Raw genomic sequence first — 50462 nt, forward strand, 5'->3', positions numbered from 1 at the left:
CGTGACTCTAGCATAGTTCATGATAAAGCTTCTGATTTACCGCTTAACTTATGTGTTATTATTGCTGAAAAATTAAATGGACTATACTGTGATCATATCTAGCTATGCGGCCTTATTGGCCCTTTATTATATTTATTTGAGTGTTAATGTTATAAAAATACGTAAAGCCGATGGGATTTCGTTAGGTAATGGCAGTAATACCGCGCTTGAACGTGCAACCCGAGCGCATGGTAATTTTATTGAGTACGTGCCCATTAGCTTAATTTTAGTTTTTTTATTGGAGTATCAAGGGTTAGCTAGTCATTATGTGCATGCACTAGGCGGTTTATTATTTATCAGCCGTGTTGTTCATGGTTCTGCCATTATTAACAATAATTTAAAGGCACGTGGATTGAGCATGATGAGCACCTTTGCTATTGTGATAATAAGCGCGGTGTTATTACTTTTAAGTAGATAAACGATTATGCGGTTAGTTATTGTTTTTACATGTGTTTATTTTTTCAGTTCGCTGACATCATTTGCATGGGCAATAGAAAATAATAGCAAAAACACCGTTTCTAGTTTGCATGTTGTATACCCCAAAACAATGCGCAGTGGTGAAGATGAAATATTATATCCGTTAGTACTATTAAGAACAGCTCTGCAATTCAGCGGAGAAAATTTTACATTACAACCCTCAAGTATTTCGATGCCACAGAGCCGCGCGTTAAAGCAAATTCTTCATAATGATGAAATAAACGTAGCTTGGACCATGACCTCTAAACAGCGTGAGCAACAATTACTACCCGTTAGAGTGCCTATATTTAAGGGGTTATATGGGTGGCGTGTTTTGGTAACTACACAGGATAAAGTGAATACCTTATTAAACATCAATACCCTTAGCGACTTTAAAAGCATACACTTTATTCAAGGGCATGATTGGCCTGACACACAAATACTGCAGGATAACGGTTTAACTGTATCGACATCAATCGAATATAGTTCGTTATTTAATATGTTGATAAAAGGCCGAGGTGATGTATTTCCTCGTTCTGTGTTAGAGGTTGAAACTGAGCTCAATACCTTTAAAGATGAAGCCGTTGCTAACCTCACGATAGTGCCGCACTTATTGTTGCAATACCCAAGTGCAATCTACTTCTTTTTTAGTAAAGAAAAGCCCGAAATAGCGCAAGCGGTTGAGAAAGGCTTAGCTATTATGCGTAAAAACGGTGAGTTTGATCGTTTGTTTAAGGCTTATCATAGCAGTGCGATTGAGCATGCAGATATAAAAAATAAAATTATCATTAAATTAAAAAACAATCAGTTACCCGCATTAACACCCCTTAATGATGCATCACTTTGGTTTTCAGAAAAAGACATTTAAAACGCCATGACACAAAAAATATTTATTATTGGTTTACCACGCACTGGGACGACTAGCGTATGTAATGCATTTTTAGATTTTGGTATACGTACTGCCCATACTGCTTACACTAACGCTTGTTTTGAAAATGCGGTGGCTATCGCAGACACACCTGTATTTAACGATTATCAAACATTAGATAAATATTACCCAGGTTCTAAATTTGTATATTTAAAGCGAGAACTTAGCGCGTGGCTGCCTTCAATCAAACAGCTTTTAGTGCGTATGCATACTAATTTAACGCGTGCTGATGGGGGCTTTAATATTCATTTAAAGCGCTGTTACTTAAATACGTTTAGTGATTTTTCACTCGAAAACATTAATCAGGATGAATATTTAACTAATTGTTATAACACTCATTTTAATAGTGCTAATGCTTATTTTGCTGACCGGCCTAATGATTTTTTAGCCATTGACATAGCAAATCCCGAGAGTTTTAATAAGCTATGTGAGTTTTTAAATATTACCAGCAGCTTAGCTGGCTTTGAAAAAATGAACATGGGCGGTAAAGTCACTGCATGGAATGATATAAAGCACCCATTAAAAATTGAGTCAACGTCGAAAGGGCGGATTGATAAGTTTTTGCCTTATGAAAGTTAAATTTAAATCGCGATCAAAGATTTTTATTTTTAAATACGCTAAAATCCACGCATTATTTTATAAGTTGTATCCCTATGTTTGAATTAAAATACCACACGCCATTTGAATGGACCGAAGTTGTTTTAGCTGACTTCGAAACCTTTTTACAAGACCACGCTGCTGCTGAGAAAAAAGCATCTGGCATGGCTATGTCAATGCTTTCACATTATCCGGATAAGCGTAAATTAGTTAAAGCCATGACTGACTTAGCTCTTGAAGAGTTAATTCATTTTAAACAAGTGCTTAAACTATTAATTGAACGCGATACTAATTTGGGTGATGATAAAAAAGATCCATACATTAAACAAATTCGTGCACACTTTAGGCATGGTCGTGACGGTTTTTTAATGGACAGACTATTAGTTGGTGGGGTAATTGAGGCGAGGGGACATGAACGTTTTTCTTTAGTTGCCGAGGCACTACCTGAAGGAAAAGAAAAAGATTTTTATGTCGCAATTGCTAAATCAGAAGAAAAACATAAAAATTTATTTGTGGAACTCGCCTACGAATACTTTGATAAGCAAGAAGTTGACGAACGCTTAGACGAGCTACTAACAATAGAAGCCGAAATTTGTAAAAACATTCCTTTTACAGCGGCTCTACATTAAAAATTACGGTATGTTGTTTTAAAAGCAAAAGTAACATACCAACTTTTCAATTTATAACTGCTCCCTTCATACTAATTAAACAATCAAATAAACCCTAAGTAGATCAACTTTACTGCGCTTACTTTACACAGCCTACTCATAAACAGCTATTATGAATTATTAAAGTTTAGCTTGTCGAAGGATGTGAACCGATGCAACCAATTAAACACATTGCCGTATTAACCTCAGGGGGCGATGCGCCTGGGATGAACACCGCATTATTTTCCATAGTAAAAACCGCTCAACAACATGGAATAAAAGTGTCGGGCGTTCGAAAAGGGTTTGAGGGTTTAATTGATAATGATTTAGTGACACTTGATTGCAAAAGCCTACAACAAACCATGCACTTAGGTGGTACTGTGTTAAAAACAGCGCGTAGTGAAAGATTTAGAGGTGACGCCGGTAGAAATCTAGCACTAGCTACAATTGAACATAATAATATTGACGCTTTAATTGTGATAGGTGGAGATGGCTCATTTAGAGGGTGTTTATGGTTATCACAAATTACTAACATACCGTATATAGGCATTCCAGGCACTATTGATAATGATATTGCGGGTACAGATTACACCTTAGGGTTTGATACAGCAGTAAACACATCAATGCAATGTATTGATAATATTAGAGATACTGCAGAATCACATAATAGGGTGTTTGTTATTGAAGTAATGGGACGTGATTCTGGTTATATTGGCACTTATGCCGGTTTAACCTCTGGCGCCGATTCGATATTAATACCTGAAAGTGATGAAGACATAACTTATTTAGTGAATAAAATTAGTGATTATCACAGTGAGCATGCTTTTATTGTGGTGGTATCTGAAGGTGATGAAATTGGCGTTGAGCATATATGTGAGAAAATAAGTACCGTTAATCCCAGTATAGATTTGCGCGTAACTAAGCTAGGGCACTTACAACGCGGCGGTAATCCATCTGCAGCGGATCGTATGTTAGCAATAAGATTAGGCGTACACAGTGTTAAGGCTTTATGTGCTGGAGAAAGCGCTAAAATGGTGGGTATTTTAAATAACAAAGTATCAAATACTCCTATGCAAGATGTTGCAAAACAACATGTTATAAATGAAGAGCTACAAGGGCTGTTATCTGTATTTTGCCGCTAACGACTAATTAAAGAGGAATAATGACCAATGCGAGATAATAAAAACTCTAAAATGACGATTATTAAAGGTATTACAATAAGTTTTTTATTTGCCGGTTCAACAGTCGTATTGGCCAAAGATGATTGTGCAAATTTAACGGGGTGTGCGAAAAAAGCCTGTGAAGTTAACCACCAGTTATTAACTGCAAAACGCCAAGGTAATTCACACCAAGTTACAGGTCTTAATAAAGCACTCAATAATACAAACGAATACTTCACCCAGGATGGATTAAAAGTAGAGTTACAACAAAAAATAGATGATACCAATAGCGAAATTGAAGAATATAAAACCGGTCTTAAAAAAGCTAAGCGCCAAGGTAAGCATGACAAAGTTAAAAAGTATCAGCAAAAGCTAAACGACGAAACTAAACAGCTTAAGCAATTAATTGATTAGCTAAATAGTTTGGTTGATTAAAATGTCATTACAACGTTTTTATATTTAATAAAGTAGAGCATATTACTATAAATAAATAATGTGCGAATAAAAGGGCTAAAATATCATGTTTATAAGTGACGTAATTGCCGACAGTTAGATTGCTTAAGTAGATACTTATGCTATTTAACATAATATAAATTATAGGTAATTATATATCTATATATAAGTAGCGGTCTATTTTAAATAGCTTCAAGCTCACTAAGTCCAATACTAGACGGTATCGGACATTAAATGTATTTAAACAACTATTATGGTTATTCATAGTTATCACCTTGAGGTTCCTTAATGCTTAGCTTAATATTAAAGCACAAGCCGTAAAAAACATTGAAGTATTCATATGGAATTTGTACGCCCACTCGAACCAATTTTAATTATTGATGATGTTAAACAGATCCGCGCTGATTTAAGCCAAGTATTAGCCGGTTTAGGTTTTGATGACATTATTGAGTGCGATAATTTTAATTGTGCTAAACCTCTGCTTATTGAAAAATCACCCAACGTTATATTCTTAGATGTTGATTTACCTGATTCTGAAAGCATTGAAATTTTAGAGTCGATTAACAACGAACACCCTCATGCACATGTTGTTATGTGTTCAGGCCACAATAGCTTTGAAACAGTGCAAAATACCTGGGAGCTAGGCGCAAAAGAATTTATAGCTAAGCCCTTTAACGCGCAAAAAGTTGATGCGGTAATGAAACGTTTAGAACTCATAGATTAAAGGAAATTATGCAGCACATTGTTACGACAATAATTGATGACCTATCTACCGTTATATTTGGTAAACAACAACAAATAAAATTAGCGTTAGCCTGTTTATTTAGTGAAGGCCATTTACTAATTGAAGACTTACCCGGCATGGGAAAAACCACTTTGTCGCATGCATTAGCTGCAGTACTGGGGTTATCGTATCAGCGTATACAATTTACCAGCGATTTATTGCCCGCTGATATTATTGGCACCAATATATTTAATAATAATGAACATAGTTTTTCATTTCATAAAGGCCCAATTTTCAGCCAAGTGGTGCTCGCTGATGAAATAAATCGCGCGGGTCCTAAAACACAAAGTGCTTTATTGGAGGCGATGGAAGAACACCAAGTAACAGTAGATGGAGACAAGTACCCGCTCCCTACTCCATTTTTTGTAATTGCGACTCAAAATCCATTATATCAGGCAGGTACATACCCGTTACCAGAATCACAACTAGATCGTTTTTTAATGCGAATAAGTTTAGGGTTTCCACCTAAAGATGCAGAAAAACGGTTACTGTTAAATAATCTAAAACGTGATTATTCGCAGTTACCGCAGCGAATTGAACAACATCAACTTAAGCAAATTCAAGATGCAATATCAAATATCACGCTAAGTTCGCCGGTGGTTGATTATATAATTGAGTTAGTGACTTATACTCGTGAATCTCAAACATTAACGACTTCGCTTTCCCCAAGAGCCAGTATGGCACTGGCTAAATCGGCCAAAGCGTGGGCCTATATTGAAGGCCGTGACTACGTATTACCCGAAGATGTACAGGCTGTTTTTTCAAGTGTGTGTCAGCATCGATTAGGCTTACATAGTGATGCGGGCGATACACAAATAGTTGCCATTTTAAAACATGTTTTAGTGCCCGTTTAGGTAAATTCGTATTTATAAATTTAAGCGCCCTACTTTTATTCTCGATATAAAAAGCGCGATTTTAACTGCCTTATTAAAAAATAAGCACAAAAAAAATAGCATCACCTTAAAACATAATACTATTTATGTTTTACCATCCACGCTTGGCGTTTACTTTAGCGTTGTTGCATCATTAAATTTTGTAATGGGGATTAATTATCAAAATAATTTAATTCTGTTTATGGCTTATTTAATGTTTGTGATTATTATTTTTGCCTTGTTGTTAGGTTATAGCAACGCTAAAGGCTTAACTGTCAGCTTTAAGAATACTATTGAGAGTTATGCGCCACAGCCACCTCTATTAGTGTGGCAAATAAAATCAAACGACACATGTCAGTCAATCACCTTAAGTTATCCCAATAATTTTGAACAAGACTGCTATATAGAGAGTGTAAAAGCCGATACCATACAATGCCAGTTACCATTGCCTTATTTAAAGCGCGGTCGCTATTTACTAAAGCCAATAAAAATTGCCAGTAATTATCCATTTGGTTTGGTGAGTGTATGGAGCTATATTCAACCAGATCATACCGTTTATGTTTACCCTTCAATTATTAAAACACCAAATCAAAAACATTTAAGCCAAATGACTGCCAATGATGATGAAGGAACTGAAAAACATCTAGGCGATGACGAATTTGAAAGTTTAATTACCCATTTGCCAGAAATGGGGTTGCAGCGAGTTTCGTGGAAACACTACGCAAAAACTCAGCAATTATTAGTAAAACAATTTAGTGATTTTAAATCAGCCGATACACAATTTGACTTTAATTTAATGACAGGCGATACCGAGCAACGCTTAGGGCAATTGTGTTACCTAGTATGCCAAGCGTTTGAAAGCGACATTAATTACTCGATGAAATTGCCCAATAAATCCATAGAAAATGGATCAGGTAAGCTTCATCTGCAACGCTGCTTACAAGCCTTAAGTAATGTAGGCACTGATTATGAATGAGATAAAAAATCAACGCGTTATAAATTTTTCTCTGTCATTTATTTACTTAGGTTTAGTGAGCTTTTTTATAGAACACTTGCCCCTACCCTTTATTATTATGCTTAGCGTGTTATGTGGTTGGAATATTTATTTAACTCTTAAACACAAACAAAAGCCCAATGCGTGGTTAGCAAACGGACTCGCTGTAGTAGCATTAATTATTATGCTAAGCAGTATTGGCTTTAAAGATACCGTGGTGCTGTTTGTTGCCATGCTTTTGCTGTCATGCGTTTTTAAATTACTACAGGCAAAAACAAAGCAGCATTATCAATTGATCATCACCCTCACATTCTTCTCACTTTCAGCAGTGTATTTGTTTAGCCAAACTATTTTTACCACTTTAATTATTAGTACACTGTATATTTTAAATTTTGCTGTACTTGGGTTACTTGAATCTAGTCATAGTTTAAAACTGTCATCAAAACAAAGTGCTAAAATAATATTTCTGGCTTTTCCTTTGGCAGTTGTACTCTTAATATTTTTACCAAAACTCCCTGCATTTTGGCAATTACCTGGGCCAAAAATGGCGCAAACAGGCCTATCTGAACAAGTAGACCCATTTGATATAGCTAAATTATCAAACTCCGATGAATTGGTTTTTAGAGCGAAGTTTGATAATAATTCAACCACGCCTCCTTATTACTGGCGCGCTATTGTACATGATGAATTTGACGGTAAAGCTTGGAAAACATCTTCATTTTTAAAGCAAGCAATGATGTTACCAAGCCAAAATAACAGCAATGGAAACACCACTCAATACTCAATAATTGCTGAGCCAGCAATGGCTGATTGGTTATATGGGCTTGGCTATGCCAGTAGTAACAATGAAAATGTAGTTTCCAACTCATTCGGCTTGCTGCGTAAAAAACAATATAAATCCAAAGTGTTAAAATATTCTGTTAGTACTAAACCATTATCGACTAAGAAGCTTAATAGCGTAGAGCAGCGTTTTTATAAAACGCTTACTGTGAGTAATAACCAAAAAAGTTATCAACTGGCGCAACAGTTAAAAAACAGAAGTGCTAACGCTGATGAGCTTTTTAATAAACTGCTAGATTATTTTTCGCAAAATAGTTTCAGTTACACTCTTACGCCAACACCTATGCGCGATGATGATACGCTTGATCAATTTATGTTTAATAATAAACGTGGCTTTTGTGGTCATTATGCCAGTGCAGCTGCCTTTATTTTTAGAAGTGCTGGCGTTCCAGCGCGGGTAGTAAGCGGATATTTAGGCGGAGAGCATAATCAAAACAATGACTATATTACCGTTCGTCAATACGATGCGCATGCTTGGGTTGAGGTATATACTAATGCAGGCTGGAGAATATTTGATGCAACAGCGGTTGTTGCGCCCGAACGATTAAATGGTTCTTTATCACAGAGTGCTGCATTAAATGATGAATTTAAAAATAATATTAATTTTGGTTTAGTTAGCTTAAGTAATTATGCTGCCATAAACTGGCTTAGACTTGAATTAGAAAACTTAGATTATCAATGGTCTAGTTGGGTACTTGGGTTTGATAAAGACAAACAACAATATTTGTTTGCTACCTTATTTGGTAATAAGTTTATTTGGCTGGTGCCACTTGGGGTTATTATTATTTTAATTTTGAGTTTTACGGCTTACTTTATTTATTTAAACAGACCTAAAGCCTCAACAAAACAACCTCCGCTGGTAAAAGAGTATTATCAAATACTCAGTTGGGCTAATAAGCACACTATAAACTACCCTGAAAATGCTACGCCTATTCAAACATTACAACACATTAGTCAACAAGCCCCCTATGCAGAGCAACAAATAACCGCCTTTTGTCACTTATTTGAGCAAGTGCGCTATGCGAGACAACCATTTACCAAAGAACGTAAAAATCAGGCTAAAGATCTGATAAAATTAATTAAATCTATAAAACAGAGAAATCTATGAACGCAGTTATTATAGGCGTTATTTTAATGCTGGGACTCACTTTGGTCCGCGTAAATGTGATTGTTGCAATGACAATAAGTGCGCTTGTTGCCGGATTAACCGCAGGCATGGGCTTAAAAGAAAGTATTGATGCTTTTAATTCTGGCTTATCATCAGGCGCCGAAATTGCTTTAAGCTATGCGATGCTAGGTGCATTTGCCGTCGCTATCTCTAAGTCAGGCTTAACGCGTATTTTGGCCGCTAAGTTACTCGCTAAAGTAAATGCTCAAACAGGCTCTAGTGAAACCATATTAAGCTACTTTATTCTGTTTATTATTTTGATTTGTGCTATCTCTTCTCAAAACTTGGTGCCGGTGCATATCGCTTTTATTCCCATTTTGATCCCGCCGCTGCTTGTTGTGTTTAATAAACTGCGATTAGATAGACGTGCCATTGCTTGTATTTTAACCTTTGGTTTAGCCACCTCGTATATGGTGCTCCCGTATGGTTTTGGGGGTATTTATTTATACTCAATATTACATAAAAATCTAGTTGATAATGGCCTTGAGATTGTTAATACCAGTGTCCCTTTAGCAATGATAATTCCAGCTATTGGTATGTTTGTCGGCTTGTTGATTGCCCTATTTATTAGTTATCGAAAACGCCGCGAATACACAAGCACAGCATTAACAGTTCAAAGCCAACAAGCTGATGTTGAAAACCCAAAAAAGGTAATGCTGGTTGGTTTATTTGCCGTGCTTGCTTCTCTGATCGCTCAAAATGCCAGTGGCTCAATGATATTAGGTGGCCTAGTCGGGGTGGTTATATTTAGTGTATTTGGTGTGGTTAAGTGGGAAGAAAACGGCGACGTATTTAGTAAGGGTGTTGCCATGATGGCAATGATTGGTTTTATTATGATTTCTGCGCAAGGTTTTGCTGCTGTAATGAAAGAAACCGGACACGTTGCTAGCCTAGTCCATAGCAGCGCCGCCATTTTTGACGGTAATAAACCCATAGCAGCTGCAGTAATTTTATTAGTCGGCTTATTTATAACCATGGGCATTGGTAGTTCATTTTCGACTGTGCCTATAATTGCAACCTTATTTGTGCCTTTATGTTTAGAGCTAAACTTTTCTGTAATGGCAACCGCTGCACTTGTTGGTACGGCTGGCGCATTAGGTGATGCCGGCTCCCCTGCCTCTGACTCTACTCTAGGGCCGACATCAGGACTTAATGCTGACGGACAACACGACCACATTTGGGATTCGGTTGTGCCAACCTTTATTCACTTTAATATTCCGTTATTGGTGTTTGGCTGGATAGCCGCTATGGTTTTATAGTTATTTAAAGGCGTGCATTGCACGCCTTTTTATTAGTCTCATTTATTACTTTAATACGCCCTGCTCATTGAAAAACCAATACTTTTTATCTTGTTTAATTGCTAAGTTGGCCATTAGATAAATAAAGTATGATGTGTTCTTTATGGTTAATAATATAAGCACCATAATTGGTGCTTATATTATTTTTACTGTTAGGTGTTATAACTCAAAACCATGCAGCATTTTGTCACACACGACAGGTGTTGGCCTGTGGTTATCATCAACAGCAACAAAGGTAAAGCTGCCGGTTATAGCAGAGTGCTTGTTATCTTTCTGCATAGTTTCTAGGAATATTTCAACATCTACCTTTAGGCTGGTATTCCCTACATGCGACACTTTTGAGATTAATTCGGCAAATGAACCTGCCGGAATAGCCTCTTTAAAATCTACCCTATCAGATGAAATAGTCACTAATGGCTTACGGCAAAAACGGGTAGCTGCTATAAAAGCAACCTCATCCATCCACGCTAATGCATCACCACCAAATAGCGTATTGTGGTGATTAGTACGCCCAGGAAATACCGCTTTTGTAACCGATGTGGTCGAATCTTTTATACGCTGCGCAATAATTGCTTCGCGCTCTACTTGAGTCATAATCTCTACTTTTTGTTTGCTAATGTGTCTTGCATCAATAATGCAGGGTCAAGGCGTTCACCTTGCCAATTAAATCGCCAATCTAAATGTGGGCCAGTTACTCGCCCTGTCGCCCCTATTTCAGCCACTTTCATACCTTGTGTAATTTTATCCCCCACTTTTACATCTAGCTTGCTTAAATGAATATAAGTCGAGGTAACACCGTGGCCATGATCTAAAATTAATGTGCCACCTGAGTAATATAAATCTGGTTCAGCAAATACCACGGTACCGCTGATCGGCGCATACACAGGAGAACCTGTTTTATTTGCTATGTCTAAACCAAAGTGTGGTCTGCGTGGTTCACCATTAAAGTAACGCTGGCTTCCATAAACACCTGAAATACGGCCCTCGGCAGGCCTAAGCACAGGCTGTAAAAAGTACTCTAGGTCAGAGTTAACAGCGCGCGCTTTTCTTACCGCGACCGCTTCACGGCTAATACGTTCACTGACCGCTTTTGGTGGCGATACATATTTTTTTGCAACACCGGTTATTTTATCGATGTTGTAGTCACGAAGGGTTATAACTAAATCTTGGCTGTGGTTTTTTCCACTTTTATCAACCCATGATAAAGTGTGGTTTGGTTTTGCATCACGACCAAAACCAAATACAAATAAGCCAGTATCAGATAGCTTTAATGGCTTACCATTTAAGCTAACCGATTTTGCGTTATTCAATTGCCCTGTAACCAAGCCGCCTTGAGTTAAATGTCCTTTTAGTTCAACTGCCAAAGCACTAAAACTAAATGATGCAATTAACGCTGACACTAATAAGGATTTAAGCATAACTAATTGACCCCTTGCCGACGCCTTCATAAGCGGTAATTTTTACGTCTTTTTCTGGATGCTGCAGTTTTACTTGGCCGGCAATATACTCAGCAATACATTCTACTGTGGTATCTATTGGTAAAATGTCGCAACGCGATTCGCTAATAGCCATTTCAAAATAACCTTGCGCGGCTGTGTATGCAAAACACACGTCATCTTCTTTGGCGATAATGTGTTTTAATTCAGAGGCGCTGATTTGATCTTCGCTGGTAGCTAAGTAAATATCTTGCCATTTATCAGCCCACTGTTTTTGTAAACGAGGCATAGAGATACCACCTAAGCTGATCCCTATTTGTGAACGATGGCCATGAATAATGCGCTGGCAATTACCATCATGCTTTTTAAGGCCATGGCTGTAGTGGTAGTAAAAACTTTGGTTGTGCTCAGGCTTTAATACCAGTTCAATTTTTTCAATATTATCAGGAAGCTGTGGCAGTATTGTGGCAACTAAATACTCTGTAACCGACTCAATGGTTATTTCGTCGGTATCTATTAGGCAAAAAGCTTGATGAGGCGCACTCATTGCAAGGTGCTTATTCTCACCAAATGTACAATCTAATGTTTTATGATCAGCAAATTCATTAATGCTACCGTTTATGTTATTTGGAACAGCTAAACGGTGATCAATACACTCATCAATAATGCCTTTTATTTGCTTTTTAACTAAGCCAAAGTCTAAAACCATAGACTCTTCATTTAGTTTGCCATGTAAAGTCAAATCAACAATCCAACTTTCGCCAACTGCACCGCGTTTATTGCATAAGTAAGAAAAATCAATCACAGTGAGTGAGTTAACAAAAAGGGTCATAAATTTCCTTTAAACTGATTAAAAGTCAGCCCTAATTATAATGATTTCTGTTAGTAATTGCGCGGTTTAATCATACTAAAATCAGTTGCATTGACTGATTGGCTATATTTAAACCATTTTTTAACTGCTCCGAGTTGTTTAGCGTACAAGTGTACGCTAAAGTACGGGGCAATTTCTAAGCAAAGATTAAGTGTTATGGAACCTAAAAATAGCTATACAAAAGAAGATTTGATCCTTTGTGGTCAAGGTGAAATGTTTGGTGAAGGAAATTGTCGTTTACCAAGTGACAATATGTTAATGATGGATCGTATCATCTCTATCACCGATGATGGTGGTGAGCACGGTAAAGGCCAAATTATTGCTGAGCTAGATATTGACCCTAGCCTTTGGTTTTTTGACTGCCACTTTAAAGGCGACCCTGTAATGCCGGGTTGTTTAGGCTTAGATGCAATGTGGCAACTGGTTGGGTTTTTCTTAGGCTGGTCTGGTGGCCCTGGTCTTGGCCGCGCATTAGGTGTAGGCGAAGTGAAATTTACTGGCCAAATTCTACCAACGGCAAAAAAAGTAACTTACCGTCTCGATATGAAACGCGTTATTAAACGTAAGTTGTTTATGGGTATGGCTGATGGCACTGTTGAAGTAGACGGCCGCGTTATATACGAAGCAAAAGATTTAAAAGTGGGCTTATTCCAAGACACTAGCGCGTTTTAATTTTAACGCACGCAACAAAAAAGCCTCTAACTAGAGGCTTTTTTTGCTTAAATTCGTTGTGAGTTTATGTTTTATACATATTGCGATTTTCTATTGCCTCGCGCCAACCACCAAGCCACTCAGACTTAGGATCAACTTGTTGATAAGGGCAGTGCTCTTTTGAGCGACCAGCTAAACCAGCTTTAAAACCTTGAGAATGAGCTCTTTCTAAACGATCTCTTTTCTGTCTCTTCATCGGTAAAATCCTCACCTTTATATTTATATTTTTGTAGCATTAAGTTCATCTACATTTAATAAATAGCCAACAAAAATGTTTAATTCAAACACAAAATACAATTAATTTGTTTGACTTTAACTAAGCTGCTGATGCAATGATAAATTAATTTAAAAATAATTTTATTGCTCAACATTAACCAATTTAACTTTATTAAAATGTTCCGATACATCGGTTCAAAACACATAAGTGTCATATTTGTGACTAACAATATACCCTTAAGTTCCCAATTAACCTGAACTCCGGATAATAAATCCATCTCAAGCAGCTATTTTCAGCGCTAACTGCGTTGAATTTACTTGCAATAGGCTAGCTATTGACGCGTAATTTCGCCTTGTTTTCACTAAAAATCTCTAGCTTGAGAAAATAAAAATAAATATCATTTTGATTCAATATGTTAGTAAATCTCTTAACCAGAGTTCAGGTCAATTAATTTGTAATCAAAAAATGAACGTCAGAGCTGTTTTAAAAACATCCCAAATAAAAGCTTGATTAATTAAAACCGATCGGTCTAATATAAAACATGAACAAAACACCAGCAGTTGCAACTAGGCGTGGCCGCCCACCCAAAATAGCCAGAGACAGCGCAGATACAAAAGCGCTGCTCATTCGTGTGGGCTTAGAAACCTTAACTGAGTTTGGCTTTAGTGCCACCGGGCTCGACACCATATTAAAAAAAGCAAAAGTACCAAAAGGCTCTTTTTATCATTACTTTAAAAGTAAAGAAGCCTATGGTTTGGCTCTTGTTGATGCCTACGACGTTTTTTTTATAAATAAACTTAAATTTTACCTAGAGCAATCTGAAGTCCCCGCACTTGAGCGCATTGTTAATTTCACACAAAGCGCAATTGCTGGAATGCAAAAGTATGATTACAAACGCGGGTGCTTGGTGGGTAACTTAAATCAAGAGCTTAATCATTTAAGTGACGACTTTAAAACTCGTTTAATGCAAAGCTACATCGCTTGGCAACAACAATTAAAACGATGTTTAGATTTAGCCCAGCAGCAACAAACTATTAATCCACACATTAATACCGAACAAATGAGTGAATATTTTTGGGTGGGTTGGGAAGGCGCAGTAATGCGAGCTAAACTAACCCAATCAAGTAAGCCACTTACTTTATACACAGAAATGTTTTTACGCGCATTACTCAGTTAATGCATTTTTTATTACTAATTTAAAGACGATCGGTCTAAAAGGAAATCTAATGAGCAATTCTATCAAAGCTATTGTTATAGATAAGCAAGACGACAACTACACTGCAGTCCTAAGCACCATAAACAGTGACGATCTACCAAACGAAAATGTATTAATTGATGTGCTTTACAGTACCTTAAATTATAAAGATGGCTTAGCCATCACGGGTAAAGGGCCTGTTGTACGTAGCTTTCCTATGGTGCCGGGGATTGATTTAGTGGGTACAGTGACTAGCAGCGACAGTGCTGAATTTAAAAGTGGCGACCACGTTATTTTAAATGGTTTTGGTGTTGGCGAAAAGCACTGGGGTGGCTTATCTCAAAAAGCGGCACTGAGCAGTGATTGGTTAATTCCCCTACCCGCTAACTTATCACCTAAACAAGCTATGCAAATTGGTACTGCCGGTTATACGGCAATGCTCAGTGTTATTGCACTAGAAAAGCAAGGCGTTACTCCCGAGTCAGGTGAAATTTTAGTGACCGGTGCTAATGGTGGCGTAGGCAGTTTTGCTATTTATTTACTAAGCCAGCTAGGTTATCAAGTCACCGCTGCAACAGGTCGTATGGAGCAAGCAGACTATTTAAAATCATTAGGAGCAACTAATGTAATTGATAGAAATGAGTTTTCTAACCCTGGTAAACCTTTGCAAAAAGAACGCTTTGCTGCAGCTATTGATTCTGTAGGTAGTCACACACTTGCAAATATTTGTGCATCACTTAAATATGGGGGGGTTGTTACTGCTTGCGGGCTTGCTCAAGGTATGGACTTACCGGCCTCGGTTGCACCATTTATTTTACGTGGGGTTTCATTAATGGGTATTGATAGCGTTATGCGCCCTAAAGCGGATCGTGTTGAAGCTTGGAAACGTTTAGCTTCATTAGTTAATGCCGATTACTTGGATAAAATTTCAACTGAAATAAATCTTGATCAAGTCATTGAAAGCGCTGAGCAACTAATGCAGGGCCAAATTCGTGGTCGTGTAGTGGTTAATTGTCAAAGTTAAGCATTTTTGCTACTAAACTCTCGTTATTAAATTTATAATGTTCGCTGATTTTTTAATAACGAGAGAACACCTATGAGCAACCAAGAACTTTTCAGTAATAACCCACTGCAAGGCGTTAAATTAGAGCAAGTGGTTGAAGAACTGGTTGAGCAATATGGGTGGGAACTCCTGCATGCCTACTTACAACTTAACTGCTTTAAAAATAACCCTGACATTAAATCTGCAGTTAAATTTTTGCGTAAAACCGAGTGGGCACAACAAAAAGTAGATAATTTCTATTTGTACCGCCTTAAAAACTTACCTCGCCCAGATGACGTACAATACGAACTGCCTCCACGCGACCGCATTATTCCTGAAGGCGATAAACCAGGTGAGCCTTGCGAGTTAAGCTTTTCTGATGCAAAACGTATTCAAGAAAAAAAAGCAGCAAAACAACGTGCGCGTACCCGTAAGCAACGTTCAAATTCAAGTAACCCGTGGGGTAACTAATACGTATTTTAGGCAAGAGTTAACAATAAACGTTAGCTCTTGCGTTACTGCAAACTGAAGTAATTAATAACCGCGGTATTTCCAAAAGTCGTCTTCAGTTTTAGTTTTTTCATTAATAAGATTAAATGTTTTATCTGCAATCACTTTCCCCGCTAAAGATAGGGTCATACGCCAGTCACCTATTTTATCCTCAATAGGCTCCCATACCGTATCGCCTAAATAAAACGACCAGTCGTTGTCTTTAACATATACAGTACCCTCAAAAGGCAGCATCACTTCGCCATTGGTATCTATAATACCTGGGTGGTAAATACAAAAATGTAGTTTTTCGCCTTTAGCTTTTTTAATATTAACTATCAGACCAAATTCTACATCAAGTTCTGCTTTGACTTGCGTAGTGAATTGAGTAATTTGCGGTAGCGATTTACTGTCTTTGTCCCAGTGACTATATATGCCGAAACTTTGTAATGTAATTTGTGGTTTAGATTTTGCCATTGAACTTTCTATTTTTGTACTTTCAATTTTTAAACCACCAGCTTAAGCGAGCGGTTTATTAATTAAGTAGTTGCTTTGGATTTTTAGGGTAATATTTGCTTGGTTGTTGTTCACATAAACCAAACTCACGAGTGTTTTTATACGGTAACTTCATAAAGCCAGCCACCCCCACGTCGGTAATATTTACCGCGTATTGCATAAGCTTATTTAGTAAACGTTTAAATTCTACTTCTTTGCTGGCATCAAGTAATCTGTAGTAATGATGAATTTTCATCCTATCTGGCAGCGCTTCAAAAATAATACAGCCGGTATGATGTATCTGGTTTAGCTCAAATACACATTTAATCACTTTTTTAGGCAGTTGCAATTGCTCATCGGGGTCTTTACCATCTTCAAAATATGAATGCGGACGCGTTACATCGCTGGCTTTTACATTAACCACTTCATAATCAAGCTCAGGTAACTGGTTAAATTTAAACGCGCCAGTCCCATCACGTTCTAACTGAATTGTTTTGCGGGCATCAAATAAACAACACTTAAATAAGCCTTTTTGGCTAATAGCCTGGGCTAACATTACTGTGTTGTTTACTGCATCGGTGAATGCGGTTGCGAGGGTCTCGTCATGCATAATGAGTGACGATTCAACATACAAAGATTCATCTTTCCAATGAAAGCTGAGCCCTCCTACTACAGGATATTTAGCTAAGCGGCTAATAGAGGCTAAAAACGCTTTTTCGGTATCCCCAGTATCAAATAAAAACTCTTTATAATACCTATCAAGCTGAGCATCGTTAACATCTAAAAGTTGTTGTTTATGATCGGCTTGGCGTAAAAATTGTTTTCTAGAGCTATAAACTACGGTTTCGGGTTCGGGGTCTTGGCTAAACCAAAACGGAATTGCCGCTTTAGTTTCTGTTTTTGGTAGTTGTGGTAAATACGCTTTTGCCATGGTTTCTATGTTACGCATAAAATAGTCACCTGCTTTGTCTCTGACTAACCGTTCTTTTGAAAGCATGCCATCAATAACGTTTGCCAGCTCCTTAGGTAACATTAAACTTCTGGCAGGTATAGCCTGAGCACCAAATCGGCAAGACTGCGCCGAGGCAAGTGCATATAGCGTTGATGCAACCCCCTGCTCATCAAAACGAGGGGACGACTTTTCACCCGACATTTGCGCATCACCTATAAAATACACATCGCCCATACGGGCATTGGTAGTACTTAAGTCACCCGACATTAAATCCATAAAATTACTGGCAATTGGGTTTCCTTGTTCATCTACTTGGGCATAAACAGAGCTTCCCCAGTCAACCAATGAAAGCTGCTTGGCATTTTCATCCCACACCAAGTTAGAGGGTTTAATATCACCATGTACAATAGGCTGCGGGCTTAAACCATTTTTATGACGACGTAAATCAAGCAACACATTTCTTAATTTAACCGCTAAGCTCATTATTTTGGCGGCCGGTAAGCGCCCTTGCTTTAGTGATACTTTTTCAAGGTCTTCACCAATGGCGCGCGCCATCATCAAAATGCCTTGTTTTTTTATTCGCTCAAAGCCATAAAATGTTGGCACTAAGGGATTTTTGATTTGCGAAAGCATATACGCTTCATCTTCAAGGCGATCACGGACACTTTGCGCGAGCGTAATTCTAGAAAACTTAAACACCCAAGGCAGGCCATGTTCATCATCCCCTGCAAATACAAACCCAAATGCCCCTGAGCCAATCATTTCTACCTTTTTATACCCAAGCAAAGTGAGCTGTTTAATACAAATATTAAGCCACTGACGATGTTTTTTTGCATCACGGTGTGACAGCAAATAAACCGATTGCTCTTCGTTGATATAAAAATTGCGAATTTCTTTAGCTTTCAATGCGGGTTCTCTAGGTTAGTTGTTAAAAGCGCAGTGTTACCTTTATATTTGATAGTAACGCGAGCATTGTTTTAATTAAACCTTTAAGCATCACAATATGTTTATCAAGCTGTTATGTCATGGTATTTAGTCATGATTTAGACGTATATCGCTGTTATTTGCTATTTCGCCGTATCCTACTTAACCACAGCATCGTAAATAGGGTAAAACACACCTTTATATTATTCTTAGGTTAAAAAAATGAAACGTATTATAAAAGCCTCTTCAATCGCGCTTGCTCTGAGTATGTGCATGAATGCCCAAGCCGCAGACTTTGATTTTTCTTCAAAGGTGAACAGCGATGCAAATACGCTGGTTGTATTTTATAGCCAAGATGGAAATAACAGCCAATTTAAAGCGCTCGACAAGCAGTTCGATGGCCAATTGCAACGCGTTATTGATATAGAAAATTTTACCGGCGATTATGCTAAAGTGGCACAACTTGTTGCGCCAAGTAAAAGTAACTACAGCCGCGTTTTAGTCGCAGGTACTGGTAATACAAGCGAGTTTGATAAAGCAAAAGCAGCTAAGTTAGGCGGTAATATTCACGCTCAACTAGTTAAAGCCAAAGTAGGCACTGCCAGCGTTGTATTTGAAGATGTAACCGGTGTAAGTGACAATGCATTACTTGCTGCTAACTTTGCCCATGGTGCAAACTTACGCGATCATCGTTTTGAAAACTATAAAAAAGAACCAAACACTGAAACAGTTAGCTATACATTTGATGTTGATAACACTAAGCAAACTCGCAAGCTTTACACCCAATTAGAAAGTATTCAAGCCGGTGTTTTTTTAGCCCGCGATTTAACCTCTGAAGTCGCTACCGAAATGACACCTATTGACTTTGCTAATGCGGCAAAAGAATTAGCATCTTTGGGCGTAACCATCAAAGTATTGGAGCCTAAAGAAATAAAAGAACTGGGTATGGGTGCATTAGAAGCTGTTGGTCGAGGTAGCCAGCAAGGTGCCCGTTTAGTGGTTGCCCATTATAAAGGGTCTGACGATGCCCCTATTGCCCTTGTTGGTAAAGGCATTACGTTTGACTCAGGTGGTTACAGCATTAAAACCGGTGCATCTATTGCACGTATGAAGTCAGACATGGCCGGTGCTGCTGCAGTGCTTGGTACAGTTAAAGCAATGGCGTTAGCTAAAGCTGACAAAAACGTGGTAGCCGTTATGGGTATGGCTGCGAATATGGTATCGCAGTTTGCTGTAGCCCCAGGTGATGTTGTTCGCACCGCTGAGGGCTTAAGTGTTGAAATTTTAAATACCGACGCCGAAGGCCGCTTAGTGTTAAGTGATGCTATGTGGTATGCGCGTGAGCACTACAAACCAGAAATTATGATTGATGTTGCAACACTCACCGGTTCAAAAATCCGTGCTGTAGGCAATGAATATGCGGCTGTGTTCTCAGATGACGATACACTAGTATCTCAACTAACAGTAGCTGGTAAACAAGTAAACGAAAACCTATGGCGCCTACCCTTAGGGTATAAAGATATGTTGGAGTCTGACATTGCTGATTTAACAAATGTGGGTTCAGGTGGCCCAGGTGCAACCACTGCTGCCACTTTCTTAGAGCATTTTGCTGGCGATACCCGTTGGGTGCATATCGATATTGCAGGTAATGCCTTAGTGAAAAAAGGTAAAGATGAGCTTTCACCAGGGGGAACGGGGTTTGGTGTTCGCTTATTAAGCGAATGGTTATTAGCTAACTAATTGTTTATTAATACGAATAAAAGCGCCAAAGTAGGTTTACTACTTTGGCGCTTTTTGTACGAAAACAGTTTTATAGAGCTCAATACATCACTATTAATAAATTCTTAAAAGTGTGTTTATTATTTGATTTTGTTTGATTTATAGTCAAAAATAGAAGGAACAATTAATAACGAGGTCAAAGGAATGAAAATAACCTACCTGCTCTACAGCATTTTTTATTTAAGCATTTGTTTTCTTTTCTATTTTGAACAGCTCTCCACCATTGCTGCAGCAATTATAGTGCTGTTATCTGCAATTTTTTATATAAAACCAGCAAAATCTGAATCAGCAAATAACAATTCGTCACTAGGTGCCGTGCAGTCGTTCAATAACAAAATTGCACAAAACATTACCAAAGCCACCTCAAATAATGCCATAGGCGCAGCTGAAGTGTCATTTTATGTTGATAGCTTATCTAAAGAAATAGACGCTTGTTATAACGAGAGTGAAACTGTCGGGCGTGCCACACACGAGCTTTCACAAAATAGTACTGAACTCAGTGACAGCATGACCACTATTAATCAAGCAATGGTACAAACAGCGCAAGCCTCAAGCTCTGCCGATAGCCGCTTACAAACGGCCAGCAGCCAAATTGATTCGTTATCTGGCTCTATAGATAAAGTGGCCCAGCAATTAGATTTATTATTAAAAAGTGCCAGTGATATACAAAGCATTACCCAAGTTATTCAAAACATTGCAGAGCAAACCAATCTACTTGCTTTAAATGCGGCCATAGAGGCCGCTCGTGCAGGTGAGCAAGGTCGTGGTTTTGCGGTTGTTGCCGACGAAGTGCGTAACCTTGCAAATAAAACCAATGAAGCAACCAAACAAATTGCTGACATGCTCACAGACATTAACGCCAACAGTATAAAAACCAATGAAGATATGAAGCAGGTTTCACAGCAAAGTATTTCTGTAAAATCAGAGCTTGAAAACGTGACTCAATCCTTTTTAACAATTAACCAAGATATTGGTGCCTCATCTACCGCGCTTGATAGTATGCATCAGTCTGTTTCTGCATTTCAGCATGCAACCACACAAATAAATAGCTCAGTCACTAGCATCAGTAGTTTATTGGGCGAAGTTACTAAAAAAGGCAGTACAATTTCTCAGCAAGCGTCTTCTTTATCGCTGGGATCAGAATCAATATTTAGAGAGCTTGAAAACATAGAGTATGACGCATTCTTTAAACCAATCCTGATATCGGCTAAACACGCCAGTAAAGCAATTGGCGAATGTTTTGAGGGTTGGATCCAAAGCGGAAAAATAACCCAGCAACAACTTTTTTCGCAAAACTATAAACCCATCGAGAATACTAATCCAACCAAGTACACAACCGATTACGATAAACTTACAGATCAATCACTGCCGGCTATTCAAGAACCAATTCTGGAAAATAAAGACATAATTTTTGCAGGAGCCGTTGATACTAAGGGCTACTTTCCTACTCATAACAAACGCTATAGCCAAGCCCTAACCGGTAACTTTGAAAAAGATTTAGTAAACAACCGTACTAAACGTATTTTTAATGACCCGACAGGAATTCGCTGTGGTAGCCACACCGAAAGCTTTTTATTACAAACCTATAAACGTGATACCGGTGAAATACTGCATGACCTCTCGGTGCCAATTTATGTAAACGGTAAACATTGGGGCGGGTTTAGAATTGGGTTTAAAAGTACAACTCATTAATTAATATAAAAAGGGAGACACATGGTCTCCCTTTCTATATGTGATGTGTTTATTTTTTAGAAAACAGCATACGTTTAAAGGTGTTATCAGCCAAAATGTAATGATGAAATAATGCAGCCGCCGCATGTAAGCCTATTACGTAATAACCAACTTCGCCCGCTGTTTCGTGTATTTCTTTAATGGTTTTACCCAGCTCTTTGTTTTCACTTGCCAATGGAGGCAACTCTAAACCAAAAAACGGGATGGGTTTACCTGCTAAACTCAAAATCAGCCAACCAGCTATAGGCATAGCAAACATAAACACATACAGCGCAATATGAACAAATGTAGCTAATTTATTTTGCCACTTTGCAGGCTCAGGTTGTATGGCAGGTGCTGCACCACCCACTAAACGCGCAACTACCCTCACGCTTACTAAAGCTAAAACCGATAAACCCAACATAAAATGCCACATTTTAAAGGCATCACGGGTTTCAGTGCCTTTATCAAATAATTCGCGAAGTTCAATACTACCGTACACAGTGACAATTAAAATAAACATCAACCAATGCAAAGCAACAGAGAGTGTATTGTAATGAGTATCTGTATTTTTAAAATTCATAATACCTCCTAATAAACGCATTAAAGTTAAAAGCTCACTTATGCGTATGAGTACATGTATACAGGCTAACCTTTAATCACTCACAGTTTAATGATCTGAAACATAGAATGAGTTAATAAGTCAGTTCAATAGTTTAATGATTCTGGAATTTAAGTATTAGTTATAATAACTGAGCAAGCTTAAAATAAACTTAAATAATAGGCATAAAAAAACGGCAACCTTAAGTTACCGTTTTAAAAAAGCTACGTGTGTTTAAAAGTAATAAACCGCTAAAATTAAATGAATTTCTAGATCGTCAATCTTTGTATGCTAACCAATGCTTAGACAGCTCGCTCTTTTGATGTATGAAGTCAAGATTTTACCCCTTTGGTTCCATAGTCACTTATTAGGCTATGATGCCTCGATAACATCGAATATCTTTTCGACAATAGTTAAGCTATAACCTAAAGTAATGATAAATATCATAGAACCAAAGAAGTAAGCCTCAGCAAAACCATATATTTTTAGTGAAAAAACTGCTGAGGCAACCAATATAAGTAAAAAAAGAACTCCAATAGACCTTGTTAGACTTTTGAAGCGATTTTTAAAAACTTCAAACCTTCTCGGTTGCATGAAAATCAAATTTTTGCACATGTCATATGTGAAACCACCGTACATTATGATCGCAGCAAGCGAAATAGTTTTAACAAAGCTAGTACTTGTTTCATTGTATAGATCTTGATAGAAATTAATGAAATAAGAAAAAATAATAAGTAGAAGCCCTGAAATGGAAAATTTAACTAAATACTGCATTTTAATCCTCTTGATTTAAGAAATAGCCTAACGCCGCAAACAACAGCGCATAGGATGGCGTTGTTTTTGCTGGCTTTTGTTTTTAGCAAAAACGATGACAGCCGTTAATGCGTCTGCTTGCTTTGCTTTGTTATACGCATTAGTAATGAGGAGCAATATTTGGACTTCCTTCCCATTTAAAGCTTGCTAACAAATGATTTGTAATTTGCACCAATACATCTAAAACGGGCTGACTTATTTCAACACGTTGATAACTGCCGTCGGCGATTGTGTAACAAAGCTGATTGTTTTCAAGGTTACTCAAACCAAGAAAGCCTTCTGTTTCCATTTTTTTACCTTTTTTCTTGTCTTGCCAAGTTCCATATCCTCTTGATCGATCCTCAATATGTAATGCGGAATTTCTAATTTTCCTAACAGAAGGAAGTAAACGATTAAATTCATCACGACAGTGCTGTACCTGTTCAGGCATACCATCATAAATACAGAGTTCTTCCAAAAATTTACCAAAAGAGTCAACCGCATAAACAAATGTATGGGCATGTATAAATGGAATTTTATGGATATAGGATCTAGGCAGTATTCCCAGTTCAGCTTTTTTAAATCTTAATTGCTTTTCAGAGAGTATTCGATATTTATCGAAATCTTGGTAATAGTCTTCACCTGCCTCTTGACGAATTTTTTCATCTATTTCTCGCCTCAGTTCAGCATCTCTTTCCCATTCATTCTTGGAGTTAGGCCTTTCATTTCTACACGCTTCAAACATTGATAGTGAAATTGCAGCTTCTGTAACAATCCCCTCAATACTTCTAAACATACTTTCAATTTCATATTTGATTTCTTCATCTTCAAATTGAAGCCAAGTGCCTGGATAATTTAACTCGAAAATGTACATGTTCATCCTTGCGTATAACAGCTTATTGAACACCACTTTGGGGGGTTATAAAATCCCAAAGCGGCGTATATTACATTGTTCAATAATTCCACTAAATAACTTCAATGTAAACAAGTTATTACGCAAGTTATAAAACACTCGTTGTTAAAATACAGCAAAACGAATTTTAATAATGTTATTGGATAAAATACCACGCACTGTCTATATATACAGTGTCTTTTTTTATTTGAATATCGTTTATGAAACCCTGTTTCTAACCATGATTAAATTATAATGGTGCGATTTAAAACAAAAAAAGCACAACCCAAAAGGCTGTGCTTTTTAATCAACTAACACTCATACGTTTATAAATATTAGTTTACAAACGAATACCGCCGTCTATCTCTACTACACGGCCAGTAAAAAAGTCGTTTTCGATAATATACTGAGCAGTATGAGCAATTTCAGCGGTTTCACCTAAGCGCCCTACTGGTGTTACAGCAAGCATGCGCTGTTTGGCTTCTGGCTTCATTACATCGGTCATCGCGGTGCTAATAACACCTGGGGCAATGGCGCCAACGCGAATACCAAAGCGGCCAAGCTCTTTAGCCCATGTAGTGGTTAGTGCCACAACACCTGCTTTTGAAGCAGCATAGTTAGTTTGGCCAATATTACCAGCACGCGCTACGCTCGACATGTTTACAATTACGCCGCCTTTGCCTGATTCAATCATGTGGCTAGCCGCTTCGCGCCCTGCTAAAAATACACCTGTTAGGTTAACGTCAATCACTGATTGAAATTGATCAAGCGACATCTTCCTTACCACTTTGCCGTCTTTGGCTTTTATAAACATACCATCGCGTAAAATTCCGGCGTTATTAATTAATACCCCAATATGACCAAAGTCATTGTTAATGGTATTAAAAACGTCTTCAACTTCACTCTCAACGGTTACATTAGCGCTGTAGCCTTTAATAGTGCCTGTTACGCCAGCTAATGCAGATAGTTGCTCGGTTGCTTCATTTAATTGGGCTTGCGCCATATCAATTAAGGCAATATTAGCGCCCATTAAGGCAAACTTTTGCGCCATTGCAAAACCTAAGCCTTGTGCGCCACCGGTAATAACTACGGTATTATTTTTTATTTCCACAATACTTTCCTACTTCGAAAACAATTTAAAAATGGCACTAAAATCATCACTGCCTGCACCTTGGTGCTGCATCATAGTGTATAAATTTTTAGCCATTGAGCCCATTGGCGTCAGTGAATTACTTTGTTGCGCTGCTTCCATAGCAAGGCCTAAGTCTTTAGCCATTAAATCGACCATAAAGCCAGGTTTATAATTATTACTTGCAGGAGCGGTATCCATAACACCTGGGCAGGGGTTATAAAGTTCTAACGTCCAGTTACGACCCGAGCTTGCGCTCATTATGTCGCTGAGTACTTTTGCGTCGAGGCCGTTATTAATGCCCATTTGAATGGCTTCACTGGTGCCTGCCATTAAAATACTCAACAGCATATTGTTACATATTTTAGCAACTTGCCCTGCGCCAATAGCACCGGCATGGAAAATGTTTTTACCCATATCGACCAATACAGTATTGGCTTTATCAAATGCAGCTTGCTCACCACCCACAATAAAGGTCAGCGTACCCGCTGTTGCCCCTGCTACACCACCCGATACCGGTGCATCAACAAACGCAATACCTTGCTTGCTTAGGGCATGGCCTACATCACGAGCCGATTGTGCATCTATGGTTGAACAATCAATCACTAAAGTGCTTTTACTTAGTACTTTAATTAAACCCGGTTGCTCGTCTGTGCCTAAATAAAGTGATTTAACATGTTTGCTTGCCGGTAGCATGCTAATTAGCACATCAGCCTCGTGCGCACAGTCACTAGCGCTTTGCGCCGCACTAGCCCCATGATTCACAAGCTCTTTAACGGCCTCTGCACTTAAGTCAAAAACGCGCACACTGTGGCCTGCTTTAACTAAGTTTGCTGCCATTGGGCCGCCCATGTTTCCTAAACCAATAAATCCTATATTAAGTTTACTCATCGCTTTACCCTTGTAAATTTAGTTGTGAAAAGTACGGCTCTAGCGGATGTTGCTCGCCAAAGCGATTTGCAAAAAAGCTCTCTACTACTTCGCTTGGCACATTAGCTAAGGTTTTAAACTGCCACTGTGGCGTACCGTCTTTATCGATTAGTAAGGCTCGTACACCTTCTTGAAACTCGCCCACTTCGCCAGCACGAACCGACATACCTAATTCCATTTTAAAACAGTCAGCTAAGTTTTTGCCTTTGCTGTGTTTAAGCTGCTCACTCACTAAAGCACAACTTAATGGACAACCATGCGCCAACGATTTTTGTGCACGTTGTAGCCATTTGTCATCTGTGGTTAGATTTAAAATGTAATCGACCTGCTGCTGTAACGTGTCAAAGTCGCCTAACTTTTGAATTAGCGATAAGTTAGCTTTTAAATTGCCTTTAGGCATACGGCTAGAGTTGTTATCTAACTCAATAAGCAAGGTACTTAGCTTGTCGTGGTTTAAACTTGCTGTTTTACCCCATTTAGTATTGAGTAACGCTTCAACAAGCTCTGGGTATTTATCAGCATTTACAAAGTGATCGGCAAGCGATACAAGCTTAGCGTCTTCACAATTTATAGATGCCGAGGTCAGCCCTAAAAACAAACCAACATGGGCGGGCATTTTATGTAAAAAATAACTGCCACCTACATCAGGGTAAAGACCAATAGTTTGCTCTGGCATGGCAATGCGTGATGTTTCGGTAACAACACGATGACTGGCACCGGCCATTAAACCTAAACCGCCGCCCATTACAATACCGTTACCCCAGACTAAAATGGGTTTGTTGTAGCAATGAATTAGGTAATCGAGCTGATACTCTTGAGTAAAAAACTCTTCAACTAGTGAGCTCGGTTTACCCTCACTCATTGATTTGTGTAAGCTCACTACATCGCCACCGGCACAAAATGCTTTTTCACCAGCACCTTTAAGAACCACTAATGCAATGTTATCGTCTTTGTCCCATTGCTGTAGTTGCGGCTCGAGTAAGCTGATCATCTCAAAATTTAACGCGTTTAATGACTTAGGCGCGTTAAGCGTAGCAAAACCAATGAGTCGGCCATTGTCTGTGGTTGCCGTTTCAAATACCACGGCAGCATCAGCTGAATTTAAACGGGTTAATTCACTCATTAGCCATTCACCCAATTAGCTTTGCGTTTTTCTAAAAAGGCGTTCACGCCCTCTTGCTGATCTTCGGTATCAAATAAACCAACAAACAGTTCACGTTCCAGTGGCAATGCATTCGCCATTGGTTGATGACGCCCTTTTTGAATCAATGTTTTACATGCAGCAACCGACGATGGGCTTTGCTCTGACACTTGGTTTGCCAGTTTTAGTGCTGCTGCAAAGCTTTCACCTTGTGCAACTACTTCTTCCACTAAGCCAATTTGTAGCGCTTTATCGGCTTTTAAGCGCTCACCGCATAAAATCATGCGTTTTGCCCAGCCTTCACCCACTAGCCATGCTAAGTTTTGCGTTCCACCAGCACAGGGTAATAAACCCACTTTTGCTTCAGGCAATGCCATTTGTGCTTGCTCTTCTGCAATACGAATATCACAAGCAAGCGCTACTTCAAGCCCGCCACCCATTGCATAACCATTAATGGCTGCAACCGACACGCCTCTAAAATTAGTTAGCGCTTCAAACGCTTCACCAAATACACATGACATATCTGCAGCTACACCTTTGTCGCCACTGGCAAATACATTTAGGTCGGCACCGGCGCTAAAAAACTTCTCGCCTTCACCAGTCAGTACTAATGCATAAATATTTTTATTGGTGTTGAGCTGATTAACTGTGTCTTTAAGCGCCACTAAGGTGTCTTTCGTCCAGGTATTCGCTGGCGGATTCGACATAGTTAAAATAGCAACATGACCTTCAATAGTTAATTCAATGCTAGGATTTGACATACTAATCTCCTTATAAAACTTCGCTGGCTGATTCGGCTAAGATACGACGTGCAATAATCACGCGCATAATTTCGTTAGTACCTTCTAGAATTTGATGAACACGTACGTCACGTACATGGCGTTCAAGTGGGTACTCTTTAATGTAACCGTAGCCCCCATGAATTTGCAGCGCATCGTTACACACAGTAAAACCGACATCGGTTGCAAAACGTTTAGCCATAGCACAGTAAGTGGTTTTTTCACTGTCGTTAGTATCAAGTTTAAACGCAGCGAGTCGAACCATTTGGCGTGCTGCAACAAGCTCGGTATTCATATCGGCAATTTTAAATTGTAGCGCTTGAAATGCTGCCAATGGCTTACCAAATTGGGTACGCTCTTTTAAATACTCACGTGCAGTATTAAGTGCCGCTTGTGCAGTACCAATAGAGCAAGTTGCAATATTAATACGGCCGCCATCTAAGCCTTGCATGGCAAACTTAAAGCCTTCGCCCTCAGCGCCTAATAAGTTTGCTGCTGGAATTCGTACATCTTCAAAACTGATTAACCGTGTTGGTTGTGCATTCCAACCCATTTTTTCTTCTGCTTTGCCGTACTCAATACCTTTGGCATCTGCAGGTACAACAAACGCTGAAATGCCACTTGGGCCATCAGCCCCTGTACGTGCCATTACCACTAAAATTTCTGTTTCACCGGCGCCAGAAATAAACATTTTTGAGCCGTTAATAACATACTCATCGCCATCACGAACTGCTTTAGTTTTTAATGACGCAGCATCAGAGCCAGAGCCAGGCTCAGTTAAACAGTACGATGCCAGTAATTCACCCATTACCAATTGCTCAACGTATTTGTCTTTTACCGCATCGGTGCCAAAGCTTGCGATCATCCAGGTTGCCATATTATGAATGGTCAGCATAGCTGTAGTTGCTGTACAACCCAATGCAAGTTGCTCAAAAATAATGCTTGAATCTAAACGAGATAAACCTAAGCCACCGGCTTCTTCTGGCGTGTATAAGCCACAAAAACCAAGCTCACCAGCGGCTTTAATTGTGTCTTTTGGGAAAATATGTTCGCGATCCCACTTAGCTGCATGTGGTGCTAGTTCAGATTCTGCGAATTGGCGCGCCGTTTGCGCAAAAGCTTGTTGATCTTCAGATAAGTTAAAGTCCATGGTAGACCTCTTGTTGTGTTTTGTTTGTTGTCGGTGCATCCCATAACGGGAGTTATTAGTGAGGAGCGACAACATTATGTGTTGTGCCCCTCTTTTTTATTAATTATGCGGTTAAAATGTTACTTAAGATTAATACTCATATTTGGACCTGAAGCGATATCATCTTCAAACCAGCGAGAAGTAATGGTTTTGGTTTCTGTGTAAAAACGAATACCTTGTTTACCATACGTGTGAGTATCGCCGTAGAATGAGCCTTTCCAACCCGTGAACGAGAAAAATGGTAAAGGCACAGGAATTGGCACATTAATACCCACTTGGCCTACTTCAATTTCGTGTTGGAATTTACGCGCAGCCGCACCACTTGAGGTGAATAATGAAGTACCGTTGCCGTAAGGGCTCTCGTTAATGAGCGCAATAGCTTCTTCAAGGGTATCAACAAACATACACGCCAATACTGGGCCAAAAATCTCTTCTTTGTACAAGTTCATATCTTTGGTTACATCAGTAAATAACGTAGGACCTACCCAGTTACCTTGCTCGTAACCATCAACGCTAAAGTCAGAGCCATCAATTAAACAGGTAGCGCCTTGTGCTTTACCATCAGCAATCAGTGATAAAATACGTGCTTTTGCAGCAGGTGATGTTTGTGGGCCATAAGCCGCGTCTGCATCATCCCAAACACCTGGGCGTACACCTTCAAAGCCTGCTTTAATTTCATCAACCCAGTCTTTTGCTTGACCAACAAATACAGCCACTGAAATACCCATACAGCGCTGACCTGCTGCACCTACAGAGGCACCCACAAGGTTATTAACAACATGCGATTTACTCGCATCAGGCATAATTACTATGTGGTTTTTAGCGCCAACACACGCTTGAACACGTTTTAAGTTTTGTGTGCCTTTAGAGTAAATATAGGCACCTACACCACATGAACCCACAAATGAAATAGCACGAACGGCTTTGTCTTCTAATAAGCGGTCAACTTGTGGTTTTGTACCATGTACTACTTGTAACACGCCTTTTGGCGCACCGGCTTCAATAAATAGCTCAGCTAAGCGCATAGGAGTAAGTGGATCTTGCTCAGACGGTTTTAAAATAAAGGTGTTACCACACACAATTGCCAGTGGGAACATCCACAATGGGATCATTGCCGGAAAGTTAAATGGCGTAATACCTGCACACACACCCAGTGGTTGCATGTAAGAATACGTATCAATTTTACGCGCTACGTTTTCCATGGTTTCACCCATCATTAACGACGGCGCATTAGCAGCTTGTTCAACTACCTCAATACCACGCCACACATCACCTTTTGCATCTTCAAAGGTTTTGCCTAGTTCATGACAAATAATAGTGGCTAGTTCATCATGGTTTTCTTTTAATAGCGCCGCGTATTTCATCATAATGCGCGCACGCTCTGTAATAGGCACATCTTTCCATGTTTTAAATGTTTCGCTTGCTGATGCAATCGCCGCATCCATCTCTGCGTCTGTAGCGCATGGCACTTGCGCGAGCACTTCTTGATTAGCTGGGTTTACAACATCAATTAATTCATTTGACGTTGACTGAATGAACTCGCCGTTAATTAGTAAAGGTACTTGGTGCATAATAAATCCTATTGAGTCAATTTAATTGCCGCAGCGCTGTGATTGTTATAGTTGCTGCGGCTTTGTTATCAGTTAAAGTGCTTCGACTGCCATAGCAACGGCTTCACCGCCACCTATACACAAAGACGCAACGCCTTTTTTGAGGCCTCGGTTTTTAAGCGCATGAATAAGTGTTACTAAAATACGTGCGCCACTAGCACCAATTGGGTGGCCTAGTGCACACGCACCACCATTCACGTTTACTTTGCTTTCATCGAGCTTTAATTCGTTAATAGCCAGCATAGTGACCATGGCAAACGCTTCATTAATTTCCCATAAATCAACATCGGCGGTTGTCCAGCCAGCTTTTTCAAGAACGCTGTTCATTGCGCCCACTGGGGCTACGGTAAATTCACTTGGTTTTTGAGAGTGAGTGCTATGAGCAACAATTCTACAAAGTGGTGTTAAACCCTCAGCTTTTGCTTTTGATTCGCTCATTAGTATTAGCGCAGCACCACCATCTGAAATAGACGATGAATTAGCGGCAGTAATAGTGCCGTCTTTTTTAAATGCAGCTCTTAAGCTTGGAATTTTTTCAGGGCGTGCGTTGCCAGGTTGCTCATCAATTGAAACGGTGATGTCACCCTTACGCGTTTTAATAGTGTGCGGGGCAATCTCGTTATCAAACCACCCATTGTCTATGGCTGCGTTTGCTTTACTTAATGAACCCAGTGCAAACGTATCCATTTGCTCACGACCAATACCGTATTCATCGGCTGTGTCTTGAGCAAAGCAACCCATTGCTTTATTGTCGTAGGCGTCTTCTAGACCATCACTCATCATGTGATCTTTAATTTCGCCATGGCCCATTCGCATACCGCCACGGGCTTTAGGAATAAAATAAGGTGCATTGGTCATGCTTTCCATACCACCAGCGATTGCTGATTCAATAGAACCTGCTTTAATAAGGTCATTCGCTAACATCGCTGCTTTCAAACCCGAGCCACAAACTTTATTAATAGTGGTAGCGCCGGTGCTTAGTGCAAGCCCCGCTTTAAGCATTGCTTGACGCGCAGGTGCTTGGCCTAAACCGGCTGGTAATACGCAGCCCATAATTACTTCGTCAATTGCATCATTGCTTAAACCCGTTTGAGCAAGTGCACCTGCAATTGCCGTAGCACCTAATTCGGTAGACTGCGCATCGCTTAGTGCGCCCATAAATCCACCCATTGGGGTGCGTTTTGCTGCTACAATTACAACGCTTTCGAAAGACATAAAAGGCTCCATTTTCAATTAACGCAAACATGTTTTATTATGTTTAGCTTAATGTTTAAACTAATCTGATAAATACGAGCATACATAAAATTTACGTTTACGCCAACGTAAATCTAAAATCAACTTTCTAATTAGTGTAAAAACTGTAAAGTTAGCTTGCTAAAAATTTATTATATACTGTCTAACTGGCTTATAACGTTTATAAACACTCAACTTCTGCTGTATTTCCGCTTTTATTTTATACGTCTAAAGTATAACAACCAGATCGTACTTTACCTTTACGTAAACTTCACTTATATTGGGGTTATTCGAATGAGGTAAACATTACAATGAAATCAGATAATCAAACAAACTTTGCAAATTCAGCCAACGAGCCGGCTAAAAACGAACAAACTTTTAGCATTAGTGAATTGGCTAAAGAATTTGATATTACCACCCGCTCTATCCGTTTTTACGAAGACCAAGGGTTAATATCACCAGAGCGCAATGGTCAAACACGTATTTACTCAAAGCGCGACAAGGTACGCCTTAAGCTAATACTGCGCGGTAAACGTTTAGGTTTCACCTTAGCGGAAACAGGTCGTTTGTTTGAACTGTATGATGCTGATAAATCAAGTGCAAAACAGTTAGTTACTATGCTTGACCTTATCAGTGAGAAAAAAGCCGATCTTTCACAACAGATGGATGACATTAAAGTGGTTCTTATGGAACTGGTCACCGCTGAACGTCGCTGTCGCGACACGCTTAGCAAAATAGATGAATAAAATATAACAACGTCATCAACACACAGGAATTAATCATGAGCACTATTTCACTATATAAAGAAATGAACTTTGGCCTTGGCGAAACTGCAGATATGATCCGCAGTCACGTAAACAGCTTTGCCAGTCAAGAAATTGCCCCACTAGCTGAAAAAACTGACCTTGATAATGCGTTCCCCAATGAACTTTGGCCGCAAATGGGTGAAATGGGCGTGCTTGGCATGACCGTGGATGAAGAATTTGGTGGTGCTGGCTTAGGTTATTTAGAGCACGTTATTGCCATGGAAGAAATTAGCCGTGCAAGTGCCTCTATTGGTTTAAGTTACGGTGCGCATTCTAACCTGTGTGTTAATCAAATAAACCGTAATGGTTCACAAGCACAAAAAGAAAAATACTTACCTAAACTAATTAGTGGCGAGCACATTGGTGCGCTGGCTATGAGTGAGCCTAATGCGGGCTCTGATGTTGTTTCTATGAAACTCAAAGCAGAGAAAAAAGGCGATAAGTACATTTTAAACGGTAATAAAATGTGGATCACTAATGGCCCTGACGCAGATACACTGGTTATTTATGCAAAAACAGATTTAAACGCCGGCGCTAAAGGAATTACAGCCTTTATTGTAGAAAAAACTTTCCCTGGTTTTTCAACCGCACAAAAGCTCGACAAACTCGGCATGCGTGGTTCAAATACCTGTGAATTGGTATTTGAAAACTGTGAAGTACCCGAAGAAAATATTTTAGGTAACTTAAACGAAGGCGTTAAGGTACTTATGAGTGGCCTTGATTATGAGCGTGTTGTTTTAGCGGCTGGCCCACTTGGCATAATGCAAGCGTGTATGGATATTGTTGTGCCTTACATCCATGAGCGTAAGCAATTTGACAGCCCTATTGGTCAATTTCAGTTAATACAAGGCAAAATTGCTGATATGTATACACAAATGAACGCAGCTCGCTCATATGTGTACACAGTAGCAAAAGCATGTGATCGCGGCGAAACCACCCGTAAAGACGCTGCTGGCGCAATTTTATATGCCGCTGAGCTTGCAACTAAAATGGCATTAGACGCAATTCAAATTTTAGGCGGTAATGGTTATATAAATGAATACGCAACAGGTCGCTTGCTGCGTGATGCGAAATTATATGAAATTGGTGCAGGCACCTCAGAAATACGCCGTATGTTAATTGGTCGCGAATTATTCACTGAAAGCCGCTAAGGATTAGTTATGACGATTTTAAAATCGAGCGTTAATCCGCATGATCCAAATTTTGTGCAAAATCACAACAACATGTCGGCGCTAGTGGATGATTTACGCAGTAAAGCAGCAACAATACGTTTAGGCGGCGGCGCTGCTTTAAAAGAGCGCCATGAAGGCCGTGGTAAATTGTTTGTCCGTGACCGTATTACCACTTTGCTAGATGAAGGCTCGCCATTTTTAGAAATATCGCAATTTGCTGCCTTTGGCGTTTATGAACAAGATATTCCTTGTGCCGGTGTGGTTGCAGGTATTGGTCGCGTTAAAGGCGTTGAATGTATGGTGATTGCTAATGATGCTACAGTAAAAGGCGGCACCTATTTCCCGCTGACTGTTAAAAAGCATTTACGCGCTCAAGACATCGCCGAACGTTGTCATTTACCGTGTATTTATTTAGTTGACTCAGGTGGCGCAAACTTACCTGAGCAAGACGACGTATTCCCTGACAAACTGCATTTTGGTCGTATTTTTTATAATCAAGCGCGTATGTCGGGTAAAGGCATTCCACAAATTGCTGTGGTTATGGGGTTATGTACTGCAGGTGGTGCGTATGTTCCTGCTATGGCCGATGAAAGTATTATTGTAAAAGAGCAAGGCACTATCTTTTTAGCTGGTCCGCCGCTGGTAAAAGCTGCCACCGGTGAAGTAGTTACTGCAGAAGAGCTTGGTGGCGCCGATGTACACTGTAAAACATCAGGTGTGGCCGATCATTACGCAGAAAATGATGCTCATGCCTTGTCGATTGCTCGCCAATGTATTGAACGAATTAACTATTCGCGCCCTACCTCACCATTACTCGAAGAAGTAAAAGCCCCTCGTTATGATATTAACGAACTTTACGGCATTGTCGGTACTGATCTTAAAAAGCCATTTGATGTCCGTGAAGTCATTGCGCGTACTGTCGATGACTCATCGTTTGATGAATTTAAACGCTACTTTGGTGAAACACTGGTAACAGGTTTTGCCAGTATTTATGGTCATCCCGTAGGCATAGTGGCCAACAACGGTATTTTATTTAGTGAGTCAGCGCAAAAAGGCGCGCACTTTATTCAACTATGTGCTCAGCGCAATATTCCACTGGTATTTTTACAAAACATCACTGGCTTTATGGTCGGTAAAAAATACGAGTCTGAAGGCATTGCTAAACACGGCGCTAAAATGGTGATGGCGGTATCGTGTGCCGATGTACCCAAATTTACTATTTTAATCGGTGGCTCATACGGTGCAGGTAACTATGGTATGTGTGGCCGCGCATTTGAACCGACCATGATGTGGATGTGGCCAAATGCCCGTATTTCGGTTATGGGTGGCGAACAAGCCGCTGGTGTAATGGCGCAAGTAAAACAAGATGGTTTAGCCCGCAAAGGCGAAAGCATGAGCGAGCAACAAATTAGCGATTTTAAAAAGCCAATCATCGATCAATATGAACAGCAAGGTCACCCATATTATGCCAGTGCCCGTTTATGGGATGATGGCATTATTGACCCTGCTGATACACGCAATGTTCTTGGGCTTGCACTTAGCGCAGCTAAAAATGCTCCTGAGCGTGAATCAAAATTTGGCGTATTTAGAATGTAATGGGAGCTTAAAATGTCAGTAACACTACAAATAACAAAATCTAATGTGGCTGTACTTGTTTTAAGTCGCCCAGAAAAACGCAATGCCTTTAATAGCGACGTTATCCATGAGCTTATTCAATGTATTGAACATGCTAATACGCTCGATATTCGTGCACTTGTATTAAAAACTGAGGGTAAACACTTTTCAGCCGGTGCCGATTTAGCCTGGATGAAATCGATGGCAGATAACAACTATAACGATAATTTGGCCGATTCAATGCAGCTGGCTAAGCTAATGCAAGTTTTAGCGCAAAGCCCACACCCTACTATTTGTGCGGTACAAGGCGCAGCATTTGGTGGCGCATTGGGATTAATTGCTTGCTGTGATATTGCGCTCAGTAAAGACGACGCCCAATTTTGTTTAAGTGAAGTTAAATTAGGCTTAATTCCTGCTGTTATTAGCCCTTATGTAATAAAAGCTATTGGTGAGCGCGCTGCTCGTCGTTACTTTTTAACGGCTGAAGTATTTGATGCGCATACGGCCAAACAGCTGGGGCTAGTTCACCAAATTACAGGGAATTTAGACTGTGCACTGGATAACCTACTACAAACGCTGATAGATAATGGCCCGGTAGCAGTTAAAGCAGCTAAAGCGCTTATTAATGATGTTGCAAACAAAGAAATCGATAACGAAATAATTGCGCTCACTGCAGAACGTATAGCCAAAATTCGTGTATCAGACGAAGGTCAAGAAGGTCTAACTGCCTTTTTTGAAAAACGCCCTCCCCAATGGCAACTCTAGGACGCATTATGAACACAGTACACTTACAAAAAATTCTGATTGCTAATCGCGGAGAGATTGCTTGTCGTATTATGCGAACAGCAAAGCAAATGGGCTTGACCACGGTTGCGGTTTATTCAGATGCAGATAAAAACGCTCAACATGTAAAAATGGCTGATGAAGCCTACCATATTGGTGCAGCGCCGAGTAAAGACTCATACCTAGTTGCAGATAAAATACTTAACGTTGCCAAAATGAGTGGCGCCGATTGCATTCATCCTGGTTATGGATTTTTATCTGAAAACAGCGAATTTGCTAATGTTTGTGAAGCCAATAACATTGCCTTTATTGGGCCACCAGCAAGTAGCATAGAAGCTATGGGCTCTAAAACCCGTGCAAAAGAAATTATGGCAGCCGCTAATGTTCCTTTGGTTCCAGGTTATTATGGCGATAAACAAGACCCTAGCTTTTTACAAGCTGAGGCTGAAAAAATTGGCTACCCTGTGCTTATCAAAGCGGCCTTTGGTGGCGGTGGTAAGGGCATGCGTATAGTTTCAAAAGCCAGTGAGTTTATAAGCGCATTAGAAGGTGCTAAACGTGAAGCTATTGCCGGTTTTGGTAATGATCTGGTTTTGCTTGAGCGTTATGTTGACCAACCACGCCATGTTGAAGTGCAAGTATTTGCTGATAACTATGGCAACTGTGTGTATTTAGGTGATCGTGATTGTTCATTGCAGCGTCGGCATCAAAAAGTGATTGAAGAAGCGCCTGCCCCCGGTTTATCAGACTCATTGCGAAAAGAAATGGGCGAAGCCGCGGTAAGATGTGCCCTAGCAATTGACTACCGAGGCGCTGGCACTGTGGAATTTTTACTCTGTGGTGATGAGTTCTTTTTCATGGAAATGAATACTCGCTTGCAAGTAGAGCACCCAGTGAGTGAAATGGTCACAGGCGTTGATTTAGTTAATTGGCAAATTAATGTAGCCAGTGGTTTAGCGTTACCTTTAGCGCAAGCAGATATTCAGCTACAAGGCCACAGCTTTGAAGCACGTATTTACGCTGAAGATCCAAGTAATGACTTTATTCCGTGCTCTGGCACTATTGAGGCACTATATACGCCCGCGAACAGTGAATATGTACGTATTGATACTGGTATTGCCCAAGGTGATGAAATAAGCCCGTATTACGATCCAATGATTGCCAAACTTATTGTTCATGATGATAACCGCGCCCAAGCACTTTCCCGTTTACAACAAGCATTAACACAATTTCATTTAGCCGGATTTAGCACTAATATCAGCTTTTTATATAATTTAGCGATTCATCCACGCTTTAAACAAGGTGCTCCAAGCACCCACTTTATTGCAGAGCAAGGTGAAGCGTTAGTTACTATTGACCCGTCTTTATTACAAACTAGCCGCTTAATTGCAGGTTTTGCGTATTTAGCATCACTTGGTAGTAATACAAGTAGTGCAAATCCATGGCAACAATTACATGGGTTTAGTTTAAATGCGCCGCAACACATTAACATTCCATTTAGCGATACCCCCTTAAGCGCAATAAAAACCGCGCAGGGCTATAGCATGACCATTAATGACAACACCTTTGAAGTGCAAGGTGAGTTAACTAATGGCTACTGCAACGTATCGATTAATGGCGCTAAACACACTGCGCATGTTAGCCACGTTGATAATGCCATTACTGTAATGAACCAAGCACTGCAAACTAAGTTTGAATGTGTTGATAAACATTTCATCAGCTCACATGAAAATGAGGCATTACCCCTTGCTGCGCCACTTAATGGTACTGTAGTTAAACACTTGTTAGAGGTGGGAAGCACTATTACTAAAGGCGATGCAGTGGTTATAATTGAAGCAATGAAAATGGAATACACGCTTAATGCCCCACATGATGGCGTATTAAAAAGTTACTGTTTTGCTGAGGGTGAACTGGTAAGCCATGGCGCTTTACTGGCCATAGTTGAAGACACAACTGCAGAGGAACCCGCTTAATATGAGTTCATTATTACCTAAAGCAGTGCGCATTGTTGAAGTGGGCGCCAGAGATGGACTTCAAAATGAAGCCGCTGTAGAAACTGCTGATAAAATAACGCTTATTAACGCACTCGCCGCTGCAGGCATAAAAGACATAGAAGCTGGTGCGTTTGTCTCACCTAAATGGGTGCCACAAATGGCAGACTCTAGTGAAGTAATAAGCGCACTTAATTTACCTGAGGTTAATCTCAGTGCCCTTACCCCTAATTTAAAAGGGGCAGAGGCAGCAGATGCTGTAGGTATTAAAGAATTTGCAATATTTACCGCAGCGAGCGAAGCATTTTGCCAAAAAAATATTAATTGCTCTATTGAGCAAAGTTTAGCGCGTTTTAGTGAAGTTATGGCTTTTGCAAAGGCGAATAACATTCGCGTACGCGGTTATGTAAGTTGTGTGTTAGGTTGCCCGTATGAGGGAGATGTTGACCCTCATACTGTACTGGCTGTTGCTGCTAAACTCTTAAAAATGGGCTGTTATGAAATTAGCCTAGGTGACACCATAGGTATTGGCACACCCGCTAAAGTAATAGAGCTACTTACATTGCTACTTAAACATATTGATAAATCTAAACTTGCTGTACATTTTCATGACACATACGGGCAAGCGCTCACAAATATTTACGCTGCGCTAAACCTTGGTATAGCAACGGTTGACAGTGCTGTTGCCGGCCTTGGTGGCTGCCCATATGCCAAAGGCGCGTCAGGAAATGTTGCCACCGAAGATGTTGTATACTTACTGCAAGGGCTTGGCATTGAGCATGGAATTGATTTACAAAGGCTTGCTGAGGCAGGTTGGCAAATTACGAGTGCACTGAACAAACAACCTGCTAGCAAGGTTTCTGCAGCATTACACGCACAATAATTATATAGCACAGAATGAGGAGTGACTCATGGCCGGTTTTGATAAAGTAGTTTCTAGTTATGAAGCTGCAATGGAAGGTTTAAAAGACGGCGATACAATAATAGCCGGTGGTTTTGGCTTATGTGGTATCCCTGAGGGGCTAATTGCCCAAATTAAAAAAATGCAAACTAAGGAATTAACCGTTGTTTCTAATAACTGTGGTGTTGATGACTTTGGTTTAGGGCTGTTACTGCACGACAAGCAAATTAAAAAAGTGGTCGCCTCATACGTAGGTGAAAATGCCTTATTTGAACAGCAGCTACTCAGTGGCGAAATTGATGTAGAACTTACGCCACAAGGTACTCTTGCTGAAAAAATGCGTGCTGGTGGTGCAGGAATACCTGCTTTTTACACAGCCACAGGTTACGGCACACCGGTTGCTGAGGGTAAAGAAGTAAAAGAGTTTAATGGTCGCCCTTATATTTTAGAAGAGTCAATTACCGGTGAATTTGCCATTGTAAAAGCATGGAAAGCAGATCGTTACGGTAATTTAGTATTTCGCCATACCGCAATGAACTTTAACCCAATGGCCGCAACCGCAGGTAAAATTACCGTTGCCGAAGTGGAAGAGATTGTTGAACCCGGTGAGCTAGAGCCAAGTCAAATTCATACCCCTGGCATTTTTGTAAATCGCGTGATCAAGGGCAACTTTGAAAAACGCATTGAACGTGTTACCACACGAGATTAAGCAGGAGCACTTAAAATGGCATTATCACGTGAACAAGTCGCAATGCGCGTCGCTCAAGAGCTACAAGATGGGTACTATGTTAATTTAGGCATAGGTATTCCGACACTCGTCGCAAACTATGTACCCGATGGCATAGAAGTTATGCTACAGTCCGAAAATGGCCTATTAGGTATGGGTGAATACCCAACCAAAGACACAGTAGATGCCGATATGATCAACGCGGGTAAAGAAACCGTGACGGCAGCTACCGGTGCAGCTATATTTAATAGTGCAGATAGTTTTGCCATGATACGGGGTGGTCATGTAGACTTAACGGTTCTGGGCGCATTTGAGGTAGACCAAAACGGGTCTATAGCCTCATGGATGATCCCTAAAAAATTAATAAAAGGCATGGGCGGAGCAATGGATTTAGTTGCTGGTGCAAAAAATATTATTGTTACTATGACCCATGCCAGTAAACACGGCGATTCTAAATTATTAGAAAGCTGTACGTTACCGCTGACGGGCGTTAACTGTGTTAAAAAAATAGTAACCGATTTAGCCGTATTAGAAGTTAAAGACGGCGCATTTCATTTGCTAGAACGCGCACCAGGCGTATCAGTTGATGAAATTATTAGTAAAACGGCAGGTAAATTGCTTGTTGACGGTGATATTCCTGAGATGGTGTTTTAAACTACTCACAATTTCACCCTGTACCGACCTCATTCCCAGTGCCAATGGCGCTGAGTTACCCAAAATCCCTCGCAAGAGGGATTTTTTTTGCCTTTATTTTAGTTTTTGCACTATAGTGAGAATTTAACGCACCACTTAGGTGAATTCGCCCTAATAAAAAAATTAAATAACTGATATAGTTAACTTTTATTTTTGGTTTAATAATTGCCTGTAATAAGGTGATTGAAATAACTTTATATTGGATACCATGCAAACACCTATTCGCGGCCTTCGCTCTTTTTGTTTTGCCGCAAAAAGCTTAAGTTTTAAACATGCCGCCAAAGAGCTGTATTTAACGCCATCGGCGGTCAGCCATCAAATAAAGCAGCTAGAAGAGCAGCTGGGCATTGATTTATTTCAAAGGCAAACCCGTTCCATAAGCTTAACGCCAGCTGGAAAAAACTTTTTTGAAGCGATTTACCCCATTATAAATATGCTGGAAAGCACCATTACCGAATTTAGTCAGTTACAACAAAATGTAAATTTAACCATTACCCTGCCCGAGTTTTTTGCCAGTGAATTGCTAATGCCAAAACTGAGTGAGTGGACGAGTGAGCATCCTAATATTAATTTACACATGGACACCCTTAAAACGCGCAAAGAGCTGACTCGCCAAAGTGATTTATCAATCATTTTATCTTCAAGTAAACCGCTTGATGGGCTGGCTACTGAGTTATTTAATTTAGAATATATTCCAGCGTGTAATAAAAAGCTGCTTGAACAATGGCAAAACGATCATTGCCAAGCGCTTAATCAAGTGCCGCTTATTGTTCATAAAGCACGCCCTTGGGCTTGGCATCAGTGGGCAGAAAAAGTTGGGATTGATGACTTTTCACCAACGCAAATTATTCAAATAGACAGTATGTTTGGCGTTGCACGCGCTGCACAGCAAGGAATGGGGATTGCACTTATTCCTCTACCAATTAGCCAAAGCTGGCTGGATGAGCAATGGCTCTATAAACTGTTTGAACAACCCCTTACCACCAAAGATAAATACTACTTGGTACAACACGGCTCTAGTACGGCAAACCACCCGCTCGATTTGTTTGCAAAATGGGTAATTAACACCTTCAGACAAACAAAGTGACTATTAATTAAACGCCCTTTTATGGGCGTTTTGTTATTTACGACCTTTTTTAAATATTTTTTGTGTCTCACGCAAATCTAAAAAAATAAAATATAAGCAGCATTATCAACCACTTGAATAACTCCTTGTTGACTGAATTTATAGATTAGTTTTTTTCACTTATTAGTTTTGTTTTTATCGCTTGTCGAAATTGAGTAAAAGCTCTAAAGTTAACTCAACAAATCAGCAACGACCAAAAATAATAAAACGCGTTACTGAAACCAAATTTAATTAGTTTGTAACAACAAGCTAGTAAAAAAGAATCTTTATTGTGTGTGAAGATGTTGTCAGTGTAAAAAACAGCTCAAGTTCGGTGGTGACTTAGCTTGGGTTGTTTTTATTTTACGCTTACACCCGCCAATAAATATAAGAATCTTTATTGTGTGTGAAGATGTTGTCAGTGTAAAAAGCAACTCAAGTTCGGTGGTGACTGAGCTTGAGTTGTTTTTATTTACGTTCACATCAGCAACAATAATTCAGCATTAGTTATTACTAATACAACCCCCCGAATCTTTATTGTGTGTGAAGATGTTGTCAATTGAAATGCAGCGACCTTTTTTAAGTATCGCTGCTTTTTTTTGCTTAAAATTTGCTTATTTGCTAATTAGCTTAAACATCATCTGATCTGTTTATTTCCTCACGAGCAACAAATTCTAATACAGTGGCATTAATACAATATCTATCTTGACCATTTGGCCCTTCACCCGGGAATAAATGCCCTAAATGAATCCCGGTACTTTTAGATTTAAGCTCAATACGTTGCATTCCCCAACTGTTATCTTCATGCTGCGTTACGCTGTCTTTTACAGGATGTGTAAACGACAACCAGCCAGTACCCGAATTAAATCTGTCGCGGGTATCAAACAAGGGTTCACCACTGAGTTTATCGATAAAAATGCCATCGGGGGTGTTTTTAAAAATAGTGTACTCTTTACAATATGGGCTGTCGGTTTTAGCATTAAACGCCACTTTATAAGCTTCACTGTCACCAAGCTTAAATGCCCCTAACGCTTTATAAAACAGCTCGGCATCCATATAACCTTGGCGAGAATACACTTCTACTCCATCTTCTAAGAATAGTATGGTGGGTGTAGCCCACGTAGCCGATTTGATGGTTAAGCCATTAAGCTGATCAGCATGGCGAAATGTCATTGGTATTGTGCCTTTATAATCATTGGCAACAGCCGCTTTAAACTTTTCGCAGTAAGGGCAATAACTTTGAGAGTCTAAAATGACAATCTGTTTGCCATTTGATAATGCCGTATTATCTATCTGCTGTTTATCACTTTGAGTAAATACAACCCCGGTTGAATGATCAGGGCAATAGCCGTTTGGATTTTTTTCAAGGTAATTTTGATGATACTCTTCAGCCGAATAAAAGCGCTCAAGTGGCTTTATTTGCGTCACTATTTTTCCATAATCGGCTTTACTTAATAATTGCTGATACTCATTCGTAACCGCCTTTGCGATACTCGCTTGCTGATCGGTAGTTGTTAAAATAATAGAGCGATATTGCGTGCCTACATCATTACCCTGACGATTCTTTTGCGTTGGATCGTGGCTCTCGTAGTAATTTTGCAACAGCTCTTTTGCCGAAATAATATTACTATTAAAGGTAACCTGCACCACTTCGGCGTAATTATCTTCATCAAAGCGACGGGATAACTTAGTGATATTTCTATAGGTTGGTTTAAATCCTTGGCCATCGGCGTAACCCGATTCAGCGTCTAACACACCATTAAGTGCTTCGTAGCGTTTTTCTGCGCCCCAAAAACAGCCCGAACCCAGCACTATTTTTTCAATATGCATGGTTGCATCTAAATCAGTTGGTTTGATTATTTCATCTGACGATATAGCACTCATTGCACTTAGTAAGCCCACAATGGCAAACGCCGATAGTATTACCCGCTTAAACATACGATGACCTCTTGGTTTTAGTTACTCTAGGGTCTGTTGACCTTCCAAGGTTAAATTTGCAGCAGTCTGTTTGGTATTGAGGCAAGGCAGAGCCTATGTGGTGTGGTATTCCCCATAAATAGGCGATAACGCAGCATCAATGCCAAACAGGCGCTGCCCTTCGGGTTCTGCCTAGGGACGATTTACTCTTTGTTGCTCGGTTTTGACTTAGCCCACTAGGTTACAAACCTCGCGCCGCGATTAAACCGCTCCTAGTTTGAACAATTTTAATCCGCAAAGGTCAACAGACCCTAAAGCAGACCTTTAAACTCAACAATAAATTTCACACGCAATAAAACTTTACGAAGACGGGAATTTAATCGATCCGAGTTTGTCTATTAATATCGTAATAGCACAACGACTGTGATAGCTTAAATACAAACAATATTAATAAGTTATCTGTATGAGCACTTTGCCAAGTATAAAAATATTAACAAATTCTAGTCTGCTTTTTGATGTTTCTCACTACAGCGAACAACACATACTTGCGACGCAAAAAAAACTCTGGGCGCTGTCACAGTATTGTAAAAACACCAATGAGTTTATAGATTTAGTCCCCGGAATGAACTCATTAACCTTGTATTTAAAATCAACCAGTAATTTACATCAATGGCAAAACACCTTAACCAAACTATGGGATGAGGTTGATGATTACGCCTTTGAAAGTCAGCATCATAAAATAGACACCTATTACCAAGGTGAGGATTTAAACTATGTGGCTAATTATCACAAGCTAACAATAGATCAGGTAATTAATTTACACAGTAAAGAAATTTACCATGTGTTGTTTTTAGGTTTTGTGCCCGGTTTTCCTTATTTACATGGGCTCAATTCTCAACTGTTTACCCCAAGGCGTGATAACCCACGAGTCAGTGTTCCTAAAGGCGCGATTGCGATTGGGGCAGACCAAACAGGCATTTACCCTGAAGACTCACCCGGTGGCTGGCATATTATTGCTCATACTGATGCCTGTTTATTTGATGCAACCGCCTCAAACCCTTGTTTATTTAAACCCGGTGACACCCTTGAATTTGTGCCTGTTAAAAGGAGTAAACAATGATTAAAGTAATCAAACCTGGTATACAGCTTACAATCCAAGATTTAGGCCGTGTGGGTTTTCGTCATTTAGGGGTTAGCCGCTCGGGTAGCTTAGACACCTATGCGCACATTATTGCCAATCGCTTAGTAAATAATCACGATAACGATGCCGTACTTGAACTCACCGTTGGGTTATGTGAATTGCAATTTGAGTGCGATACCGTCATTGCTCTGCATGGAGCCGACCTCAAAGCAACCCTTGATGGACACCCACTTTATCCAGGCTGGAGTTACCCAATAAAAGCAATGCAAACACTTAAATTTGCAACTGGCCGTGGTGGCTCCCGTGCTTATATTGCAGTAAAAGGCGGTATTGAATGCCCAGAGGTTATGGGTTCTAAATCTACCGATTTAGGGGCAGCCATTGGTGGTTTTAATGGCCGAGCATTACAAAGCGACGATATTATAAAAATAACCCCATATGCTCAGCCTTGGCTATACAATAAAGGTGCATTAACACCGCCTAAACGAAAAGTTATTCGGCTACATCAAGGCCCACATCATGAACTACTTACACCTGAGTGTATAAACGCTTTCTGTACCACCTCATTTACTATTAACCCGAATAGTAATCGAATGGGAGTACGCTTAGATCATAATAATAGCCAAATAATGCAACACTCGCTCTCACTGCACTCACTCGCGGTAGCACCGGGAAGCGTGCAACTCCCACCCGATGGCAACCCAATTGTGCTGTTAAATGATGCACAAACAACGGGGGGCTACCCATTGATAGGCCATGTAATAGAAGCGGATTTACATCAGTTTGCTCAGTTTAGAACCGCCGATTCTATTACTTTTGAGTTTGTAACGCTTGAACAAGCAACCGCGGCAAAAAGTAAACTCGATGCGCATCTATCTCAGCTTAAATTGAGTTTAAATCGCTATTGGGCTAATTAACTTAAAGCTATTTTCTTAACGATTATATTTGCACCCACTTGGTGCAAATATATATTTTCATGAGCATTAAATGCTTATCCCTGCCTGTTTTAAATTAAAAATTGTACAATTCGTTGCTATCACACTATCGACCTCACCATGTTGGTGCGCCAGTAACTTGTTTGGTGCATAAATTATTCTTATTAATTTAAAAAAGCCGTGTGACTTAGTTATTTATTTCTGATAAAACAAGGTTAGTCTTTAGCAAACTCGCTATCGTAGGCACTTAATAGGAATGAGGAAAAATTATGTGTTCAATTTTTGGTGTACTCGATATTAAATCGGATCCCAGCCAGTTACGCACTCAGGCAATCGAAATGTCTAAACTGTTACGTCATCGTGGGCCAGATTGGTCTGGTGTGTATTCATCTGATAAAGCAATTTTAGTGCATGAGCGCTTAGCCATTGTTGGCGTATCAAGCGGTGCTCAACCCCTTTACAACCCAGAAAAAACCCATATTTTAGCGGTTAATGGCGAAATTTATAACCACAAAGAGCTGGCCGCTAATTTAGAGGTCGACTTTGATTTTCAAACCCAGTCAGATTGTGAAGTGATTTTAGCCCTGTATAAACAAAAAGGGCCGGCATTTTTAGATGACTTAAATGGTATTTTTGCTTTTTGTTTATATGACGAAGAGCAAGACGCGTACTTAATTGGTCGCGATCACATTGGTATTATTCCACTGTATACAGGTCACGATGAGCACGGTAACTTTTATGTAGCGTCAGAGCTCAAAGCGCTCTCACCTATTTGTAAGCATATTGAAGAGTTTCCGCCGGGGCATTACCTTTACAGCAAAGACGGCAAATTAACCCCTTACTATCAACGTGATTGGCAACGCTTCGACGCTGTTAAAAACAACGATGCCAAAGCAGAAGATGTAAAAGATGCATTGGAAGCGGCGGTTAAGCGCCAGCTTATGTGTGACGTACCCTATGGAGTATTGCTATCGGGTGGCTTAGATTCATCGGTTATTTCCGCTATTACCCAGCGCTTTGCTGCAAAACGTATTGAAGATAACGATGAAAGTGATGCTTGGTGGCCTAAACTGCATTCCTTTTCGGTGGGTTTAGAAGGCTCCCCCGATTTAGCCGCAGCGCAAAAAGTAGCTGATATGATAGGGACTATTCACCACCCTATTATCTTTACTATTCAACAAGGTATTGATGCACTTAAAGAAGTGATTTACCACATTGAAACTTACGATGTAACCACCATTCGTGCATCAACCCCAATGTACTTAATGGCTCGTCAAATTAAAGCCATGGGTATAAAAATGGTGCTCTCAGGTGAAGGTGCGGATGAATTATTTGGCGGTTATTTATATTTTCATAAAGCACCGAATGCACAAGAATTTCATGAAGAGCTGAACCGTAAAGTTTCAAAGCTCCATATGTTTGACTGTTTACGTGCCAATAAATCAATGGCGGCTTGGGGTGTTGAAGCACGCGTACCATTTTTAGATAAGGAGTTTGTTGATGTGGCAATGCGCATTAACCCTGAAGCTAAGATGTGTAAAGACGGCAAAATTGAAAAACACATTTTACGTGCAGGCTTTGACGGCTACCTCCCAGATGAAGTGTTATGGCGTCAAAAAGAGCAATTCTCCGATGGCGTTGGCTACAGCTGGATAGATACCTTAAAAGAATTTGTTAATGAGCAAGTAACGGATCAAGAATTGGCGAATGCCAAATTTAAATACCCAATTAACACCCCAGATTCAAAAGAAGCGTATTTTTACCGCAGTATTTTTGAGTCGCACTTTCCTGGCGATGCCTCGGCTAAGTGTGTACCGCATGGTAAGTCAGTTGCGTGTTCAACCCCAGAAGCACTCGCATGGGATGCATCATTTCAAAATAATGCCGACCCATCAGGGCGCGCCGCGGGCGTTCATAACGAAGCGTACAAATGAAAATTTAACCATCCTAAGCTGCAGTGTTAAAGCTGCAGCTTTTTTTGGTGTCTTTGTGCGTAATTTTCTTAAAATGCTTATTGCACTGAGAGAAGTGAATGAGAAGAAAATGAGAAAGTAAAAGCCATTCTGCCTCATCATTTTTGTTTAATTATGTGGCTTTGTTACTTCTCTAAAAGCGCAGCGTCTCTTTACCCTCTTCGTGAGTTAAGCTGTTAAGACTCAAAATAAATGAGAAAGCAAATTAGTTTAAACTGCAAAATAAGTATGCCACCTTTTTATAAAAACTACTTTAACATCGCTATTTTCATTGCTGATTCTATTAACCTCCCCTTGGCTAAAAATCCAAAGCTATAAAAATGTAATTAAAAAGTCATAAAAAAGCCCATTTAACAAATTACTCTTAGTTTTAAAAATCAGAGTACGCTTTTAGCGTATCCAATTAAGTGATTTATCTGTTTATACGCCCTATTAATATGAATATTCATTAACTTAGCTTTTGCATTCATTGCTATTTACGACTATAAAATAAAGTGCTAACGCGTTAGTTTTCATTTTCTTAGCGACCAGACATGTACAATAAAAAGACAAAGTCAGCTCAAAATTTTAGCAAAGTGTTAATTCTTTCGTATTTAATATTTAACTCCCCTAGCAGTAAAGGTATGATGGGCAATTAAATTAGTTAGTCTTCTAATTATTCGTGTTGTTAGCTTTGGCAAATAATCTAATAAGACGAATACAGTGAACTATAAAAAACTGGCATTAAGCCAGCCTGTTTCATTAACCAATGAGGTATTGCATGAGCGAGAATCATGACAAGTACAGTATTGACAATACGGACTACACCGTAGGTCAAGACAACGTGCAAAAATGGGGGTTTGATATACATAACCCTGTATTCGGAATAAGTGCAGGGTTAATAGCGCTGTTTTTAATTGCCGTATTAGTATCTGATGCCGAAGTTGCTAAAACGACGCTAGATGGTATTAAAACCGATATTATTAATAATTTTGACGGCCTGTTTATGTGGGCTGCTAACTTCTTTGTTATTTTTTGTTTAGTTTTAATTTTTTCGCCTTACGGCAATATCCGTTTAGGCGGCGACGATGCTAAACCATCTCACTCTCGTATTTCTTGGCTGGCAATGTTATTTGCAGCAGGTATGGGTATTGGCTTAATGTTTTGGGGAGTTGCTGAACCGGTGGCTTATTACACCGGCTGGTATGAAACACCGCTTAATGTGGCTGCCAACACCCCAGAAGCAGCAAAGCTTGCAATGGGCGCAACTATGTACCACTGGGGTCTTCATCCTTGGGCCATTTATGCGGTTGTCGCGCTTTCTTTAGCGTTTTTCACATACAATAAAGGCTTACCGCTTTCTATACGCTCAATTTTTTACCCTATTTTAGGTGATAAAGCATGGGGCTGGCCGGGGCATATAATCGATATTTTAGCTGTGCTTGCGACCTTATTTGGTTTGGCAACATCTTTAGGATTAGGTGCTCAACAAGCTTCAGCGGGTATTAACCACGTATTTGGCCTTGAAGGTGGCGTAGGTTCACAAATTCTGGTTATTACAGGGGTGACGTTATTAGCCATTGTCTCAGTTATTCGAGGCATTGATGGTGGCGTTAAGCTACTAAGTAACGTCAATATGCTTATTGCTTTAGTGCTACTGGTATTTGTATGTTTAGTTGGTTTTGCTGTATCTATGGGTAATATACCAAACACAGTAATGGGCTATGTAGAAAACATTATTCCGTTAAGTAACCCACATGGTCGTGAAGATGAAACATGGATGCATGGATGGACAGTATTTTATTGGGCTTGGTGGATTTCGTGGTCACCGTTTGTAGGTATGTTTATTGCCCGTGTTTCACGTGGTCGTACAATTCGTGAGTTTTTAACCGCTGTACTACTTATTCCTACAACAGTCACTATCTTATGGATGTCTATTTATGGCGGCATCGCAATTGACCAAGTAGTTAATGGAATTGGTGCCCTAGGAACTGACGGTTTAACAAGTGTGCCTATGGCGATGTTCCAAATGCTTGATGAAATGCCAATGGCGAACGTTTTATCTTTCATTGCTATTGTTTTAGTGCTGGTATTCTTTATTACTTCTTCTGATTCAGGGTCACTTGTAATCGATTCAATCACAGCAGGTGGTAAGATTGATGCGCCGGTACCACAGCGTATTTTTTGGGCGTCTGTTGAGGGTGCTATCGCTGCTGCATTACTTTGGATTGGTGGCACTCAAGCGATTGAAGCACTGCAAGCGGGGGCTATATCAACCGGTCTGCCATTTACCATTGTATTGTTATTGATGTGTGTAAGCTTAATTTTAGGTTTACGAACTGAGCCTCGCCCAGTTAAATAACACATTCCAT

At 39.8% G+C, this 50462-nt stretch carries 47 protein-coding genes; 30 read left to right on the forward strand and 17 right to left on the reverse strand.

What is annotated here, in order from left to right:
• Positions 1-88 precede the first annotated feature (88 nt).
• From ACTRWE_RS12620 to ACTRWE_RS12670, 11 genes are all read left to right on the forward strand, one after another.
• Entirely contained in the window at positions 89-457 is a 369-nt protein-coding gene (locus ACTRWE_RS12620) for an MAPEG family protein (RefSeq protein ID WP_020476989.1), read from the forward strand.
• Positions 458-463: 6 nt separating this feature from the next.
• On the forward strand, positions 464-1363 hold the full coding sequence (locus ACTRWE_RS12625) for a type 2 periplasmic-binding domain-containing protein (RefSeq protein WP_016900345.1): 900 nt from the start codon (positions 464-466) through the stop codon (positions 1361-1363).
• 6 nt (positions 1364-1369) lie between these two features.
• The gene (locus ACTRWE_RS12630) at positions 1370-2002 is read left to right on the forward strand and encodes a sulfotransferase (RefSeq protein ID WP_013464933.1); all 633 of its coding nucleotides are present in this window, start codon (positions 1370-1372) and stop codon (positions 2000-2002) included.
• A 74-nt stretch (positions 2003-2076) separates the two neighbouring features.
• On the forward strand, positions 2077-2649 hold the full coding sequence (locus ACTRWE_RS12635) for a MiaE family protein (protein ID WP_013464932.1): 573 nt from the start codon (positions 2077-2079) through the stop codon (positions 2647-2649).
• Positions 2650-2840: 191 nt separating this feature from the next.
• Positions 2841-3809: an ATP-dependent 6-phosphofructokinase gene (locus ACTRWE_RS12640; protein WP_013464931.1), complete on the forward strand. Its 969-nt coding sequence runs from the start codon at positions 2841-2843 to the stop codon at positions 3807-3809.
• A gap of 27 nt (positions 3810-3836) precedes the next feature.
• Positions 3837-4241 (forward strand): DUF1090 domain-containing protein, encoded by a 405-nt coding sequence (locus tag ACTRWE_RS12645; RefSeq protein WP_013464930.1) that lies wholly within the window; start codon positions 3837-3839, stop codon positions 4239-4241.
• Between the two features lie 379 nt (positions 4242-4620).
• Positions 4621-5004, forward strand: coding sequence for a response regulator (locus ACTRWE_RS12650; RefSeq protein WP_013464929.1), 384 nt, complete (start codon positions 4621-4623; stop codon positions 5002-5004).
• Positions 5005-5012: 8 nt separating this feature from the next.
• Positions 5013-5918 carry an AAA family ATPase gene (locus ACTRWE_RS12655; RefSeq protein WP_013464928.1) on the forward strand — a complete coding sequence of 302 codons (906 nt, stop codon included), beginning with the start codon at positions 5013-5015 and terminating at the stop codon, positions 5916-5918.
• 4 nt (positions 5919-5922) lie between these two features.
• A complete protein-coding gene (locus ACTRWE_RS12660) occupies positions 5923-6912 on the forward strand; it encodes a DUF58 domain-containing protein (protein ID WP_029610002.1) in 990 nt (329 codons plus the stop codon).
• Positions 6905-8878 (forward strand): transglutaminase TgpA family protein, encoded by a 1974-nt coding sequence (locus tag ACTRWE_RS12665; protein WP_013464926.1) that lies wholly within the window; start codon positions 6905-6907, stop codon positions 8876-8878. The genes ACTRWE_RS12660 and ACTRWE_RS12665 overlap by 8 nt, the downstream gene beginning before the upstream one ends.
• On the forward strand, positions 8875-10197 hold the full coding sequence (locus tag ACTRWE_RS12670; RefSeq protein WP_010389979.1) for a Na+/H+ antiporter family protein: 1323 nt from the start codon (positions 8875-8877) through the stop codon (positions 10195-10197). Before ACTRWE_RS12665 ends, ACTRWE_RS12670 begins: the two co-directional genes overlap by 4 nt.
• 198 nt (positions 10198-10395) lie before the next feature.
• Here the strand turns inward: ACTRWE_RS12670 and ACTRWE_RS12675 are convergent, their stop codons facing one another.
• Genes ACTRWE_RS12675 through ACTRWE_RS12685 form a run of 3 tightly spaced genes read right to left on the reverse strand, consistent with a single transcriptional unit; the run spans position 10396 to position 12504 of the window.
• Positions 10396-10830: an acyl-CoA thioesterase gene (locus ACTRWE_RS12675; protein ID WP_013464923.1), complete on the reverse strand. Its 435-nt coding sequence runs from the start codon at positions 10828-10830 to the stop codon at positions 10396-10398.
• Between the two features lie 5 nt (positions 10831-10835).
• Entirely contained in the window at positions 10836-11654 is an 819-nt protein-coding gene (locus tag ACTRWE_RS12680) for a M23 family metallopeptidase (protein WP_013464922.1), read from the reverse strand.
• Positions 11647-12504, reverse strand: coding sequence for a 6-carboxytetrahydropterin synthase (locus ACTRWE_RS12685; protein ID WP_013464921.1), 858 nt, complete (start codon positions 12502-12504; stop codon positions 11647-11649). The genes ACTRWE_RS12680 and ACTRWE_RS12685 overlap by 8 nt, the downstream gene beginning before the upstream one ends.
• Positions 12505-12699: 195 nt before the next feature.
• On the opposite strand from ACTRWE_RS12685, the gene fabA reads away from it, so the two are divergent.
• Positions 12700-13215, forward strand: coding sequence for a bifunctional 3-hydroxydecanoyl-ACP dehydratase/trans-2-decenoyl-ACP isomerase (gene fabA / locus ACTRWE_RS12690; RefSeq protein ID WP_008114654.1), 516 nt, complete (start codon positions 12700-12702; stop codon positions 13213-13215).
• 64 nt (positions 13216-13279) lie between these two features.
• Here the strand turns inward: fabA and rmf are convergent, their stop codons facing one another.
• Positions 13280-13450: a ribosome modulation factor gene (rmf, locus tag ACTRWE_RS12695; protein ID WP_008114656.1), complete on the reverse strand. Its 171-nt coding sequence runs from the start codon at positions 13448-13450 to the stop codon at positions 13280-13282.
• Between the two features lie 562 nt (positions 13451-14012).
• Between rmf and acuR the strand changes: the two genes are divergently transcribed.
• From acuR to ACTRWE_RS12710, 3 genes are all read left to right on the forward strand, one after another.
• Positions 14013-14648: an acrylate utilization transcriptional regulator AcuR gene (gene acuR / locus ACTRWE_RS12700; protein ID WP_013464920.1), complete on the forward strand. Its 636-nt coding sequence runs from the start codon at positions 14013-14015 to the stop codon at positions 14646-14648.
• 49 nt (positions 14649-14697) lie between these two features.
• A complete protein-coding gene (gene acuI / locus ACTRWE_RS12705) occupies positions 14698-15690 on the forward strand; it encodes an acrylyl-CoA reductase (NADPH) (protein WP_462880115.1) in 993 nt (330 codons plus the stop codon).
• Between the two features lie 72 nt (positions 15691-15762).
• On the forward strand, positions 15763-16179 hold the full coding sequence (locus tag ACTRWE_RS12710) for a VF530 family protein (RefSeq protein WP_008114664.1): 417 nt from the start codon (positions 15763-15765) through the stop codon (positions 16177-16179).
• Positions 16180-16242: 63 nt separating this feature from the next.
• On the opposite strand, the gene ACTRWE_RS12715 is transcribed toward ACTRWE_RS12710, so the two are convergent.
• Complete coding sequence (locus ACTRWE_RS12715) at positions 16243-16674, reverse strand: DUF3859 domain-containing protein (protein ID WP_013464918.1); 432 nt, start codon at positions 16672-16674, stop codon at positions 16243-16245.
• Between the two features lie 58 nt (positions 16675-16732).
• Positions 16733-18550 carry a protein kinase domain-containing protein gene (locus ACTRWE_RS12720; protein WP_462880116.1) on the reverse strand — a complete coding sequence of 606 codons (1818 nt, stop codon included), beginning with the start codon at positions 18548-18550 and terminating at the stop codon, positions 16733-16735.
• 240 nt (positions 18551-18790) lie between these two features.
• Here ACTRWE_RS12720 and ACTRWE_RS12725 point away from each other — a divergent pair, with 240 nt between their 5' ends.
• Positions 18791-20308: a leucyl aminopeptidase family protein gene (locus tag ACTRWE_RS12725; protein ID WP_215521660.1), complete on the forward strand. Its 1518-nt coding sequence runs from the start codon at positions 18791-18793 to the stop codon at positions 20306-20308.
• 183 nt (positions 20309-20491) lie between these two features.
• Positions 20492-22039 (forward strand): methyl-accepting chemotaxis protein, encoded by a 1548-nt coding sequence (locus ACTRWE_RS12730; protein ID WP_462880117.1) that lies wholly within the window; start codon positions 20492-20494, stop codon positions 22037-22039.
• A 49-nt stretch (positions 22040-22088) separates the two neighbouring features.
• Here the strand turns inward: ACTRWE_RS12730 and ACTRWE_RS12735 are convergent, their stop codons facing one another.
• The 10 genes from ACTRWE_RS12735 to ACTRWE_RS12780 form a co-directional block, all read right to left on the reverse strand.
• The gene (locus ACTRWE_RS12735; RefSeq protein ID WP_462880118.1) at positions 22089-22640 is read right to left on the reverse strand and encodes a cytochrome b; all 552 of its coding nucleotides are present in this window, start codon (positions 22638-22640) and stop codon (positions 22089-22091) included.
• A 390-nt stretch (positions 22641-23030) separates the two neighbouring features.
• Positions 23031-23432, reverse strand: coding sequence for a hypothetical protein (locus ACTRWE_RS12740; protein WP_462880119.1), 402 nt, complete (start codon positions 23430-23432; stop codon positions 23031-23033).
• 139 nt (positions 23433-23571) lie between these two features.
• The gene (locus tag ACTRWE_RS12745) at positions 23572-24324 is read right to left on the reverse strand and encodes a hypothetical protein (protein WP_462880120.1); all 753 of its coding nucleotides are present in this window, start codon (positions 24322-24324) and stop codon (positions 23572-23574) included.
• Positions 24325-24682: 358 nt separating this feature from the next.
• Complete coding sequence (locus tag ACTRWE_RS12750; RefSeq protein ID WP_462880121.1) at positions 24683-25453, reverse strand: SDR family oxidoreductase; 771 nt, start codon at positions 25451-25453, stop codon at positions 24683-24685.
• Between the two features lie 9 nt (positions 25454-25462).
• A complete protein-coding gene (mmsB, locus tag ACTRWE_RS12755; protein ID WP_462880122.1) occupies positions 25463-26362 on the reverse strand; it encodes a 3-hydroxyisobutyrate dehydrogenase in 900 nt (299 codons plus the stop codon).
• A 4-nt stretch (positions 26363-26366) separates the two neighbouring features.
• A complete protein-coding gene (locus tag ACTRWE_RS12760) occupies positions 26367-27524 on the reverse strand; it encodes an enoyl-CoA hydratase/isomerase family protein (RefSeq protein WP_462880123.1) in 1158 nt (385 codons plus the stop codon).
• On the reverse strand, positions 27524-28303 hold the full coding sequence (locus ACTRWE_RS12765) for an enoyl-CoA hydratase (RefSeq protein WP_076919543.1): 780 nt from the start codon (positions 28301-28303) through the stop codon (positions 27524-27526). The genes ACTRWE_RS12760 and ACTRWE_RS12765 overlap by 1 nt, the downstream gene beginning before the upstream one ends.
• A gap of 10 nt (positions 28304-28313) precedes the next feature.
• Positions 28314-29471: an acyl-CoA dehydrogenase family protein gene (locus ACTRWE_RS12770; RefSeq protein WP_008114688.1), complete on the reverse strand. Its 1158-nt coding sequence runs from the start codon at positions 29469-29471 to the stop codon at positions 28314-28316.
• Between the two features lie 119 nt (positions 29472-29590).
• Entirely contained in the window at positions 29591-31081 is a 1491-nt protein-coding gene (locus ACTRWE_RS12775) for a CoA-acylating methylmalonate-semialdehyde dehydrogenase (RefSeq protein WP_462880124.1), read from the reverse strand.
• A 72-nt stretch (positions 31082-31153) separates the two neighbouring features.
• Positions 31154-32335: a thiolase family protein gene (locus ACTRWE_RS12780; protein WP_462880125.1), complete on the reverse strand. Its 1182-nt coding sequence runs from the start codon at positions 32333-32335 to the stop codon at positions 31154-31156.
• Positions 32336-32664: 329 nt separating this feature from the next.
• On the opposite strand from ACTRWE_RS12780, the gene ACTRWE_RS12785 reads away from it, so the two are divergent.
• The 9 genes from ACTRWE_RS12785 (at position 32665) to ACTRWE_RS12825 (ending at position 42127) form a co-directional block, all read left to right on the forward strand.
• Positions 32665-33099, forward strand: coding sequence for a MerR family transcriptional regulator (locus tag ACTRWE_RS12785; protein ID WP_008114692.1), 435 nt, complete (start codon positions 32665-32667; stop codon positions 33097-33099).
• Between the two features lie 35 nt (positions 33100-33134).
• Positions 33135-34310 (forward strand): isovaleryl-CoA dehydrogenase, encoded by a 1176-nt coding sequence (locus tag ACTRWE_RS12790; RefSeq protein WP_008114693.1) that lies wholly within the window; start codon positions 33135-33137, stop codon positions 34308-34310.
• Between the two features lie 9 nt (positions 34311-34319).
• The gene (locus tag ACTRWE_RS12795; protein WP_010389951.1) at positions 34320-35927 is read left to right on the forward strand and encodes a carboxyl transferase domain-containing protein; all 1608 of its coding nucleotides are present in this window, start codon (positions 34320-34322) and stop codon (positions 35925-35927) included.
• Between the two features lie 12 nt (positions 35928-35939).
• Complete coding sequence (locus ACTRWE_RS12800; RefSeq protein WP_010389950.1) at positions 35940-36710, forward strand: enoyl-CoA hydratase/isomerase family protein; 771 nt, start codon at positions 35940-35942, stop codon at positions 36708-36710.
• A gap of 8 nt (positions 36711-36718) precedes the next feature.
• Positions 36719-38701 carry an acetyl/propionyl/methylcrotonyl-CoA carboxylase subunit alpha gene (locus ACTRWE_RS12805; protein ID WP_262976328.1) on the forward strand — a complete coding sequence of 661 codons (1983 nt, stop codon included), beginning with the start codon at positions 36719-36721 and terminating at the stop codon, positions 38699-38701.
• Between the two features lies 1 nt (position 38702).
• Positions 38703-39602 carry a hydroxymethylglutaryl-CoA lyase gene (locus tag ACTRWE_RS12810; protein WP_262976329.1) on the forward strand — a complete coding sequence of 300 codons (900 nt, stop codon included), beginning with the start codon at positions 38703-38705 and terminating at the stop codon, positions 39600-39602.
• Positions 39603-39630: 28 nt separating this feature from the next.
• On the forward strand, positions 39631-40329 hold the full coding sequence (locus ACTRWE_RS12815; protein ID WP_008114703.1) for a CoA transferase subunit A: 699 nt from the start codon (positions 39631-39633) through the stop codon (positions 40327-40329).
• 15 nt (positions 40330-40344) lie between these two features.
• Complete coding sequence (locus tag ACTRWE_RS12820; protein ID WP_013464895.1) at positions 40345-41001, forward strand: 3-oxoacid CoA-transferase subunit B; 657 nt, start codon at positions 40345-40347, stop codon at positions 40999-41001.
• A gap of 247 nt (positions 41002-41248) precedes the next feature.
• A complete protein-coding gene (locus tag ACTRWE_RS12825; protein WP_008114707.1) occupies positions 41249-42127 on the forward strand; it encodes a LysR family transcriptional regulator in 879 nt (292 codons plus the stop codon).
• 648 nt (positions 42128-42775) lie between these two features.
• On the opposite strand, the gene msrA is transcribed toward ACTRWE_RS12825, so the two are convergent.
• Positions 42776-44083 (reverse strand): peptide-methionine (S)-S-oxide reductase MsrA, encoded by a 1308-nt coding sequence (gene msrA, locus ACTRWE_RS12830; protein WP_262976331.1) that lies wholly within the window; start codon positions 44081-44083, stop codon positions 42776-42778.
• A 442-nt stretch (positions 44084-44525) separates the two neighbouring features.
• Between msrA and pxpB the strand changes: the two genes are divergently transcribed.
• From pxpB to ACTRWE_RS12850, 4 genes are all read left to right on the forward strand, one after another.
• Complete coding sequence (pxpB, locus tag ACTRWE_RS12835; protein WP_262976332.1) at positions 44526-45182, forward strand: 5-oxoprolinase subunit PxpB; 657 nt, start codon at positions 44526-44528, stop codon at positions 45180-45182.
• Positions 45179-46120, forward strand: a complete 942-nt coding sequence (locus ACTRWE_RS12840; protein ID WP_262976333.1) for a 5-oxoprolinase subunit C family protein — start codon at positions 45179-45181, stop codon at positions 46118-46120. Before pxpB ends, ACTRWE_RS12840 begins: the two co-directional genes overlap by 4 nt.
• A 287-nt stretch (positions 46121-46407) precedes the next feature.
• A complete protein-coding gene (gene asnB / locus ACTRWE_RS12845) occupies positions 46408-48072 on the forward strand; it encodes an asparagine synthase B (RefSeq protein ID WP_262976334.1) in 1665 nt (554 codons plus the stop codon).
• A gap of 799 nt (positions 48073-48871) precedes the next feature.
• Positions 48872-50452 (forward strand): BCCT family transporter, encoded by a 1581-nt coding sequence (locus ACTRWE_RS12850; RefSeq protein ID WP_138562068.1) that lies wholly within the window; start codon positions 48872-48874, stop codon positions 50450-50452.
• Positions 50453-50462: the final 10 nt, after the last annotated feature.

It is taken from the genome of Pseudoalteromonas sp. G5_S1_54_S4 (genome assembly GCF_054968565.1).

What these genes read in the sequence shown, in the direction of transcription:
- ACTRWE_RS12730 (WP_462880117.1), top strand. Translation starts at nt 20,492, where the DNA reads ATGAAAATAACCTACCTGCTCTACAGCATTTTTTATTTAAGCATTTGT.
- ACTRWE_RS12800 (WP_010389950.1), top strand. Translation starts at nt 35,940, where the DNA reads ATGTCAGTAACACTACAAATAACAAAATCTAATGTGGCTGTACTTGTT.
- ACTRWE_RS12805 (WP_262976328.1), top strand. Translation starts at nt 36,719, where the DNA reads ATGAACACAGTACACTTACAAAAAATTCTGATTGCTAATCGCGGAGAG.
- ACTRWE_RS12680 (WP_013464922.1), bottom strand. Translation starts at nt 11,654, where the DNA reads ATGCTTAAATCCTTATTAGTGTCAGCGTTAATTGCATCATTTAGTTTT.
- msrA (WP_262976331.1), bottom strand. Translation starts at nt 44,083, where the DNA reads ATGTTTAAGCGGGTAATACTATCGGCGTTTGCCATTGTGGGCTTACTA.
- ACTRWE_RS12810 (WP_262976329.1), top strand. Translation starts at nt 38,703, where the DNA reads ATGAGTTCATTATTACCTAAAGCAGTGCGCATTGTTGAAGTGGGCGCC.
- pxpB (WP_262976332.1), top strand. Translation starts at nt 44,526, where the DNA reads ATGAGCACTTTGCCAAGTATAAAAATATTAACAAATTCTAGTCTGCTT.
- asnB (WP_262976334.1), top strand. Translation starts at nt 46,408, where the DNA reads ATGTGTTCAATTTTTGGTGTACTCGATATTAAATCGGATCCCAGCCAG.
- ACTRWE_RS12770 (WP_008114688.1), bottom strand. Translation starts at nt 29,471, where the DNA reads ATGGACTTTAACTTATCTGAAGATCAACAAGCTTTTGCGCAAACGGCG.
- ACTRWE_RS12635 (WP_013464932.1), top strand. Translation starts at nt 2,077, where the DNA reads ATGTTTGAATTAAAATACCACACGCCATTTGAATGGACCGAAGTTGTT.
- mmsB (WP_462880122.1), bottom strand. Translation starts at nt 26,362, where the DNA reads ATGAGTAAACTTAATATAGGATTTATTGGTTTAGGAAACATGGGCGGC.
- ACTRWE_RS12640 (WP_013464931.1), top strand. Translation starts at nt 2,841, where the DNA reads ATGCAACCAATTAAACACATTGCCGTATTAACCTCAGGGGGCGATGCG.
- ACTRWE_RS12725 (WP_215521660.1), top strand. Translation starts at nt 18,791, where the DNA reads ATGAAACGTATTATAAAAGCCTCTTCAATCGCGCTTGCTCTGAGTATG.
- ACTRWE_RS12815 (WP_008114703.1), top strand. Translation starts at nt 39,631, where the DNA reads ATGGCCGGTTTTGATAAAGTAGTTTCTAGTTATGAAGCTGCAATGGAA.
- ACTRWE_RS12825 (WP_008114707.1), top strand. Translation starts at nt 41,249, where the DNA reads ATGCAAACACCTATTCGCGGCCTTCGCTCTTTTTGTTTTGCCGCAAAA.
- fabA (WP_008114654.1), top strand. Translation starts at nt 12,700, where the DNA reads ATGGAACCTAAAAATAGCTATACAAAAGAAGATTTGATCCTTTGTGGT.
- ACTRWE_RS12820 (WP_013464895.1), top strand. Translation starts at nt 40,345, where the DNA reads ATGGCATTATCACGTGAACAAGTCGCAATGCGCGTCGCTCAAGAGCTA.
- ACTRWE_RS12625 (WP_016900345.1), top strand. Translation starts at nt 464, where the DNA reads ATGCGGTTAGTTATTGTTTTTACATGTGTTTATTTTTTCAGTTCGCTG.
- ACTRWE_RS12745 (WP_462880120.1), bottom strand. Translation starts at nt 24,324, where the DNA reads ATGTACATTTTCGAGTTAAATTATCCAGGCACTTGGCTTCAATTTGAA.
- acuR (WP_013464920.1), top strand. Translation starts at nt 14,013, where the DNA reads ATGAACAAAACACCAGCAGTTGCAACTAGGCGTGGCCGCCCACCCAAA.
- ACTRWE_RS12795 (WP_010389951.1), top strand. Translation starts at nt 34,320, where the DNA reads ATGACGATTTTAAAATCGAGCGTTAATCCGCATGATCCAAATTTTGTG.
- acuI (WP_462880115.1), top strand. Translation starts at nt 14,698, where the DNA reads ATGAGCAATTCTATCAAAGCTATTGTTATAGATAAGCAAGACGACAAC.
- ACTRWE_RS12790 (WP_008114693.1), top strand. Translation starts at nt 33,135, where the DNA reads ATGAGCACTATTTCACTATATAAAGAAATGAACTTTGGCCTTGGCGAA.
- ACTRWE_RS12645 (WP_013464930.1), top strand. Translation starts at nt 3,837, where the DNA reads ATGCGAGATAATAAAAACTCTAAAATGACGATTATTAAAGGTATTACA.
- ACTRWE_RS12665 (WP_013464926.1), top strand. Translation starts at nt 6,905, where the DNA reads ATGAATGAGATAAAAAATCAACGCGTTATAAATTTTTCTCTGTCATTT.
- ACTRWE_RS12685 (WP_013464921.1), bottom strand. Translation starts at nt 12,504, where the DNA reads ATGACCCTTTTTGTTAACTCACTCACTGTGATTGATTTTTCTTACTTA.
- ACTRWE_RS12740 (WP_462880119.1), bottom strand. Translation starts at nt 23,432, where the DNA reads ATGCAGTATTTAGTTAAATTTTCCATTTCAGGGCTTCTACTTATTATT.
- ACTRWE_RS12735 (WP_462880118.1), bottom strand. Translation starts at nt 22,640, where the DNA reads ATGAATTTTAAAAATACAGATACTCATTACAATACACTCTCTGTTGCT.
- ACTRWE_RS12785 (WP_008114692.1), top strand. Translation starts at nt 32,665, where the DNA reads ATGAAATCAGATAATCAAACAAACTTTGCAAATTCAGCCAACGAGCCG.
- ACTRWE_RS12650 (WP_013464929.1), top strand. Translation starts at nt 4,621, where the DNA reads ATGGAATTTGTACGCCCACTCGAACCAATTTTAATTATTGATGATGTT.
- ACTRWE_RS12840 (WP_262976333.1), top strand. Translation starts at nt 45,179, where the DNA reads ATGATTAAAGTAATCAAACCTGGTATACAGCTTACAATCCAAGATTTA.
- ACTRWE_RS12715 (WP_013464918.1), bottom strand. Translation starts at nt 16,674, where the DNA reads ATGGCAAAATCTAAACCACAAATTACATTACAAAGTTTCGGCATATAT.
- ACTRWE_RS12655 (WP_013464928.1), top strand. Translation starts at nt 5,013, where the DNA reads ATGCAGCACATTGTTACGACAATAATTGATGACCTATCTACCGTTATA.
- ACTRWE_RS12760 (WP_462880123.1), bottom strand. Translation starts at nt 27,524, where the DNA reads ATGAGTGAATTAACCCGTTTAAATTCAGCTGATGCTGCCGTGGTATTT.
- ACTRWE_RS12850 (WP_138562068.1), top strand. Translation starts at nt 48,872, where the DNA reads ATGAGCGAGAATCATGACAAGTACAGTATTGACAATACGGACTACACC.
- ACTRWE_RS12775 (WP_462880124.1), bottom strand. Translation starts at nt 31,081, where the DNA reads ATGCACCAAGTACCTTTACTAATTAACGGCGAGTTCATTCAGTCAACG.
- ACTRWE_RS12710 (WP_008114664.1), top strand. Translation starts at nt 15,763, where the DNA reads ATGAGCAACCAAGAACTTTTCAGTAATAACCCACTGCAAGGCGTTAAA.
- ACTRWE_RS12780 (WP_462880125.1), bottom strand. Translation starts at nt 32,335, where the DNA reads ATGTCTTTCGAAAGCGTTGTAATTGTAGCAGCAAAACGCACCCCAATG.
- ACTRWE_RS12670 (WP_010389979.1), top strand. Translation starts at nt 8,875, where the DNA reads ATGAACGCAGTTATTATAGGCGTTATTTTAATGCTGGGACTCACTTTG.
- rmf (WP_008114656.1), bottom strand. Translation starts at nt 13,450, where the DNA reads ATGAAGAGACAGAAAAGAGATCGTTTAGAAAGAGCTCATTCTCAAGGT.
- ACTRWE_RS12630 (WP_013464933.1), top strand. Translation starts at nt 1,370, where the DNA reads ATGACACAAAAAATATTTATTATTGGTTTACCACGCACTGGGACGACT.
- ACTRWE_RS12675 (WP_013464923.1), bottom strand. Translation starts at nt 10,830, where the DNA reads ATGACTCAAGTAGAGCGCGAAGCAATTATTGCGCAGCGTATAAAAGAT.
- ACTRWE_RS12765 (WP_076919543.1), bottom strand. Translation starts at nt 28,303, where the DNA reads ATGTCAAATCCTAGCATTGAATTAACTATTGAAGGTCATGTTGCTATT.